The organism is Lactobacillus sp. ESL0703 (genome assembly GCF_029433435.1).
GTDB lineage: Bacteria > Bacillota > Bacilli > Lactobacillales > Lactobacillaceae > Lactobacillus.
This window is the reverse complement of the sequence record NZ_JAQTIB010000004.1, coordinates 173,015-214,133: the sequence shown is the minus strand read 5'-3', so window position 1 is coordinate 214,133 and position 41,119 is coordinate 173,015. Positions and strand designations below refer to the sequence as shown.

41 protein-coding genes (1 of these 41 only partly in view) are annotated in these 41,119 nt (G+C 37.3%); 4 read left to right on the top strand and 37 right to left on the bottom strand.

Going from position 1 to position 41,119, the window contains the following annotated elements; all coding sequences use genetic code 11:
• The 20 genes from PT278_RS07215 to murB form a co-directional block, all read right to left on the bottom strand.
• Nucleotides 1–527: hypothetical protein (locus PT278_RS07215; protein WP_277131292.1), on the bottom strand; the 527-nt coding region annotated here is incomplete at its 3' end.
• Nucleotides 528–1,196: 669 nt separating this feature from the next.
• The gene (locus tag PT278_RS07210; protein WP_277131290.1) at nucleotides 1,197–4,892 is read right to left on the bottom strand and encodes a pectate lyase-like adhesive domain-containing protein; all 3,696 of its coding nucleotides are present in this window, start codon (nucleotides 4,890–4,892) and stop codon (nucleotides 1,197–1,199) included.
• Between the two features lie 283 nt (nucleotides 4,893–5,175).
• On the bottom strand, nucleotides 5,176–6,729 hold the full coding sequence (gene asp2 / locus PT278_RS07205) for an accessory Sec system protein Asp2 (protein ID WP_277131289.1): 1,554 nt from the start codon (nucleotides 6,727–6,729) through the stop codon (nucleotides 5,176–5,178).
• The gene (gene asp1 / locus PT278_RS07200; RefSeq protein ID WP_277131288.1) at nucleotides 6,726–8,234 is read right to left on the bottom strand and encodes an accessory Sec system glycosyltransferase Asp1; all 1,509 of its coding nucleotides are present in this window, start codon (nucleotides 8,232–8,234) and stop codon (nucleotides 6,726–6,728) included. Before asp1 ends, asp2 begins: the two co-directional genes overlap by 4 nt.
• Nucleotides 8,235–8,238: 4 nt before the next feature.
• On the bottom strand, nucleotides 8,239–9,453 hold the full coding sequence (locus PT278_RS07195; protein WP_277131287.1) for a hypothetical protein: 1,215 nt from the start codon (nucleotides 9,451–9,453) through the stop codon (nucleotides 8,239–8,241).
• 20 nt (nucleotides 9,454–9,473) lie between these two features.
• Nucleotides 9,474–11,843, bottom strand: coding sequence for a preprotein translocase subunit SecA (gene secA / locus PT278_RS07190; RefSeq protein ID WP_277131286.1), 2,370 nt, complete (start codon nucleotides 11,841–11,843; stop codon nucleotides 9,474–9,476).
• Complete coding sequence (locus PT278_RS07185) at nucleotides 11,843–12,019, bottom strand: hypothetical protein (RefSeq protein ID WP_277131285.1); 177 nt, start codon at nucleotides 12,017–12,019, stop codon at nucleotides 11,843–11,845. Before PT278_RS07185 ends, secA begins: the two co-directional genes overlap by 1 nt.
• A 20-nt stretch (nucleotides 12,020–12,039) precedes the next feature.
• Complete coding sequence (locus tag PT278_RS07180) at nucleotides 12,040–12,891, bottom strand: hypothetical protein (RefSeq protein WP_277131284.1); 852 nt, start codon at nucleotides 12,889–12,891, stop codon at nucleotides 12,040–12,042.
• The gene (locus PT278_RS07175; RefSeq protein WP_277131283.1) at nucleotides 12,872–14,326 is read right to left on the bottom strand and encodes a glycosyltransferase; all 1,455 of its coding nucleotides are present in this window, start codon (nucleotides 14,324–14,326) and stop codon (nucleotides 12,872–12,874) included. The genes PT278_RS07180 and PT278_RS07175 overlap by 20 nt, the downstream gene beginning before the upstream one ends.
• A gap of 11 nt (nucleotides 14,327–14,337) precedes the next feature.
• Nucleotides 14,338–15,123: an accessory Sec system protein Asp3 gene (locus PT278_RS07170; RefSeq protein WP_277131281.1), complete on the bottom strand. Its 786-nt coding sequence runs from the start codon at nucleotides 15,121–15,123 to the stop codon at nucleotides 14,338–14,340.
• A complete protein-coding gene (locus PT278_RS07165; protein ID WP_277131279.1) occupies nucleotides 15,120–15,884 on the bottom strand; it encodes a hypothetical protein in 765 nt (254 codons plus the stop codon). Before PT278_RS07165 ends, PT278_RS07170 begins: the two co-directional genes overlap by 4 nt.
• 10 nt (nucleotides 15,885–15,894) lie before the next feature.
• Nucleotides 15,895–16,602: a hypothetical protein gene (locus PT278_RS07160; protein ID WP_277131278.1), complete on the bottom strand. Its 708-nt coding sequence runs from the start codon at nucleotides 16,600–16,602 to the stop codon at nucleotides 15,895–15,897.
• A gap of 254 nt (nucleotides 16,603–16,856) precedes the next feature.
• Nucleotides 16,857–17,567 carry a hypothetical protein gene (locus PT278_RS07155; protein WP_277131277.1) on the bottom strand — a complete coding sequence of 237 codons (711 nt, stop codon included), beginning with the start codon at nucleotides 17,565–17,567 and terminating at the stop codon, nucleotides 16,857–16,859.
• A gap of 20 nt (nucleotides 17,568–17,587) precedes the next feature.
• Nucleotides 17,588–18,025 (bottom strand): CopY/TcrY family copper transport repressor, encoded by a 438-nt coding sequence (locus PT278_RS07150; protein ID WP_277131276.1) that lies wholly within the window; start codon nucleotides 18,023–18,025, stop codon nucleotides 17,588–17,590.
• A 17-nt stretch (nucleotides 18,026–18,042) separates the two neighbouring features.
• Nucleotides 18,043–18,858 (bottom strand): Cof-type HAD-IIB family hydrolase, encoded by an 816-nt coding sequence (locus tag PT278_RS07145; protein ID WP_277131275.1) that lies wholly within the window; start codon nucleotides 18,856–18,858, stop codon nucleotides 18,043–18,045.
• A gap of 75 nt (nucleotides 18,859–18,933) precedes the next feature.
• Nucleotides 18,934–20,745 (bottom strand): glutamine--fructose-6-phosphate transaminase (isomerizing), encoded by a 1,812-nt coding sequence (gene glmS, locus PT278_RS07140; protein ID WP_277131274.1) that lies wholly within the window; start codon nucleotides 20,743–20,745, stop codon nucleotides 18,934–18,936.
• A 201-nt stretch (nucleotides 20,746–20,946) separates the two neighbouring features.
• On the bottom strand, nucleotides 20,947–22,299 hold the full coding sequence (glmM, locus tag PT278_RS07135) for a phosphoglucosamine mutase (protein ID WP_277131273.1): 1,353 nt from the start codon (nucleotides 22,297–22,299) through the stop codon (nucleotides 20,947–20,949).
• Between the two features lie 30 nt (nucleotides 22,300–22,329).
• Nucleotides 22,330–23,295 carry a CdaR family protein gene (locus PT278_RS07130; RefSeq protein WP_277131272.1) on the bottom strand — a complete coding sequence of 322 codons (966 nt, stop codon included), beginning with the start codon at nucleotides 23,293–23,295 and terminating at the stop codon, nucleotides 22,330–22,332.
• Entirely contained in the window at nucleotides 23,292–24,137 is an 846-nt protein-coding gene (gene cdaA, locus PT278_RS07125) for a diadenylate cyclase CdaA (protein WP_277131271.1), read from the bottom strand. Before cdaA ends, PT278_RS07130 begins: the two co-directional genes overlap by 4 nt.
• A gap of 26 nt (nucleotides 24,138–24,163) precedes the next feature.
• A complete protein-coding gene (murB, locus tag PT278_RS07120; protein WP_277131270.1) occupies nucleotides 24,164–25,063 on the bottom strand; it encodes a UDP-N-acetylmuramate dehydrogenase in 900 nt (299 codons plus the stop codon).
• 99 nt (nucleotides 25,064–25,162) lie between these two features.
• Between murB and PT278_RS07115 the strand changes: the two genes are divergently transcribed.
• Entirely contained in the window at nucleotides 25,163–25,696 is a 534-nt protein-coding gene (locus PT278_RS07115; RefSeq protein WP_277131269.1) for a 3'-5' exonuclease, read from the top strand.
• Between the two features lie 62 nt (nucleotides 25,697–25,758).
• On the opposite strand, the gene PT278_RS07110 is transcribed toward PT278_RS07115, so the two are convergent.
• The 7 genes from PT278_RS07110 to PT278_RS07080 all read right to left on the bottom strand — a co-directional run bounded on the left by PT278_RS07110 (nucleotide 25,759) and on the right by PT278_RS07080 (nucleotide 31,253).
• Nucleotides 25,759–26,520, bottom strand: a complete 762-nt coding sequence (locus PT278_RS07110; RefSeq protein WP_277131268.1) for a hypothetical protein — start codon at nucleotides 26,518–26,520, stop codon at nucleotides 25,759–25,761.
• Nucleotides 26,521–26,536: 16 nt separating this feature from the next.
• The gene (locus tag PT278_RS07105) at nucleotides 26,537–27,262 is read right to left on the bottom strand and encodes a hypothetical protein (RefSeq protein ID WP_277131267.1); all 726 of its coding nucleotides are present in this window, start codon (nucleotides 27,260–27,262) and stop codon (nucleotides 26,537–26,539) included.
• Between the two features lie 11 nt (nucleotides 27,263–27,273).
• Nucleotides 27,274–28,050, bottom strand: coding sequence for a hypothetical protein (locus PT278_RS07100; RefSeq protein WP_277131266.1), 777 nt, complete (start codon nucleotides 28,048–28,050; stop codon nucleotides 27,274–27,276).
• 12 nt (nucleotides 28,051–28,062) lie between these two features.
• The gene (locus PT278_RS07095; protein WP_277131265.1) at nucleotides 28,063–28,788 is read right to left on the bottom strand and encodes a hypothetical protein; all 726 of its coding nucleotides are present in this window, start codon (nucleotides 28,786–28,788) and stop codon (nucleotides 28,063–28,065) included.
• Between the two features lie 291 nt (nucleotides 28,789–29,079).
• The gene (gene tsaE / locus PT278_RS07090; protein WP_277131305.1) at nucleotides 29,080–29,556 is read right to left on the bottom strand and encodes a tRNA (adenosine(37)-N6)-threonylcarbamoyltransferase complex ATPase subunit type 1 TsaE; all 477 of its coding nucleotides are present in this window, start codon (nucleotides 29,554–29,556) and stop codon (nucleotides 29,080–29,082) included.
• Nucleotides 29,553–30,545: a phosphate acetyltransferase gene (pta, locus tag PT278_RS07085; RefSeq protein ID WP_277131264.1), complete on the bottom strand. Its 993-nt coding sequence runs from the start codon at nucleotides 30,543–30,545 to the stop codon at nucleotides 29,553–29,555. The genes tsaE and pta overlap by 4 nt, the downstream gene beginning before the upstream one ends.
• A 9-nt stretch (nucleotides 30,546–30,554) precedes the next feature.
• Complete coding sequence (locus tag PT278_RS07080; RefSeq protein ID WP_277131303.1) at nucleotides 30,555–31,253, bottom strand: uracil-DNA glycosylase; 699 nt, start codon at nucleotides 31,251–31,253, stop codon at nucleotides 30,555–30,557.
• Nucleotides 31,254–31,441: 188 nt separating this feature from the next.
• Here PT278_RS07080 and PT278_RS07075 point away from each other — a divergent pair, with 188 nt between their 5' ends.
• Both PT278_RS07075 and PT278_RS07070 read left to right on the top strand, forming a co-directional pair.
• The gene (locus PT278_RS07075; protein WP_277131263.1) at nucleotides 31,442–32,317 is read left to right on the top strand and encodes a Cof-type HAD-IIB family hydrolase; all 876 of its coding nucleotides are present in this window, start codon (nucleotides 31,442–31,444) and stop codon (nucleotides 32,315–32,317) included.
• 11 nt (nucleotides 32,318–32,328) lie between these two features.
• On the top strand, nucleotides 32,329–32,850 hold the full coding sequence (locus tag PT278_RS07070) for a hypothetical protein (RefSeq protein WP_277131262.1): 522 nt from the start codon (nucleotides 32,329–32,331) through the stop codon (nucleotides 32,848–32,850).
• A gap of 41 nt (nucleotides 32,851–32,891) precedes the next feature.
• Here the strand turns inward: PT278_RS07070 and PT278_RS07065 are convergent, their stop codons facing one another.
• The 6 genes from PT278_RS07065 to PT278_RS07040 all read right to left on the bottom strand — a co-directional run bounded on the left by PT278_RS07065 (nucleotide 32,892) and on the right by PT278_RS07040 (nucleotide 36,323).
• Nucleotides 32,892–33,230 carry a YxeA family protein gene (locus tag PT278_RS07065; RefSeq protein ID WP_277131261.1) on the bottom strand — a complete coding sequence of 113 codons (339 nt, stop codon included), beginning with the start codon at nucleotides 33,228–33,230 and terminating at the stop codon, nucleotides 32,892–32,894.
• Between the two features lie 94 nt (nucleotides 33,231–33,324).
• Nucleotides 33,325–33,789 carry a hypothetical protein gene (locus tag PT278_RS07060; protein ID WP_277131260.1) on the bottom strand — a complete coding sequence of 155 codons (465 nt, stop codon included), beginning with the start codon at nucleotides 33,787–33,789 and terminating at the stop codon, nucleotides 33,325–33,327.
• On the bottom strand, nucleotides 33,782–34,492 hold the full coding sequence (locus PT278_RS07055) for a hypothetical protein (protein WP_277131259.1): 711 nt from the start codon (nucleotides 34,490–34,492) through the stop codon (nucleotides 33,782–33,784). The genes PT278_RS07060 and PT278_RS07055 overlap by 8 nt, the downstream gene beginning before the upstream one ends.
• Nucleotides 34,485–35,123, bottom strand: a complete 639-nt coding sequence (locus PT278_RS07050) for an ABC transporter ATP-binding protein (protein ID WP_277131258.1) — start codon at nucleotides 35,121–35,123, stop codon at nucleotides 34,485–34,487. Before PT278_RS07050 ends, PT278_RS07055 begins: the two co-directional genes overlap by 8 nt.
• A 2-nt stretch (nucleotides 35,124–35,125) precedes the next feature.
• Nucleotides 35,126–35,878, bottom strand: coding sequence for a hypothetical protein (locus tag PT278_RS07045; RefSeq protein WP_277131257.1), 753 nt, complete (start codon nucleotides 35,876–35,878; stop codon nucleotides 35,126–35,128).
• A gap of 61 nt (nucleotides 35,879–35,939) precedes the next feature.
• The gene (locus PT278_RS07040; protein WP_277131256.1) at nucleotides 35,940–36,323 is read right to left on the bottom strand and encodes a hypothetical protein; all 384 of its coding nucleotides are present in this window, start codon (nucleotides 36,321–36,323) and stop codon (nucleotides 35,940–35,942) included.
• Between the two features lie 252 nt (nucleotides 36,324–36,575).
• On the opposite strand from PT278_RS07040, the gene PT278_RS07035 reads away from it, so the two are divergent.
• Nucleotides 36,576–37,406, top strand: coding sequence for a helix-turn-helix transcriptional regulator (locus tag PT278_RS07035; protein WP_277131254.1), 831 nt, complete (start codon nucleotides 36,576–36,578; stop codon nucleotides 37,404–37,406).
• Between the two features lie 59 nt (nucleotides 37,407–37,465).
• Here the strand turns inward: PT278_RS07035 and tpiA are convergent, their stop codons facing one another.
• From tpiA to PT278_RS07015, 4 genes are all read right to left on the bottom strand, one after another.
• Nucleotides 37,466–38,221, bottom strand: a complete 756-nt coding sequence (gene tpiA, locus PT278_RS07030; RefSeq protein WP_277131253.1) for a triose-phosphate isomerase — start codon at nucleotides 38,219–38,221, stop codon at nucleotides 37,466–37,468.
• Between the two features lie 23 nt (nucleotides 38,222–38,244).
• Nucleotides 38,245–39,456 (bottom strand): phosphoglycerate kinase, encoded by a 1,212-nt coding sequence (locus PT278_RS07025; protein ID WP_277131252.1) that lies wholly within the window; start codon nucleotides 39,454–39,456, stop codon nucleotides 38,245–38,247.
• 104 nt (nucleotides 39,457–39,560) lie between these two features.
• Complete coding sequence (gene gap / locus PT278_RS07020) at nucleotides 39,561–40,577, bottom strand: type I glyceraldehyde-3-phosphate dehydrogenase (RefSeq protein WP_277131251.1); 1,017 nt, start codon at nucleotides 40,575–40,577, stop codon at nucleotides 39,561–39,563.
• A gap of 63 nt (nucleotides 40,578–40,640) precedes the next feature.
• Nucleotides 40,641–41,119, bottom strand: partial view of a sugar-binding domain-containing protein gene (locus PT278_RS07015; RefSeq protein WP_277131250.1) — the final stretch only. It continues 553 nt past the right edge of the window; only the last 479 of its 1,032 coding nucleotides appear in the window; its start codon lies beyond the right edge, outside the window — the gene reads right to left on this strand; the stop codon is at nucleotides 40,641–40,643.

Sequence of the window (41,119 nt, the reverse complement as noted above, 5' to 3'; positions counted from 1 at the left end):
CTTACGGTTTCCTTAGTTTCTTTAGCTGCTTGCGATTGCACAACTTCTTGTGCCCGACTTGCTTGACTAGTTGCACTCGTTGAAGCTGATTCTGTCTTGACTGCCTGTGAACTAGCACCTGTTGTCTTAGTTTTAGCAGCTGAACTCTGCGCCTTTGTTTCGTCAGTTGTCTTCACTGCCTGACTTTGAGCAGCCTTAGTTTGTTTTTGGCTGACTGCTTCCGCATTACTATTGGAATTAATTGTTTCCTTAGTCTTCGTCGTGCTTAATTGGGTTGCACTTTGCGAAGCCGGAATTTCTGCCGAGTTGGCATTAACCAATAAATGTTCAAAACTACTTGTCTTGACCTTAGGCACTGTAGTTGCCGCATGAGCAACTTGCGGTGAACTCAATATTCCACCTAAAATACCACCGATTCCGGCAGTACTCGCAGCTAATAAATTACGTCTGAGTGCTCGTGCCTTGTCAATCTTCTCTTTCTCTACTATTTCCTTCTCTAACTTTTTCTTTTGATTTGAATCTACCATCTTACACACCTAACTTAATAATAGTTAACTTTAATTCATGACGGTTACCCGTTCTTTAGCACTAACTTACATTAATCCTAGTTAGACTTGAAGAAGTGGTTTAATTATTATCTCTAGTGACAATAATCAAACCACATTGTCTGTTATCTTTTTGATAACAATCACTTTTACTAAACACTTTTTATAAGCCACATATTAATGACCTAACTGTAACTATTATAATAATTAATTCAATAATTTCAATGCCTATTTTTACACAATTACTGCTCACAATAATAACAATAAAATTAAATAACTATTGTATACGAATAACTGATTATTTCGTTATATTTAACAATGTCTACTGAATAAACGGCAAAATTAAATAACATATATAAAAATATATGTAATCAACATTAAGATAAATAACATTGAAAATAATTTATTTTTTCTATACTTTTACCAAATATTAAATTAAAAATAGAAAAACCGCTTACGGATTAAAATCAATATAATCCTAAATTGAAAATATTCGTAAATTATATACAAACTATAATAAAATATATATTTCGCTTATACATAATTATCTACAAACCACTACAATTTTTCACTTAAGTCTGAATTCAAGCAAAAAAGCATTCTAAATTATAGTTTTAGAATGCTTTTTGCATTTTCTAGAACGAAATATTACTATTGATTATTTTCTGCAGTGGCAGCAGCAATAATTGCGTCTACTTTAGCCGAAAAATCATTATAAGCAGTAGTTATCTCCGTATCCGTTGTTGCCGCATTAACCGCTGAAATTCCTGCTGTTAAGGCATTAGTTAACTGTGACTGATACGTAGCTTTATGGGAAACTGTTAATTTAGTGAGTTTCATTAAACTAGTTCTGGCAGTAACCCATTTAGTCCTAACCTTAGTGGTCGTTTCATTCTTCAATTGAGTATTCAACTTGGCTGAAGAATAACTTGTAATTTTACTCTTACTATCTTGATATATTGTATTAAGCTTATCTGCATCGGTAGCCATAGTAATGCTCCGACCAGCCATATTAACAATATTATCAATCAGACCTTTTAAATCACTAGCATTAGTTATTTCCGGATGCTTATCCAATTCTGCTTTAGCATTAGCCCCTTGCTCTTTAAGTAAGCCATTTAACCAGGCCTTACATATATCAAGGACTTGATTGGTATATGTATCACGAGCTTGATTAATTGCTGAGTAATCCGTCTTAGCTTCTGTTCTTGTGCTACCACGTTGGCTATCAATAGATCCATCACCGATTTTAACTTTATCAGCAATCTGTTGACGAACACTTGTATCCGTAATATTTAATACCGTAATGCAGTTATTAGCATAGGCTTCAAGCTCAGACTTAGCAGCTTCATGGTTATAAACATCTAATGCTTGCGTATATTGATAGTTAATTGTATCAAAGTCGGTTGCATTATCAATGTAGTAAATAGCATCATCATGAGCCTTTTGAATCTTGTCTAAGTGTGGTGTTTGATCAGCTACACTTAATCCAGAACCCTTTACACGAGCTGTTGCACTATCCAAACCAGCATCAAGGTCTTTTTCAGTAGCAGCCTTCATCTGCTTCAAGTCCATGATATTACCAAGGTAAACAGTTGCCATCTTGTCTGGGATTTCAGGGTCATAACCAATGAAGTTAGCTTCTGGAGTTAAGTCAATTGCTGCACCACTGAATAATCCAGTTGTCCCTGCTGGAATTGTGATACTAAACGTACCATCTGGACTAGTCTTAGCACTATAAACATGATTTAAATCTGACAAGACATCATTAGTATTAGCATATGGGTCAGCTACTGGATTAGCAGGATCAGAAATAATTCCCGATTGTCCTCTAATTTGTGCTTTGACATAAGCATCTGTACCACAGTTCATTAACTTGCTAAACAAATTATCAGATTGTACCGGACCATCTGTAGCGTAATTAAAGTTATCTACTTTACCAGAAATTGTAATTGAGCCATTAGGATTTTGATGATATGATGCTTGACCTGGTACACCATTATCATCTTCAATATCCAAGAATCCACCCTCATTAGGTGATACCATTCTAATATTGTTATAGCCTGGGTTAGTTGGATCAGAGAACGCTGCAGAAATTATATCACTAAAGATTTGGTCATATGGTGTTTTGCTAGTAGCATAATTTTGCAATACAGCCATATAATTTTGACCAAATACTTTTTGGAATAATGCTACTAAAGATGCATTTTCTGGCTTAGCAAGATCAGTTTGAAGAGTTTGCAGCGTCTGAGTAGAAATTGTTTGCTTACCATTCAAAACCGAAATCTTATTTACACCAATTGTTTGTTTACCGCCAACAGTCTTCTTTTGAACATTCAAAACGTGGAATGGTGGTAAAGTAACTGGCTTCATTCCTGGATAAAGTGAACTAAAGTCAAATACCTGACGCACGTTTTTAATGTTAATTGCACTATCACCAATGATACTTGTGCCTGTAGCCGTATTCTTAGAAGCATTTAAGACTAATTCATTTGGGTTATTAACAGTTAAGGCAGCTGTACTTGAAACATCGAGTAAAGTAATCGGCTTGGTACCAGCACCATAAGCATTATCTCCCGGATGCTTAGGATCATCTTGCAATTCAATATGCAATGATCCGTTATTTAGGTCCGCTTTACCAGTAATGTAAACCAATGTACCGGAATAGTCTTGCATATTCTTACCGTATATATTAAGAGATGCGCCAGGACCAACTAATAAACTACCTTGATCAAAAATTAAACTTCCTGCTCTAGTAGCGCCACCAGTACTGTTGGAAATATCACCATTAGTATTAATGTCAATCGTACCATTATCGATCAACTTCGCATTATTACCAGTTTTACTGGTTAACATAATCGCTGCTGACCGGTGCATGTCTAAGCCACCAGTATAATCAGGTGTACCAACATTAATGGTCAATTTTGCCCGCTTATTAACCGTAACCGAGCCTTCACCGTTATTAACGAAGATTCCACTGGCTTTAATAGTATTTTGAGCAATATCAGCGTTAGTACCAGGATCTTTACGAGGATTCAGAGTTACATCTGCACCGCTATCAATTAAGATATTGTTTGTCTGTGGTCTACCACTAGCATCAGTAGTAGCACTACCCTGATCCAGTTCAAGCACGTTACCATCACTTGAAGAACCAACAAACTTACAATCCTTGGTGAAAATTAAGTTTTGTCCTGGTTGGTAAAGTTCAAATAATTGTTGACCACCACCATCACAAGTATATGTCTTACCATCAAGTGGTCCAACATATGATTGTACGGCATCAGCAGTAACCGTATTCTTAATATAAATATCACAATTCCGGCCACTATAAGTAACCTGTGAACCAACGAAGTCAATATTATCAAGAGTTAACTTACATGGTGTTGTAGTACCATCAACGGTATTATCAAGTCCGTAGTAACTTTGAGTATAAATACTCAAGTTACGATAAGTTAAATCAGTTGTACCCCGATTAGCAGCATCAGTTGAACCGTCATTAGGTCTAGGACCTGAATAGTGCAAATCAAGAATAAAGCGTTTATTCTTAGCTGGATCTGATTGAATTAAAATCTTACGCTCTGGGAAGTTAACATCTAACTTACCACCGGTATTATTAGAAGCAATATCATTTTCAAGATCAATTTCGCCAACTGTTGCATCTTGAAGTGCAGTAACAAATTCTTGCCAAGTAGTTACTTGTCTTACAGAACCAATAGCTTGAGAACCAACAGTTGGATCAGCTGCCTTAGTTACAGGAACATTAGCTTGATCAGTAACATCAGTTTTTGATGCAGCTATATCTGTTGCTTCAGTTGGCTTAGCAACTGCTGTAGTAGCTGCAGAATCTGTGGCTGCTGGTGCAGCAATGTCTACATTAGAATCAGAATCTGTTGAAGCTGTTGTTGTCTTAGCCTCTTTAGAATCATCTTGTGCTGAAACAGCAGTTGATTTAGTTGTAGTAGTAGCAGTTGATTCGTCTTGCTTAACATCAGCTGCCTGTTCTTTTACTGTTACTTGTTCTTGACTTGCGGTAGCAGTTTTAGCAGCTTTTTTATTATCTGATTTGTTATTCAAATAAGACGTTAAGCCTTTATAACTAGTAAGATCGGCCTTTTTAACTGCTTTATCAGTTGAATCGACCGTATTTTGATTAGTAGTAGCCTCATCTGTTTGTGCAGGTGTCACAATTGTATCAGCTTTAGTAGTCTGACTACCAAGACCCATAAATGTTACACCCAATAAAACAGATGTTGCACCCATGCTTAATTTTCTAATTGAAAAACGCTCATGTTTTGATTGCGATTCAGCTTTTCTACTTTTCGCATCAAAATTATTTTTCCCTACCATATTTTTCCTTTCCGTATAATGCACATAGCAAAATACTTCACACTTTTGTATTGATATATTCTAAATCATTCTGTTTAATATGTAAATATATTTTTATATATAAAAGCGCTATATAAAAATAACAAATTCAATATTTTTCATGCAGTAAATCTAGCAATATTTGTCAATAATCCTAATATTATAGGAAATAACGGATAACAAAATATTTATTAATAGCGAATTCATAGTAATTTGATATTTTTATAAAAAAATAAAGCGTATAGCATACGCTTTATAGTTGAAATTAAAATTTTTGACCATATTTACTTCTAAGAATATGATACAGCTGCTGCTCAAACCAAGCCGCAATTGAAGCACTATCATCATTATGCCGACCATAATAACCCTTAGAAATAACATGACGATCAGGATAATACTGTTGCAAAAAATCCTGCAATTTATTATATGCAAAACGATCATAATCATCATTGCGCATATAACCTAAAACAAAATCCGTCTTACTAAAGTCGCCCTCTTTAATTCGCTGCCACATAATATCATCTACTTTTTGACAAGCTTCATGGTCATTATTACCTTCAAGCATCAAAACCATATCAGTTGAACAGTGAAATTCATCGGGCCGATTAATTCGTAAATTTTCAGCGATTGTCCCTAAATCCATTAATGGCTTAGCAATTACAATATCTCCCGGACTAAGCAAAGCTCCATAATACATCGATGCATAAGTGCCCATTGAAATCCCAGATAACACAAGATCTTTAGTCTCAAAGTGCAGTTTAGCTAGACAGTCCTTAATTACTGTAAGAAGTTTATTTTCAACTTCTTCATCTCCCAGATAAAAAGTACCACCTTCAACCCGTAAATCAGAAATTAATAAATAAGGAACTCCTTTAGAATGCAACATTCCCCGAGCTTCAAAGGTTTCAGCAGAGTGATACCCAGCAAAATAAACTGTCAGCGGCGGCTGCATATTTCCCGGATTAAACAAATAGGCAATTTCACCATTGAGTGCGTTTCGATCAATAATCTTGTTACCGCCAAGATCCAAGAAGCCATATTTCCCCCGAGATCTGCGTTGATGCAACGTACCGATTCTCACATTTCCTTTTCCACGCACATAATAATAAATACTATAGAAAAATTTGGTTTCAATCCCCGTAATCTCAATTTCACCATTATCAGCAAGCAACTGCTCACCACTTTTAGAAATTGTCTTAATTAACTGTCTATCTGAATTGAAGCATTTAACTTCAACCATTAATTCTGCAGAACCTGTTGTCTGCATTTCAACTTTAAGAGTTGTCGCATAACGTTCAACAACAGATACACTATATGACAATTGACCTAAATATTGCCATTGACTGCCAAAATTTGCTTCAACATTAAAATAGCTATCACCATAATAAGTAATCCTATTTTGCAAATCTGAATTGAGCTCAAGCTGATCGATGCTTACCCGATAACCAACATCAACATTAAAAAAATAATGATTAACATCATCTGCCAAATTTGCTAGATTAATTTTATATGCGCCCCGTAATTGCAAGGCCTGTGAAATATTTACTGGTATTTCCGCATCATCACTATAAAGAATTCTATGTGCTGGCAATTGCATTAGCAGCTTTACATCTTTAAGCCATGGTGAAGTTTTATCAAGAAAGAAATACGCAAATAAATAATCATGATTAAACACATTATTTTTAAAAACTGGCGACAGCTTGTGCTTGTTAAGATTAACCGGATCAGCCCACATATATGAGCAGTCTGTTAAGGCATCTTCAAAATTTTCTAATGGTTGAGCCCCACTATGAAACAAATATGTCTTTTTTTTACTCATCCTTGCAGCACCCGCTTCCATTGATTAATAACCATCCTAAGCGACATTCGTTGAATTAATCGCACATTTTCAACTACAGCTACATTCCATTTATCAAGATTAGTCAAAAAGACTTCAACCGGTTTTTTGATTTCACCTTTTTGCTTAATCAAAAAGCCATTCTTGCCTTCTTTGATTAAATTATTACTTTGATAAACAATTTGAGGGATCCCTGTTTTTACTGCTTCAAGTTGTAATTCATAATTAGTCACTGGATCAGTATCAATAAAAATATGCGCCTGTCTTAAAATTGGTAATTTTTGCTCATAAGTTGCATTTTCTGGACAAGCAAAACGGTCAAGAGCTTCAATTTGGTCAACATCTAAATTAGTTGTATCAACTTCATCAAGTGAGTCAACATCATCTATCTCGTTAAGTTTATCCTTAAATCTAGCAACCCAATCAGCTGAAACAGCTTTAAAGAATGACGCATACTGTAAGTCAGCATCAGCCATGATTCTTAAATTTTCATTTTCTTTTAGCAAATCAATTAATTCACAAAAGCATTTCAGCAATTCATCATTACCAATCTGACCAACATGCCAATAAATAACCTGCTCCTCCTGTTCCATACTAGTACCTAGAGAAAAGTCATTAAAGTATGGCGGAATAATGTGCCATACGGGAACAAAATCAATGTCATTCTGCTTAAGTTTATCGAAAAAAAGATGAGCTAAAGTTTCATTTTCAAATAAATATTGGTCCTGCTGCACGACAATGTGATAATCCAGATTAGCAACCTGATTGTACTCAGTAAAATAATAATAAACTTGAGCTTGCAACAAAAAATGACGAAACGCCAAGCTTTCTTGGCTTGGCTCAATTAATAATTTTTGTTTACCCGTTAAATATGGTAATGCAAACTCACATTCAATTTCTGCTAAATTGGTATATTGTGATTTTTGAAAACGTGATTGCTGACGAGTTGGAATTGTTATCGTTAAATCCTCATTCTGCGTCATTACCAGATCACTTGTCGCATTAAACCATTCTTTACTAATCAACTGACCTTGTTCATTAAAATAGCTCCGGCTACTGCGAAAACCGCGCACATCATAGCGATCAACTATTTGACCAGCTTCTTCATAATAGGTTACCAGCTTCAATTCGCCGCTGCCACCCATAACAGCTTCCATGACCCTTGTTTGTTCATCAAACACTTCTACTTGCGTTCCTGATAAATAAATCAGGGTCTCTAGCTTATAGTCATCCGGAATATTAAGGTCCTTCAATGTTAATGGTGAGCCATCCGTTTCAATTCCACGAATTTCATCAAACAAATAAATTACCTTAGGCTTAGTGCCCATAAAATTCGCCAAAAATTGATCCGTTTCATCATCAAGAAGCAACAATTGATTATCGACATTTTCTTCTTGTAAACGTGCAGATAAGCTTATCAAAGTATTTTCTTGATAAAATTTGTTTTTAGTATGTAAATCAGGAATCAGTGTCAACATTTCTATCATCAACCTATTTCAAATCAATTACGTATTCTTTTTCACTGTTTAAAGTTTGAAATTCTTGCTCAATCATATCCAAAATCATAATCAAGATAAACAAGTTACCAATAAATGGCGTTAAATTGGCCATTTGTGGCAGCCAGAGACCAAGCAATAATGGCCAAATACTTAAGCAAATCAAAATAAAGCTGCTTGCCCAAGTTAATCTTGTAAACTTATGCATAATAAATTTTTCTGTCTGAATTCCCGGCACAATTTTATAAAAATAACTACCATTTTCTTTGAAATTACGTGCTTTAACACTAGGCTGCAGCGTAATTAGACCAAAAACAAAATTTAGTAAAATAATAACAATTGCATAAAAAACTATCCCAATTGGTTTATTAATCGAAACAATACTAAAAACAAATTCTCTAACCTTTAACGGCGAATTTTTAACAAGCATTGGCAACAGCATGAATAGTGAAGTCGAGAACATAAACGGCATCGCACCCGCAGTCAATAACTTAATTGGAAAATATGACTTAGCAAATTCACTCATTAATTGCGGTTCACGATATGGTACCCGTTCCTCGGCACGAATTAATGCCAAGCCATAGAATACAACTACTAAAGTTGTCAAAATAACAATAATGGTATTAATAACTGAAAAGTTAAAGTGACTAGTTCCCCAACCACGAATCAACAATGACGGCAATGACAATACTAACTGCGGCACCATTAAAATTGCAGAATTACCAATTCCTCGTTCAGAAATAACATTAGCTAGGTAAACTGAAATCATCCCACCAGTTACCAAAATAATAATTGCTAGGTAAAAACTGATATTATGATGATTGACGTAAACAGGTAATAGAGCCTTCTTAAAATTATTTACATAAAGAAATGCCTGCAAAATTGCCACTATCAAACTAATAAAGTTTGTAATAATTCCCCATGTGTGCTGAGAAATTTGCCTTAATCTTTTCAAGTCAAGTGAAGTAACCGCTTGAACCATAATATTAGTCGTCATATATGGCCCGATACCGAGCATTAACAATGACGGTCTGGAAGTTTGAGATCCAGTATACATCCCCAAAATACCAATTAACGTATTAGCTTTTAAATAACCAGCTGCGGCACTTTGCTTAACGAACGGAATAATGATGAACTGACCCAAGATATAAACTGTTACTAACGATAATGTCCAAAGAATTCGCTTATGTAAAACTTTTTTATTTAACATCGCCAATTCCTTTCTTAATTCTAAGCAAAATAAATTCGCATTCCTTTAATGTTACTGCCATTAACCTCAGAACAAAGTACATTACGCATGATATTACGCATAATATCTTCTTTCATTCGATTAAAACTTGCCAATGCCTCTTTTTGATATTCAAATAGTGGATTAGATTGACCTGTTGTTCTTTGGGCTGTTACTGAACGCAAGGCTTCAAGATTATCTACTTCATCAACCCAAGCATCATCAATTGCCTTTACAATCGCTAGCTGCAAATAATATTGCCAAGCATCTTCATTAGCTAATGTATGCTTTTTAGCCTTTAATGCCTGCAGCGCTGTCTTATTCAAAAAGCGCTCACGCTCATTATAAGAAGCTGACGCCAATTCTGATTCATTTTTAAATTCAGAGGTCATATTATCACAAACAAAATCGTTAATTTCAGCCAAAGTCAAATCTTCATTATTCAGGAAATTTTTGATGGCCTTTTGCATACTATGAATCACAACCTGATCTAGTTCCTGATTCATCTTGATGATTTGCCCGCGAGCCTGATAAACAGCTTCACGCTGCAAACGCGCAATTTCACCATACTCCAAAACCATGAAGCGTGAAGATTGCTCCTCATACTTAACACTTTTTTGTAAGCGACTAAAGAAATGCCGATAACGATTACTGTGCGGTATCTCTTGTTGCTTGTCATTTTCGTGACGAGCAACTTTGCGAGCAATTTTTTTAGAAGGATAGCGACCAACCAGCTGATCTTGCAGCGAAGTGTAAAAGACCGTTGTTCCTGCTTGTCCTTGACGGCCAGAACGTCCACGTAATTGATCGTCAATTCGCTTAAGAGGCATCTTTTCTGTACCAATCACGAGCAAGCCGCCAGCTTTTTTAGCTTCAGGAGAAAGAACAATATCTGTCCCGCGTCCTGCAAGAGAAGTTGACACTGTAATCATGCCTGCTTGCCCAGCAATTTCAATCATTGTTGCTTCTTGCGAAACTGACCATGCATTAAGCAAACTATGCGGAATATGTGCTTGTAATAGCATTTCCGAATATAAATTTGATAATGTCAATGATCCTGTCTCAATCAAGACTGGACGCCCTAAGTTATAATTCTTCTTAACTAGGTCAAGTGACGCCATCAACTTTGCTTTGGCAGTATAAAAGACCTTATCAGGTTCGTCTTCACGAATACTTGGCTTATTAGTTGGTACTTCAACAACATTTAAGCGATAAACTTGCATTAACTCCTGTTTATCACCCTTGGCTGTTCCTGTCATTCCTGCTAACTGCGGGAACAAACGAAATAAATTTTGATAAGTAATGGTGGCAATAACTTGCTCTTGCGGACTATTCTCTAGTCCCTCTTTAGTTTCGATAGCTTGTTGTATTCCGGCCTGCATCTGCATGCCGACCATCTTCCGACCACTGTTTTTATCCAGCAAAATTACTTTGTCATCTTCAACAATATAATCGCGATTACGAAGATGAATCTTATTTGCCTGCAGAGCAAAGATCAAGTGGCAGTATAAATTTGAATATTCTTCTGTTAAAATATTTTCTATTTTAAAGAATTTTTCGGCTTTTCTAATACCTGAGGCCAAGAACCAAACATTTTTCTGATCTGGACTTAAGGCATAGTCAATGTCTTTTTCACAGATTTTGATAAATTTATCAGCTAAACCTGGATAATTTGACTTTCCTTTCGGTCGACCAGAAATTACTAACGGCGTAGTTGCCAAATCAAGTAAAACTGCGTCAATTTCATCAATTAACGCAAATTCAAATGCTGGCATATACTGCTGGTCAGCCGAACTAACCAAATTATTAGTTAAATAATCGAAGCCAAATGTCCCGCCGTCAGTATAGACAATATCATTGGCATAAACTTCTTTTTTATACTTTATTTGGTCTACATCTTTATCTTCATCTTTATTTTCTTCTTCATGAAGATCAGCATTGTAGCCGACACTTAGACCAAGCCACCGATAAACCCGTCCCATATTAAGGGCATCACGTTTAGCCAAATAACTGTTGGCAGTGATTAAGAAATTACCATTGCCTGCTAAGCCATGCAAATACATCGGCATTGTGGCAGTCAATGTTTTTCCTTCCCCAGTTTTCATTTCAATAACATTATGAAACTGCATGGCAACTGCGCCAAAAATCTGAACTTTATAAGGTGATAACCCCAAAACACGTTTATCAGCTTCGCAAACTACTGCATAGGCCTCAACAAGTAAAGAATTGAGTGACTCACCAGCTTTAAGACGATTACGAAACTCAGCAGTTTTAGCCTGCAAGGCTTCATCACTTAATTGCTCATATTCTGTTTTTAATGTAATAATCTGGTTTGTTTTTCGCCAGTATTGGTGATTTCTAATATGCATCATTATTTCAAACTAAGTAGGGGTAATAACATCCCCGCCAAAATACCAGCTCCAATTAAAATATTTAACAAAGCTAGCACCAATTCTGATTTAGTTTTGCGTCGATCTTTCATTGAAGGTAATTCCTTCTTTTCGTACGCAAAGTCTTCCTCAATTTTTTTGGACAATGAGTTCTTCATTAGTACACCTCAAAAAACTATTAGACAATTTCAGCTTTCTTTAACGGAACCGTTGCATGACGTAACTTCTTATATGCTGTTTTATTCATTTTTACCGTATTAATATATGGAATTGTATCTTTTAAAATACTTGCCAAATTGCCACGAACTTCACCATTATTATCAACTGGATCTTCTGACAAGTAGAATTGATTATGTGACTTCGTATTTTGCAATGCTGTTAATTCAATCCCCAAGAAATTAATGTTGACTGTATCATCCTTAGTCATTAATTTGCTTAATTGATCGATATAAAAGTCAAGTAAATTATTGTAACGTGCAATTACTTCATGTTCTTTTGGATCTTCAACTGTAATAAAGTTAAGGTTACCCTCATAGTAAAAGTACCGAATTACTGGTTGACCCTGCATGTCAACAAATTCAATTTCTTCCAACTTGCCATTTGCATAATAAAGGTGACTATAGACTTTACCATCGGAAGCATATTCTTCAATATAGTCATAACTGCCATCAGGATTTAAATAACGAATGTCCTGCGTTGCACGGCGCGTATTAGGGAATAAGTATTCCCGCGCAATAAAGATGCCTTGGTCATCGACAAAGATGCTGCTGTCTTTTTGCATTTGGACATAATCCATACTTGGAATATTAACTTCGTTAAAGTAACGATAAGACGTAGGATCATACGTCCGACCAGTAATAGAATCAATCAGAGTTGTTCCTTGAATCCCATTAGCTTGCAAAAAATTACGCATGTTGGGCATTGAAGTTAGACATAAAAGTTGACCATTACTCTTTTTCAGTCTTGTTTTAATTTCATTTAAAACATTGCCACTTAAACTGTTAACTTCATTAATTAGCTCGTAATCCATCGACTAACTTCCTCCATTTTTTACTAATTGCACTATTACGGTATTCATCAATTCCAACTTGAGTATTACGACGCAGTTTTAAGTAATCTGCATCTAACAAACGTGTGATACCCTTCTTAATTTGAGCAACATCATAGGCTTCATCATCACGTTTAAAGTCTTCAATAAAGCCATTTTCACCATCCCGAATTAACTGGGTAGCACCAAAACGGGCATTAAACGTAACAACAGGTAATGCAGCGTTGAGGGCTTCGATATAAGTTAAACCAAAACCTTCTGAAAATGAAGTTGAAACAAATGCATCGTGCTTCGGGTAGACCAACTCTAAATGTTGTGACAAACCACGAACATGAACGTATTTTTCAGCATGGTTTTCCTTGACGATTTCTTCAAGATGCTTCTTTTCTTCGCCGGCACCATAAATGTCAAAGCTGATATTCTTACCTTCATTATGCAGTTCAATAACCGCTTTTTCAGCAATATCAACATGCTTTTCTTTAGCCAAACGTGAAGCTGTAATTAGTTTCAAACCGTTAGGTGTCCGATCCTTAATCTTCTTTGGCTTATCACTGATCCCACCAACTGGAATCGCCCAAATCTTATCTGCTTCATCAGGGAAGTTAACGAGCAAATCTTGCCGTTGCTGCTCAGTTGATACGACAACACGATCAACCTTTTTAATGTGGTCAAGTAGATATTCGTAATAATTATTCCAGAATGGTTTTGCTGGATCAACACGGTCAGCCAAGTGATCGGCATGAATTAGATAAATAATCTTGGCTTCCGGAATTGGATCATGCATTAATGCTTCGTCAGCCCAATCTCCACGGTCAATGTAAAAGTTGCTCTTACCACCGAAGAAGCGGTCTAATTGTTCAAAGAAATACCGATATAAGCGAACAATATTAGCAAAATACAGGTGCTCACCATGTTCTGTATATAGGTGAATATTCTGCAAACGTCCTTCTTCATGAGCATTATTAAGTGTTTCGTAAGAAACCTTTAACTCACCAGTTTTGGTACTAAAAATTTGTGTTTGATAAACGCGTACCATCAAGATCTTACTTTCAGGCTTTTGTTTATTCTGTTCCTTAACAAAGTGATGCACAATGTGTAATCCGGAATCAGTATAAAATTCATTCATCCGCATTGTATTAGTTGCATCTGACAAGACACGTGCCTTTTTAGCAGGGAAAGTCTCAGTCAGACCATTCTTCAAATAATCATCACCTAAAACGAAGTATTCCCACATGTTAATGACGTTTTCATTCTTCAAACGCCACTTATCCATTGCCTTATGCAATTCTGGTACTTCTGCTAAAAATAAAAAGCGGTAAGGAATCCCTGCTTCTTCAAATCGTTTGGCACGATAGAACTCGGAATGTTCAATTCCTGAATTACCCATCCCCATTGCTTGGTTAACGAAAAAATCCATATTATCTCCTATCAATCATTATTAATATTTTGCTGTATTGCTTTAACTAGTGAAGTAGTTGATTGGTTATTCTCAATTTGCAATACATAGCCTTGAGCCCTAATTTCATCAATATACTCCACAATCGCATCTATTTGTTCATCACTAAATTGTCCCTGACCATTAATTTGCACAGGAATAAAGATAAACAAATTATCTTGCTGCGGTTTAAAACTAATCGTTTGAACCGTTGACGTATGCGTTCGTACACATACATTTAATACCGGCATAAATTCTGATCTTCTATTATAATGCGTCCAAATTGTGCGTATATTGCCAACATCTTTTACCGTAAAAGTATATTCATCAAGAACCGGCACCTCAGCAAGTAACAAATGCTGAAAATACAACTTTTGGTTGCCCATACTGGCCAAATCAAAGCGATATTTTTCTTCTTCGGGTTCTAAACTGAATTCGCCCTCTTTAGAAGTAAAAATTCGATAATCTCTTTGCTCTAGGCTACTGTCATAGGTAGTCAAAGCCAATGCAATCGAATCAACCGGCTGTTCTTCACTTTCAATTTGATATTGGTACTTAGTACCGATTGCCAATCTCGGCATCGTTATATTAGGGACAAAGTCAGCCGTCTCAATATGCCGCTCTTCCCAGGTAACAACCGCTTTACCAGGAGAAACAATCGCATTTTGATAAAAAAGGTCTTCATCTCTAAAACTAACTTTTGCACCATATAGATAGATATACGCCATATTCTGCGGTCTAAAAAAGAAATGTGCCGTCAGCAGCTTTTTTTCAGTCATTGTGTAACAACTTCCTTCATCATCACAATTGGAGAAACTTGCTCAGAGTCAGCCATAATTTGTTCATTATGCCAAATTAATAGCTGAGACAGGACTTGCAGAACATCTCTGCGTGGTCCAGCAAGAAACTGTTTACTATCATCTTGCGGCAGTTGCAATTTACTCGGGAAAAAGTCATCACTTGCAGATAATTCCCCTGAAAATAATAAGCAGACATAGCGTAAACGACTGTCACTGACCACTGTCTCCCAAGCCGAATTAACTAGCTGCCAATCATTTTGGTTAGCTAACCATTTAACTTCGGCTTGTTTAGCAGTTACACAGTCATTAATCCGTGCTTGCTCATCTTGGGAATAATTCTGACTAGCCAAAAGTAAAAATTGTTTACTCCAAACAGTATCCGTTATTACTTTTGATTCCATATCAAGTGTTAAATACGCTACATAACGCGTATCAGGTTCAGTTAAGCAAGTCATTTCAATATATCTGCCTTCTTCAACAACTGGTGCTGAATACTTAGATACAATGAATTTATCATTTTCATCTGTGAAAATTACACATTGCTTTTCTTGATCCCAATGCCAATAGTGCTCATCGGGACCAAAGCTAACGTGCGTTGGCAGGCCTACAGTATGATCTGGATTCAACCTAATCATTAAAATGGCATTATTTCTGCCCATGTAAATAGTTATCTCGGGCTTGCCTGTTTTGAAAACAAAATCATGCCCCGAACAAAGCGCGATTACTTCATCTTCAGTCATTATTCACCCCCTACTTATGTTTAAACCAGGATTCACCATTCCGATCAGCATACATAAAACGTGATGCTACTTTACGACCGTGACAAATACGTCCTTCAAAAAAAGTATAGGCAATATAATTTACAATTGCCATTTCAAAAATACCAAAATGGGTATTGCCCTGACCTAAATATTCTTGAACAGTATCATCAGTATAAAGCTTCATGAAAATACCCAAAAATTCAAGTAAAGTTTTCCGGGTACCCACAAGAATACCTGCATTTAATAACTGCAGATACTTATTTTTATGAGTAAAATCAGCTAAATAATCTGGCTTCCCATCATCCTCAATAATATACGTGTTTAGGTCATTATATTCATCACCAATATATAATACATTATCTTCAATATCATTGAAAGGGTAGTTCATCATTTCAACATCAGCGACGTCCACCAAAGCTGCCTGATCTATTTCAAAATGCTTCAGTAAATATTTATAAGCAAATTCCCAACGTGAAAAATAAAATTTTACTCCTTGATAAGGATAATGAGCAAACGGCTGACATTCAACTGCCTTCACTAATTGCGGTAGTTCTTGGTCATTTTTAAAGTTGATTAGAATGTCTGTTTCAACACCAAATTTACTTACTGAGGTTGTTAATTGCCGCGAAATTTCAGCGAGATCAACTGCTTTTTCAGGTTCATTGGTTAGATATTCACCAATAACTACATTTTTCATAAAATTATTTTTTCCAATCTCTTAATCTAGTTAAGATAATATTATAGACTTATTTTATCACTAAATTAACTTATTTTTTATTAAATTTTATGCCAAAACAGATTAATAGTTATAATTATCTTCACATAATACATATACTTACCATAATGTTAGACATCTTCATTACTATAATTTAGCTTGCTTAACTAAAGAATTACTAGTCTAAAAATATTTTGCGCAAAAAAATAAAGCGAAGAAATTCGCTTTATTTTAAATTAATTTTTCTTTGTTACTTTTAAACAGATCGGCCACAAAATTGCAGCAATCACGCCCAGCCCTAACCCTGTCCATAGCATTGTCGAGGTGGTAAAGTCAATTCCACGATAAACAGCATCGCGTAAACTCATGACCAATTGGCCCGTTGAGTATTGCAGAATCCCAAATGAACCAAGCGTTGTTAATAATAGCGCTATTGAGGCACCATATTTACCAAAAAGTACCAACAAGATTGCTAATACAAAGCCTAGGATAATTACTAGGATTACATAGTGAAAAATATTAATAACTTGCTCTACCTGCTTATTGTTGGCAGCTAATTCGCGATTAATATTCTGCAAGATGATATGATTAACTGCCTTTTCTGTCTGATTATTCTGTGGCAGCGACAAATTCCGAGCTGTCACTTCGCCATTAGCTTCGTAAGTCACACTAAGATTATACAAGCCCATATAGGACAAATCATGATGATACTGCTTAGGTAATTGATCTAAAACCTTATCTTCCAGCCCCGCACTTTGGGCTAATTTCAATGCATCTTTGAGAGTTGTGCTGCCTGACGCTGTCGCATTTTGATTAATCACAGTACGGGCTAATTCATGAACATCAGTTACGTTAACCGTAACAGGACTTTTAAGCGTCAAGTAGCCACAAACAAAGATAACGACGATAAATACTGCTCGCAGCAGCATTCGCACAACTTTTTTCATCAAAGTATTCTCTCACTCTCTTAACAATCATGGGCACCTGCAGCCAAACAATTACAATCAACCATGTCTGGCGCCGTAGCAGCCTTTTCATTCAATTCTTGCTCAATAGTCGCAATATCTGCCTTGGACAAGGGCATCCCCTTCAAGATTTCGATTAACATTTGGCCCTTGTGCATGTCGCACATGTGATTCATCATCTCAGTTGTTACTTGAACCATCATCTGGTTTTCAGTTACTGTCGCATTATAGACAAAGCGGCGGCCATCCTTGCGCGTCTTTAGCAAACCCTTTTTTACCAAGCGCCCCATCAACGTCTTAATCGTCGATTCGGACCAATTCTTTTTAGCCTGCAGCTGCTTAATGATATCGCCAGTATGGCTTGCTCCCAGCGTCCATACAATCCGCATAACTTCCCATTCAGCTTCAGAAATATTATGTTCTTTAATTTTTTCTGTCATCTTGTCAACTCATTCTACTACAGCACGAGCTTTTTAAGTGCTTTAGCAATTCCGTCATGGTCATTATCATCAGTAACGTAATCAGCGGCGTCCTTTATCTGACCAGTGGCATTACCCATTGCTACCTTACAGAAATTAGGATTACTAAACATTGAAATGTCATTACCTTGATCGCCAAAAACCATTACCTGCCTTTGGTCAATCTTAAGCCGATCAGCGAGCTCCATTAAAGCATTGCCCTTAGACGCACCGACCACATTCAGCTCTACCATACTTGGAAAGCTGCGCACAACATCGTATTTGGCAAAGACCCAATCAGGAATGTTGTTCCATAATTTATCAACTTCAGCTTCACTCTCAGTCATACTAAAGCCAACCTTGTTAAAAGTAAAGTCTTGGGGAATTTCTTCAGCCTTGCGCACCTTAATCGTAGTCAAATTGACAGACGCATTCATTGTTAAGTGGTGTGCGAGGTCGCGATCACATGTCCAGAAGCAATCTGGCGTTTCAAAGTGTAAGTTGACATGTGCTAGCCGCTGCAAACGCAACATATTAGCGAAGTCACGATAGTCCATCTTCATGTCCATCATTACCTTACCTGCTAAGTTTTGAATAACCGCACCATTAAATACAATATTATATTGGTCGCTACCAGATAGTCCGAGCTGCCGATTATACGGCATTACTCCAGACAATGGTCGACCCGTCGCTAATACGACCTTAATTCCTTGACCGCTTATTTGCTTCAAGACCCTTTCGGTTTCCGGCAGGATTTGCTTACCAGTCGTCAGCAGCGTGCCATCAAGATCAACTGCCACTAATTTAATCGCCATAATTTACCTCCCACAGTTTAATTCATTCCCTTTATTATACAAAAAGTCGTAATTACTTACGACTTTTTTCAATAATTATTCTACTGTAACGCTCTTAGCAAGATTGCGAGGTTTATCAACGTCAAGTCCCTTATCCTTAGAGGCATAATAGGCAATCAGTTGTGCGACTACCACTGTAATTAGTGGTGAGAGGTAATAATTTAGTTTAGGTAAGACAACATCATCATCCGGTTTTGCCAATTCCTTAGTGGCAACAGTAATTACGCTGGCTCCTCTGGCAATTACTTCTTGGATATTGCCGCGCATTAGGTCTGCAGTTACTGGATCATTAATTAAGGCAACAACCGGTGTGTCCTTTTCAATTAATGAAATCGTTCCGTGCTTTAATTCTGCAGCTGCAAAGCCTTCTGTTTGAATATAAGAAACTTCCTTCAGCTTCAAAGCTGCTTCAAGAGCTACCGGATAATCAATTCCCCGTCCAATGTAAAACGCATTGCGTGATGGGACGATATATTCATCGGTCAATTGCTTAATATGCTTTTGGTCAGTTAGAATTTGCTCAATTCCTTCAGCAGCAAGACTCAAATCATGAGTTAAATCTAAGTCTCGGGCAGCAGCAATTTGGCGCTTTTCACCAATTGCCTTAGATAAAACCGCTTGGGTAGCAACTTGAGCAATATAAGCCTTAGTTGAAGCAACAGCAATTTCTGGACCAGCTTCTAGTGACATTGAATATGTTGCTTCCCGTGCCAAAGTTGAACCAGGCACATTTGTCAGTGTCAAACTTGGTAAGTTACGCTTAATTGCGGCCTGCAAAACGACACGTGAATCAGCGGTCTCGCCAGATTGTGACAAGAAAATCAAGAATGAATTCTTAGGCATCATTGGGAAGTGGTAACCAGCTTCAGAAGCAAAGCCAACTTCGGTTGGAATTCCCGTGTACTTTTCTAATAAAGCCTTACCGACTAAACCAGCATGGTAGCTTGTTCCTGCCGCAAAAATATAAAACTTCTCGGCTTGAGACAAGGCATCAACGATTTGCGTATCAACTTTAGGCTCACCATTTTCATCAAGGTAATATTGCACTAAGTGGCGCAACACACTTGGCTGCTCAGAGATTTCTTTTAACATGTAAAACTCATAAGTACCCTTTGAAGCAGCATCAGGATCAATGTCTAAATGATGAGGGGTCCGCGTTACCTTTTCACCAGTAATGGTTTCTAATTCATAGCCATCTTTGGTAATGTCAGCAACTTCGCCATCATGCAAGTCAACAAAAGTCTTGGTTTGATCCAGAACTGACAAAGCATCTGAAGCAATAACGTTGAAGTCATCACCTAATCCCAACATCATTGGTGACTTGTTTTTAGCAACATAAATGTGACTAGGGTTAGTGTTGTCAACCAGCAAGATTGCATAAGAACCCCTAATAAGTTGCAGTGCCTTTTTCAAAGCAGTAAAGGCATCAAGTTGCTCATCACGGGCAATTTTACTAATTAATTGAACTACAACCTCAGTATCTGTGTCTGACTTGAGGTCTACTCCTTGTAAGTAGTTATCTTTAAGTTCCTGATAGTTTTCAATGACACCATTGTGAACCATGTAAAAGCGGTTAGTTTCATCAAATTGTGGGTGAGCATTAGCTGTAGTTGGCTTACCATGGGTTGCCCACCGTGTATGACCAATACCAACTTGTCCTTGCTCATCTGGAGTCATTTCATCTTTCAAATTCTGAATCCGGCCAACTGTCTTGGTCAGATATTCGTTGCCTTGAAGGTCATTAAGATAAATTCCAGCTGAATCATAGCCACGGTATTCTAAGTTAGTTAGGCCGCTGAGAACAATTTCTCTGGCTGATTTACCAACAATTCCAACAATTCCACACATGTTTTTCTCCTTTGGTCTAGTTCGATTTTTTAAGATTGATTAAATTCAAATTTATAGCTACAGAAGGAATATTAGTCTATTTATAGAGATTGGTCAAGTATGAAATTTGATAATTGGTATAGACTAAGGCAAGGATAGTCTATCATAGCAAAAAAGAAGCAGAGAAAAATATTTTTCTCTGCTTCTTTTTAATTTCAAATTTTAGATACCCATTTCTTGTTCAACAACATCGGTAATGCGTTTAACATAAGCATCAGTTTCTTCTTGAGTTGGGCCTTCAGCCATCACCCGCAAGAGTGATTGCGTACCAGATGGCCGAACCAGAACGCGGCCTTCACCCGCCATATCAGCTTCAACTTCCTTGATTACATCAAGGATTGGTTGGTGCTCACGCCAGCTCTTCTTGTCATCAACAGGAACATTAACTAGACATTGTGGGTATTCCTTAAAGTCAGCTAATAGCTCGGTCAATGACTTACCAGTTCTCTTCATAACTAGCATCAAGTGCAAACCTGTCAGCATTCCATCACCAGTGTTGTGATAATCACTCATGATAACATGACCTGATTGTTCACCACCAAGGTTATAACCGTTGGCACGCATTTCTTCAGAAACATAACGGTCGCCAACTTGAGTGCGGACGTTTTTAATGCCCTTTCTTTCAAGTGCCTTAGTAAAGCCAAGATTACTCATCACAGTAGTCACGATTGTATCGTTCTTGAGGCGGCCGCCATCAGCCATATAAGTACCCAAAACATACATAATATGGTCGCCATCAACCTCATTACCGTTTTCGTCAACAGCAATACAGCGATCAGCATCCCCATCAAAGGCCAAGCCCAATTGAGCACCTTGCTTAACTACTTCTTCTTGCAATTTTTCAGTATGGGTTGCACCAACACCATCGTTAATGTTCATTCCGTTTGGATGGGTAGCAATCGTGGTAAAATCAACGCCACAATCTGCAAATAACCGTGAAATCAATCTACTTGCGGCGCCATTAGCACCATCAATCACGACTTTAATTCCGTCAAGGTCTTCTGGAATTGTGTTTTCAATAAATTGCAGGTACTTGGAACTACCCTCATGAAAGTCGGTTACTGTACCTAAGCCTTCAGCTGATGGCCGCGGCAAAGTATCTTCCTTAGCATCGATTAATTTTTCAATTTCGCCTTCCATTTCGTCAGACAACTTCAAACCATCACTACCAAAGAACTTGATACCATTATCTTGAACTGGATTGTGTGATGCTGAAATCTGCACACCAGCATCGGCGCCTTGAGCACGTACTAAGTAAGACAAGCCCGGTGTAGTAATAACACCAACTTCCAAAACTTCAATACCAACTGATAGTAAGCCTGAAATCAGTGCATATTCAAGCATCTGTCCTGACATTCGAGTATCGCGAGAAACCAAAACCTTAGCTTGCTGGTCCTTGGCCTTATTTTTTGTCAAAACATAGCCGCCATCACGACCCAACTTAAACGCTAATTCTGGAGATAAATCTTGATTTGCGACTCCACGTACACCATCGGTACCAAAATATTTTAACATTAAAAACAACCTTCCTTTTCTAGCTTTCGATTATTTAGAATCATTTGTATTTGCAACTTTAATTTGTACACTCACCTGCGAGCTACTTGCCTTAATAACATCTTTTGGCAACTTTAATGTTACCATCTTGGTAGTTGAAGCATTAACACCACTCAAATCAACAGGAACTGTTAATTCTTTAATCTTACTCAATGTTGATTGATTGCCATAAATAGTCACGTAATCATTTTTAGCTGTTAATGAGTAGACCTTATTAGTATTTTCATGCTTAGGTACCAATTCTAACTTGACCTCTTTTTTGGCAATTGAAATTGGTAACACTACCTTAGCTGTTGCCGGTTCAATAATCACGTTGAGTTGCTGTCCCTTACGGTCTTCGGCAATCAGATTAACCTGACGTTCAAACGGATGATTAATACCATTCGGCAAAACGGCTTTAGCAATAATTTGGTCAATCTGATCAACCTCACTGCGCGCCCCTGTTACTTCAACTTGTTGCGGGTTAACAGTTGCCTTGCCCAACTTATAACCGTGTGCCACAGCAGTCTTATTATACTCTATTTGAACAGGCATTGTCGTCGATTTTCGTCGTTGAATATTTACATGCACGGTCTTTGGACTAATTGTATATGCCAATTGTTTGTTTAACCCACTAACATGCACGCGAACATCGTGTTCACCAATACTTTTATTCGTTAAATCAATGTAGGCACGGAAGTTTTGGGTATTAATCGTTGAAGTAACCAAAGCGTTAGATCCCTCTAATGTAACACTAACCTTGGCTGGATAACCCACAACATAGTAATTATCAGTATCAACTGAAACCTGCAGCGGTACCTTGACGGTTCGAGTTTGAGTAGCTGTCTGTTTAGTCCGATCTGACTGCCCCTGAGTCATGAAACCCTCTTGGGTATAATTAACATAAATGACTAACAAGACCGCAATCAGTAACGAGACAAGACGAATAACCCATGACTTATGCCAAAAATTCTTCATCGATCAGCACCCCACTTCCAGATTTTACCCAATATCTTTTGGTACCACTTGGTATTCTTTTCTTTTTTGGGTACAAGCTCTGCTTTAAGGTATTTCAAGTATTCGTCGCGACTCAAATCAAGTAAGAAGCGACCATTGCGGGTAATCGTTACGCCACCGGTTTCTTCTGATACTACAATGGTAATGGCATCCGTTACTTCGGAAATCCCGACAGCTGCGCGGTGCCTAGTTCCCAAACGCTTCGGGATCATCGTACTATCTGATAGTGGTAAATATGCAGCAGCCACGGCAATTTGGTGGTCTTGATTAATGATTACCGCCCCATCATGCAGCGGTGTATTCGGAATAAAAATGTTAATTAATAATTCGCCGGTAACATCAGCGTTCAGCTTAATACCAGTTTCAATATAATCATCAAGTCCGGTTTCCTGTTGAATCGTAATTAGGGCCCCAATGCGCCTCTTGGACATATACTGAATTGCCTTGTCTAGTTCCTTGATGAACTTAATCGACTCATCACGCGCGCTTTCTTCACGGCCACCAAAAATCGGCAGCCGACCTAAATGTTCAAGACCACGCCGGATCTCTGGCTGAAAAATTACGATAATTCCAACAACTGACCACGACACAATCTGATCGATTAGCCACGTGGTCGTATGCAGCTGCAGGACACCGGCAATAATCCGAACAATAAAAATCAGCACAATTCCCTTAGCCAGCTGCACCGCCTTGGTTCCTCTAATCAAAATGATTAGGTGATAAACCAAAAACCAAATAATCAAAACATCGAGCACCAACGAAAAGTTACTCCACGTAAAGATATTTGTTAGATTAAAATGCATAAATACTCCTTTCTGATAGGATATTCTTAATCAGCTTTCTGACCAATAATTCTAACCTCAGTTTGTAAGTCAATGGCAAATTTTTCTTTGATAACTTTCTGAATTAAGTGAATCAAGTCTAGGTAATCCGTTGCCGTCGCGCCACCCTTATTAACAATAAAGCCGGCGTGCTTAGTTGAATCTTGTGCACCACCAATTTGGCGTCCTTGTAAGCCAGCTTGAATAATCATTGGCCCAACGTAATGTCCCGCCGGTCTCTTAAAGACACTACCACAAGACGGATACTCAAGCGGTTGCTTATAGCGCCGCAACGCATTTAAATAATGCATGTTAGCTAAGATTGGTGCCTTTGGTGCAGGGGTTAGCTCAAAGGTAGCTGCTATTACAATATCGCCAGTTTCTTGTATTAGCGAGTGCCGGTAAGAAAACTGCATTTCATCCCTATTATAAGTTCTTAATTCACCAGTGCGGGTCAGAACTCGAACGGACTTCACTGCTTCACAAGTCTCACCGCCATAGGCGCCAGCATTCATGAAGACAGCACCACCGACACTACCGGGAATTCCGGCCGCAAACTCTAATCCACTTAAGCCAGCATTAGCGGCAGTAAATGCAGTATCAACAATTCGCGCGCCAGCTTGTGCTGTTACCTGATCGGCCGTTACCGTAATCTGCTTCATCTCTGTTAAAATAAGCACTAATCCAGCAATTCCGCCATCACGAATAATCAGGTTTGACGCGTTGCCAATTACCGTTAAGGGAAGTTTTGTCTCTTGTGCAGCCGTTACTAGCTGCGTTAATTCTGTTTCATTCTTGGGAAAAGCAAGATATTGCGCGGGACCACCAGTTTTAGTAAATGTATATTTACTGAGTGGAACTTGCTCTTTAATGTCAATTCCATACTTTTTTAAATTCAATAATTCCAAAGCTAAACGTCCCTTCAATTACATCTTGTTATATTTTACCGCATTAATCTGCTGGCTTCATCCTATGTTATACTAAAATTAAGTTTTTAAGGAGAAAAAATGAACTTTATCGCAATGGACTTTGAAACTGCCAATCATCATCCCGAAAGTGCCTGTTCACTAGCATTGGTGATGGTGCGGGACAATCAAATTGTCGACCGGTTTTATACTGTAATCAATCCGCAGATGCCATTTGATGCACGCAATATTCAGATACACGATATTACGGCAGCTGATGTAGCAGATGCACCAACAATGGCTGAGGTCTGGCCGCAAATTAAGGCTCTGTACCAACCAGGAATGCTAGTTGCTGCTCATAATGCCCGCTTTGACACCAATGTCATGCGCCAAAGCTTGGCCCGCTATGATATTCAAGAACCGCATTATTTTGTCATTGATACCCTGCAAACCAGCAAGTTATTTGAACCCCAGCTTAAAGACCATAAGCTGGACACAGTTTCTAACGCGTTAAATGTTGAATTATGGCATCACCATAATGCCCTCAGCGACAGCGAGGCTTGCGCCGGCATCTTAATCGCTCAAAATAAACAATTCGGTGATGAGGCAATTAAAAATTTGGTTTATCAAATATAAAATAACCTTGATAATTTTCGCTATCAAGGTTATTTTGATCCAACAAATTCGGATATTGATTTTTAATTATCCAGCTCCACTTTAGTTAATAACTGCGATGGTAACTCATTAGGCGCTTTTGCCAATAATTGATGATAATGCTTAATCAATAGCTGTGCCAGCACGATTACAACTTCTTCCCTAGTTCCTGAAATTAGCTGCGAACTAACCGTTAAATTTTTAGTTAATAGCTCTTGCCCAAGTATTGCCATTCCCAGCAAGACAATGCCCACCTGCTTTATCCGTTCGTTAGCATAAATTTCTTGCCAAACTCGCTTAATTAAGGCCCAAGAATCAGCCTGCACGTTATCTAACCAATGTACAACACAATTATTATTTAGCGCATAGGTCTCAATTGCAGCTCTATTCGGATTATTGACCATAAAAATAACCCGTTGATTTGCTAAAACAGGCTTTTGTTCTATTTGATTGGTAAACGTGAAATTTTTATACAAAATATAGCGTTTATTAGGATCGACCGCATTTTCTAAAATAAAATAGTGGTCATTGGGTTCCCTAGGCAATAAATATTTAGCAGTAATGCGGGTCTGATCCCAGTTTTTCAAAATAATTAGTTGCTCTCGTTCATCAAACTCCCAATAGCGTTCTTCCGGATAAAAACCAATTTTGGAAGGAAACAGCAGCCTATGATCTTGAGCAAAAATCACCGTTAAGTACGCTGCCTCTTCTGACATCAATACAACTGACCAGTTGCCATTATCTAGTTTGGACTGAAAGTTAAAGACTCGATCACTAACCAACTGCAAAAATTCATGTTCATTCACACTAGTACCTCACTTATCATTTGTGCTTAAACCAAGCAGATGAAGCTCGTTCAAAATATTGAAAACGTGTCACCACTTGACGGCCATGACGTAAACGATCTGTAAAACACTGGTAAGCAACATAATTTACTAATGACATCTCATAATTACCTAAATGCGCCTCATCTGGATGAACTGTCTGTTCGTATGCATCCTGAACATATAATTCAGTTAAAATTCCCAAAAATTCTAGTAAAACCTGCCGCGTCCCCACTAATACTCCAGCATTTAACAATTGTAAGTGACAATTTTGCTGGATAAATTGTGCTAAATAGCGCGGCTTTGAATCATTTTTAATAATTTCTGTCTGTAAATCGACGCCTTCATCGCCAATATATAAGGTGTCCTCTTGAACATCCGCAAACGGATAATTCATCATCTGAACATCGCCGGCATCAACTAAGGCAGCTTTTTCAATTTCTGGATGTTTTAGTAAATATTCAAACGTAACTTCCCACCGCAAAAAATAAAACTTATCACTGGGATAATGGGAAAATGGCTCCACATTAATGATTTTTTGCAATGGCGGTACAGCATTCTCATTTTCAAAATTAATTAATGTATGTAATTCTAGGCCAAAGCGACTAGCTGATGCATACAATTTTTGCGTCTTTTTAATGATGTCAATGTTATCTAAAATTTCATTACTTTGAGCATTGTACATTTTAGTAAAAAACTGTGCGATTACCACATTTTTCCCCACGACAAATACTCCTAGCTAATAATTACTTGATCTAACAATTCAACTGGGGTGTGCAACTCTTGAGTGCCAGTTAATTGCTCATGATAATGTTTAATTAACAATTGCGACAGGACCACAATAACATCACCCTTTGTACCCGAAACAAATTTAGCATCATCTTCTTGATAGCTAAGAGTTAACTTATCCGTCAAAACCTGTTTAGTATCTGGATAGCCACTGAAGTATACGCAAATATTTTTAAGCGTGAAATCATCTGTTATTGCTGTCCAAACCTCATTAACGAAGTCCCACTCATCTTTAGCATAAAGATACTTAATCTCACAGCACTCATCAACTGAATATTGCTCAATGTTAGTCCTAGTTTCATCATCTTCTAAGTCATCCTTCAAAAAAATAACTCGTTGACTATTTAAAACACTGGGTGAACTATCCTGCTCATCAAAATCATAGTTTAAATGGGTAACGTATTCTTTGGTCGGATCAGCCGCATTCTCTAAGACAAAGCAATAATCATCCTGTTTATTCGGCAACAAGTATTTAGCAACAACGCGTGTTTGCTCCAAATTTTTTAAAATGATTGCTTGCTCTTGTTCGTCAAATTCCCAATAGCGTTCCTCAGGATAAAAACCAACTGGTGCTGAAAACTTTATTGTATGATCGCGCGCAAAAGTAACTGCTAAATACCCACCTGGATACATTCGTACCATGACCCAATTACCATTATCCAGTTTTACTCGGTAATTAAATGTCTTATGTTCAAAGCGCTGCAAAAATTCTTGTTCGTTCATTTTAATTACCCCCTACTTATACTTAAACCATGCCTTACTATTACGTTCATAATATTTATAGTGTGTAGTAACTAAGCGGCCGTGACACACATGTTCTGGGAAAAATTTGTAAAGAATATAGCAGGCAATGCCCATCTCAAAATCTCCTAGATGAGCTTGTTCCGGGAAGAATTTTTCATTCACAGCATCTTCAGCAGTCAATTTAACCATCACAGCCAAGAACTCAAGCAGCATTTCCCTTGTACCGACAAGAACACCTGTATTCAGTAATTGTAAATGCCGATTTTTGCTAATAAATTCTGATAAATATCCCGGCTTAGCGTCGTTAGTAATAGTTGTGCCTGTAAGATCATTATCTTCATCACCGACATACAACATGCCACTTTTTACTTGCTCAAAGGGATAATTCAACATTTCTACATCACTAGCATCAACTATGGCAGCTTTTTCAATTTCAGGATGCTGTAATAAATATTCAAAGGTAACTTCCCAACGCAAAAAACGCCCTTTATTACTTGGATAATTAGCAAACGGCTCTACCTGAATTATTTTTTCTAGGGACGGTGGCGTTATCTTATTTGAAGAATTAACTAATGTATGTAATTCTATGCCAAACTTTGCTGTCGACTCATACAAATCATGAGTCTTTTCAATGATATCAACTTCTTCAAGATCTTGATCTGTTTTTTCATCTGGTATCTTGGTCAGAAATTGTGTAATAACAACATTTTTCCCCATTTGTGACTCCTATTGTAATTAGTCATCCTAATACTCTTAATATCTATAATTTCAGCTTGCCAATTAAGACAGCCTTCAAAGATTAATATTAAATTATAAGTATTTCTTCAATTATCTTAATCACGATATATTTACTATATTATTATAGATAATTTATAATTACTTATGCATGATAGTGTATATTATAAACCACCAAAATAACGACTTGCAATACAAATTTCTTTATTTAGTAATATCTATGAGAGCAACTTAAAAGCAGAGCTGAAATTAATCAACTCTGCTTTTGGTATATTATTTAATTTTGGCTAATATTTCATTAACCCAAGTTTGATTGCGCTCACCTTGCGGTTTAAATTCAATTAGCCGCTTAGTTGAATTCCAACTATCATCCACGCGACTAATTACTAACTGCAGATATTCACTAGGCAGATCGGACTTAATTACCTGTGGCCACTCAATCACGACTAATCCAGGTTCTGCCAAATAACTATTTAAATCAATCGAGGACAAGTCATCATTTTCTAAACGATAAAAATCCATATGAAACAACGGCAATTTTGCTTCGCGATACTCACGCACAATGGTAAAAGTCGGGCTCTTCACCGGCCGCTTAACGCCTAATGCACGGCCAATACCCTGCGTTAACGTCGTTTTCCCCGCTCCTAGGTCACCATTCAATAGCAGTAAGTCGTGCGGCTGCGCCGTTTGGGCAATTGCTGTTCCGATTTGCTGCATTTCAGCAGCGGAATTAACTTCTAATTTCATTATTTTTGCTCATCCCCCAAAAGCGCCTGGGCAGCAGTCAAGATTGCCATATTATAAATGTCTTGGCTGCTGGCACCACGCGATAAGTCATTGACCGGTGCGGCAAGTCCCTGCAAAATCGGACCAATTGCCGTAAAGTTACCTAGACGCTGGGTAATTTTGTAAGCTAAATTCCCTGACTGCAATTCTGGAAAGATAAAAATATTCGCTTGCCCCTTGAGTGCGGAGTCTGGGGCTTTTGTTGCTGCAACTTCTGGTACATAAGCCGCGTCAAACTGCAATTCACCATCGGCAATAATCTCAGGATGCTGCTGGTGGAACAACTCGTTAGCTTCTTGCATCTTATCAACCATTTCGCCCTTAGCAGAACCCTTAGTTGAAAAACTCAAGAATGCTACCTTGGGATCAATATCAATTAACCGCGCTGTTTGCACAGATTGGTAAGCAATTTCGGCCAAAGTGCTGCTGTCAGGCTCAATATTAATTGCACAATCGGCAAAAACGTACTTTTCGCTGCCGCGCTCCATAATGAAACTTCCAGAAACTCGGTGCATTCCGTCAGCTGCATGAATTAATTGCAAAGCTGGACGAACAGTATCGGCTGTTGAATGTGCCGCACCTGATACCATCCCGTCAGCCGCACCCATTTTCACAAGCATCGTACCAAAATAATTAGGATCTTGCAGCTGCTGGGCAACTTCTTGCTGCGTAAAGTTTTTACCGCGAGCAGCAAGAAACGCTGCTGCCATCTCATCTTGGTGTGTGTAAGCCGGAATATCGACTACAGTTACTGCGCCAAGGTCGATTTCGGTATCTTGAGCAATTTGGGCAATTTCTTGCTGATTACCCAACAAAATCGGTTCAATTATTTTTTCCTGCGCTAACCTGCTAGCCGCTGCAATTACCCGCTTATCGGTTCCTTCTGGAAAAACAATCCGGTAACTTTTCTGACTTGCCTGTACCTTATTTTTTAATAATTCAAAAACACTCATTATCTTCACCTATGCTAAATCTGCTTGAGCAACTGTCTGCGGCAATTGCCAATCTATCGGCGTTTCACCAAACTTTTTCAATGCGGTATTACACCGTGAAAATGGCCGTGACCCAAAAAAGCCACGATCAGCTGAAAATGGACTTGGATGAGCTGATTTAATCACAAAATTCTTCTCTTGGTCAATTAATGGGATTTTATTTTGTGCAAATCTACCCCAGAGAATAAAAACAACCTGCCCCCGATCACTCAAAGCCTTAATCGCTGCATCTGTTACTTGCTCCCAGCCCTTGCCTTGATGACCATTAGCATGACCATAAGGAACTGTCAAAACGGCATTTAGTAACAATACACCTTGATCTGCCCACTTTTTTAAGTAACCATGATTAACCGGTTGACAGCCCACATCGTCGTATAATTCACGATAGATATTTTGTAATGACGGCGGCAGATTAATTCCCGGCATCACCGCAAAACTCATCCCCGTTGCCTGACCGGGATTATGATATGGGTCTTGCCCCAAAATAACTACCTTAGTCTGCTTATACGAGGTTAACTTAAAAGCCGTAAAAATATGATACATATCGGGAAAGATTTGCTTAGTCGCGTATTCCTTCTTTAAAAAGTCATGCAGTTGATGATAGCCATCACTTGCAAATACCGGTGCTAAAACCTCATCCCAATCATTACCAATAAACCGTTTCATTATTATGTAGCCTCTCTTCCATTAACTTCAATGTTATCATGAAACCACGCGCTGATGGCAACAAAATTCGTTAAATTGGCAATAATCTTCATCCCATTCTCCTTAAAAAGTACGGTTAATGTTTTTACGATATGTTAATATTGATTTAAAGAAGTAATTAGTTATTACCTAAGGGAGGATTGAATTTCACTTTGATTAAATTAGTAGCCTGCGACCTTGATGGCACGCTATTTAACAGCAAAGTAACCATTTCTGACGAAAATGTTGCCGCCATTCGTGCTGCTCAAGACAATGGCATTGAGTTTCTAGTTGCAACAGGTCGGGCACCCAAGCAATCACAGGCAGTTATTCGCAATTACGGACTGCAAACTGGCTTCATCAATATTAATGGTGCCTTGGTTTACGATGCAAATAATACTTTGCAAGTTAAGCATGTTCTACCCAAGCAAAAAGTAATTGCTGCTGCTAACATTCTGCGTAAAAACGATATTTATTTTGAAATCGTAACCGCCGACCATATTTATTCCGAGGATATTAGCAAACGTGTCTTCAATTTGGCTCACTCATTAATTGCCCTTAATCCCGGATTATCTTTTAAAAATGCAGTTGCAATTTCCGGTGGCAGTAATGCAATGTTAAGTATGACTTTAGTTGATAGTTTTGAGGAGCTTTTGCTTGATCCGAAGATTGAAGTTATGAAAATAATTGGCTTTGATAGTCGCGGACCCGCTTTATTAACCAAAATCAAGCAGAAACTGGCACTTATTGACGATCTTGCAATTACCTCCAGTTCTGACATCAACATTGAAATCAATGACATTCATGCTCAAAAAGGAACTGCCTTACTCGAATATGCCAAGAAAAAGGGCTTTAAACGTGATGAAGTTGCTGCAATCGGCGATAATTTAAATGATGAAAGCATGATTCGTGACGCTGGTGTCGGTGTAGCAATGGGGAATGCTGTTCCCCAAATCAAAGAACTTGCACAAATCGAAACCAAAACTAATAACGAAGACGGTGTCGGCTATATTTTAAGGAAGTTTATCAAAGATAATGCTAAAGAATAGAGGTATTATAGATGCGCTACTTATTAGAGTTAAGTCAAGAATCCGAATACGGACAGATCCCTGTTGCTGACGAAAACGGACAAATTCAGTATATTATTCAAGGAAATTTAGATAATCCTAATCACACCTTATATTTAAAGACGCGCAATCATGAAGAAATCGGTCGGCTATACGCTGACGGCAATGGCCTTATTTCTTCATTTACTATTGATGTCGTCAACCATTCGTTAGTTAAAGTTAAGCGCCTCAACAGCCGCATGACCAATTTGTTTTACCTGACGCGGCTCAATTACCTTGTCACTGGCAGCATTAAAAACGGCAGCTACAAATTTCTCTTCGGCATTAAAAAAGTAGCCACCGTCAAAACTAAAGTCGGTAAACCTGGCGTCATCCTAACTTGTGATATTACACGTCCAGAAGATGTTCCCTTTATTTTATTAAGTGCCACACTCTTTACTCAGTGGCACACAACACCGTTAAAATTGCCAACCTTCCCGCCAATTGGGCGCAAAGTCAATGTTAATTTGAATTAACCAAAAAAATAAGCTAGAACTATTAAGTTCTAGCTTATTTTTTAGTCTTCGGTAACTGGCATTTTACTTTTTGGGATATAGTCAATATGCTTGACAAATTGCCCCTTATGCTTAATGACAACATATTTTTGATTGGCATCATAACCACCAAAGTTTTCAAGCTTATACCGTAACTTATGGCCGTCTTTATCAACTGCCTGAATATTACGGTAATCTTGCGTACCCTTAGGCACTTCAGCGTAGTCAATTCTCATTGAGATAAACGGATTAAAGTAATCGATGACTTCATCCACAATTGGTATATGACTTATCATGATAAATGCAACTAGAGCTACGATGACAATCACACTATTTAAGAAAAACTTTTCAATATGCTTCATTTTCGTCTCCGTCAAAAAATTTAGTGTTATATATAAATAATACAGTGTTGATTATAAATAAAATAGCATGTCTATCATAGATTGTCAATATTTATTAAAATAATACAAGCAAAACAAAAATTACAATTAATAGTGATTTTTGATTTAATTGGTAAAAGTGCCATAGTTCATTCATCACCAGCATGATTATCATAAATAAAATGATGAACAGTAATGTAGTTAGCGAACAATACTTTCCTAGCAAAACAAGTGTTGTCACAAATAAAAAGCTAGCGTCTACAACAGTAAAAATGACTATTTTGATTCCAATGGCAGAACATAATTGTCCCAGATTTTTGAATCTGATCCGAACAAAACTTTGCTCTAAAAAATTATCAGATATTTGGTCATACACGAGCAAAATTGAAAACCAATAAAATAAATTGGTCGCAAATACACCAATTGTCTTAGTTGCTGATACTAGCGGCTGACCGGTATTACCTACTTCCCGTACAGTGAAGCCCCAAACAATTGTTACAACTAAAATTAATAATAAATTCTTGCAAGTTTTCTTAATCATGGTCCCCTCGCAGCACTAGTACATGAATAATTAAAAATTCAACAAGAAGCCATATTACACTAATATAGTTATTAAGTAATGAAATTAATGAATTAGAATTTAAGAATAATTCTGTTCCTGGTAAAAAAGCAAAATGTTGAAGAAATGGCAAGTTTACCTTCAGAATTGCAAATAGGCAACAGCAAAAAATCAATCCACCTATAAATGTAATCATCAATTTCTTGAAATATAATTGAAGTAATGTGAATAGTACTAGCCAAGAATAAATATCTAAGACTTGCAGCCATATCAGCATTAAATCCTTGATTGTAATTACAAAAGTTAGCTTGATTCCTAAAAAAATTGCCGCAAAAACTGATGCTAAGAAAAAATCCAACTCCAAGATTAAAGCAAAAATAAATTCACCAAAAAGATAACCATCAATCAAGGATTTTTTGTTGCCTAGTCTTATTTGTAATACATCACCAAATCCCGTACCAATAACTCTAGTAATATCAAAGCCAACAAATAATGTCGTCACTGGAAGGACAAATAAAGATAACTCAGTACTAACCGCTGTATTACAAAAAATCATTATCATGTTCATTTTTGCATGGAGGTTACAATTATTTAAAAACGAGTAAACAAACGCTGCCAGCAAAATCGTTGCTAATGCCAGCTTTAACAAATTTCTGTAACTTGTTTGAATAATAAATTTATTCACTCACACTCAACTCTTTATCTTTGATTTGCCATTTTCGATTACAAATTTCATTAAAACTATCATCATGAGAAACAATAATCCATGTTTTATCGGGCTTTTCGTGATGTATGTTAGTTATTAAGTCAATCAGTTTTATCTTCGAAGTCTTATCAAGACCATTAAGTGGTTCATCAAGCAAAATAAGTTTTTCATCTTCCATCAATGCTTGCGCAAGACCTAATTTTTGATTCATTCCCAAAGAATATTTTTTAACTTTTGTTTTATTTTCTGGATCTAAACCGACTAATTGCATGTATTGTTTGACGGTCGACACGTCAATCTTATGCTTTATTTTAGCTAATGCACACAAATTCTCTAAGCCGCTATAGTTACCGATAAATTGTGGTGCATTAATCATTACCGCAGTATCGGAAGCAAACTTGCCCTTTGATAGTTCCTGATTAAAAACACTTACTTTCCCATTATTAGGTCGCAGTAACCCACAAATTACTTTTAACAAAGTAGACTTACCTGTACCATTATCACCGTTTAATAAAATCAAATCACCAGCATTAACAGTCAAGTTGACATTAGTTAAAAGAACATTTTTGCGAAATTGTACTTCAACATTTTCAAGAGTAACTACATTCATTATTAATACTCTGTCCTTTCATGAAATTTATTCAATCCATAAATAATTACAATTTCACAAATAACCGTCACAATTATTAAAATAATCGGTTGTAACAATTGATTTGGCTTTGTAGCAGTAGTAAATATATTTAACAGATTAATTGGCATATCAGCTTCAGGCAGAATTTTTAGCATAAATAAAAAAATCGGCAAAAAGAAATTAAGTAATATTGCTAACGCAAATACCTGCCACTTTTTCTTCAAAAACAAATTACAAATTAGTGGTAACAGAATTATGCCAAAATCTACTACCACCGTCACCAGCAACAGACCAACGGTCCCCAAAAAACTTCCGCTGAAACCAATTAACCCGGTTTTAATAGGTAGAATTGGATTACTACCATTGAAAATTAGAAGCAAAATATATGATACTAACCAACTCACAAATACAAAGCTAACAGTAATTACAAAGCTATTTTTTATTTGCTCGAAAATAATATTATGTTTGCTGCGCAACAATGACCATTCTCTAAAACTAGTAAACCAATATGGTGTTGCTATTTGATAACCAAGAAAGATAATTATCACGGGAATAAAGTTATATTCAAAGTAGATTGGAGAAAAATTCCCTTCTATTGCCCGATAATATAATGGATAACCAACCGCAATCTTATTATTTACAATCAAAACAAGTGCGGCATAAATAATGATGGCAGTTGTAAAAATCAGCCAACTAATCTTATTTACACCACGATATTGATTAATTTTGCTCATAACTGAGCTCCTTCATTCTTAAAAAAACAACGATTCTCTGATGAGAACCGTTAAACCTGCATCAAGGACGCCATTCTAAATGACCTGTGGTAGTACGTAGATTATATCGATTAGTTTGAAATACTGCCTTAATTTTTGATCCTTTAGCATCAGTTTCTACATATTGAGCATATTTATTTCTAGCCTTAAAAGTTTTCCAACTCCCAATTAATTTATTACCTGTATTAGCAATATTACCAACAATCTGGTATTTATTTTTACTAGCTTTTAAGCCCTGTGTATTGCTAGTAGCTTTACGCTTTTTCGTTGCCCACCAAGTTCTTCCTGCTCTAGGTAAAGTTATGTCTTCACCATACCACTTATGAGCAGCCGATACTGTTACTGGTGCTATTAGTGAAGCAGCAACAAAAATAGCAGTTAAAAATTTAACAAATTTATTTTTCATAATATCATTTCACCTTTCAAGAATTATTATTTAGCTATCTAATATACCATACAAATAATTTCAACAATTCATTCACAGTAATACCCCTTTCTGCTAATAAGCAAGCATTATTTCTAAAGCTTTTTCTGTATACGGTGTTAATCATATCTCAGTTATTTTTAAAAGTCTGTGCAAAATTTGCACACGTTTAAAATTATAAAATAATTTAGTATAATTATTATATATTAATAATAAAAAGGATGATATATATTTATGAATACATTTGGTGAAACTATCCGACAATTACGTTTATCACGCTCAATTAGTCAGGAGGAGTTAGCTGAAGGATTATTTGATCGCAGTACCTTATCTAAGATTGAATCAGACAAAGTGTACCCTTCACGGGAGAATGCTAACGAAATGATTTCCCGTCTTAGCTTAGGCCTAAACGAATTTGAATATGTTCAACGGAATTATTTACCTACAAAAAAGAGTAAAATTTTGTATGAACTGCTCAATTTACAAACTAGTACTGAAACTGACAAAATTAAAAAAATCATTGCAGACTGTTCTGCTACTAACGATAACGATCTCAAACGAATATCTTTAGTATTAACAGCACTTTTATTACTAAATAAAAAAGATGGTTTAGAACCAGCTAAAAAACTGGTTCAACCTATCTGGAACGACTATTTAAGCAAGATTAAAATTCTAACAATTACCGATATTTGCTTGTTAAACATGATTGCCTATGCTTTTGACTATGAAACTGACAAGCAAATCATTAGTAAGATTTTATATACAATCAATAACTACTATCCTTTTTTAAAATCATTAAAATGTAGCGTTCTAATTAATCTAAGCAATTTGCACATTGATGAAGAAAATTATCAAAAAGCAAAGGATACTTTAACTCAAGCTGACAAATTAGCACAAGAAGTTGGTCAATATGATAAGTCACTTCTCTGCCGTTCTGAAATTGCTCTTTGTGACCAAAACTATAAGCAATCTTTATATTATGCTGACTTACTTGATAAAATCGGCGCCACCACTGTTGCTCAGCCACTTAAGGATGAAATTACCAATAAACAGTTGCACAATTAAATACTCCAAACTAAAAAACCAGCCACTGCTTATTTGCAGTAGCTGGTTTTTAAATATTATTAGTCTTGGTAATTAACCAAAGCCAAGAATGAATCTGGCTTGAGGCTAGCGCCACCGACTAAACCACCATCAATATCAGGTTTAGCCATTAATTCCTTAACATTGTCAGGGTTAACGGAACCACCATATTGAATGCGAACATTTGCGGCAGTTTCTTCATTATAAAGGTTCTTAACTGTGTCGCGAATTGTCTTACACATTTCTTCGGCTTGGTCTGAACTAGCAGTCTTACCAGTACCAATTGCCCAGATTGGTTCATAAGCAATTACTAAACTAGCAACTTGCTCAGCTGACAAGCCTTTTAAAGCTTCCTCAATTTGACCAACTACCCATTCTTCTTGCTGGTTAGCCTCACGTCTTTGTAGTGATTCACCACAGCAGATGATTGGTGTAATACCATTAGCAAGCAAAGCCTTAGCCTTCTTGTTAATGTCTTCGTCAGTTTCGTGGAAGTAACCGCGCCGTTCTGAGTGACCGATAATGCAGTAATCCATACCCATTTCTTTTAGAACTTTAGGTGAAGTTTCACCAGTAAAGGCACCTTCATCTTCAAAGTAGGCATTTTCTGCACCGACTTTTAATTCTGAACCCTTAGCAGCTTTTCTTAAAGCATCAAGGTCAACAGCTGGAGCACAGATCAAGGCTTCAACTTTAGTAGATTCTGGCAACTTACCCTTAACTGCATCAACAAATTCAGTTGTTTGTTCTGGATTCATGTGTAATTTCCAGTTACCAGCAATAATTGGTGTACGCATAATAATAACGTCCTCTCCTCAATTTACTTGTCTGAAATGCAGGCAATTCCTGGTAATTCCTTACCTTCAAGGTATTGCAAACTAGCACCACCACCAGTTGAGATGTGAGTAATCTTAGGTGCAATTCCTAATTGCTTAGCAGCGGCAGTTGAGTCACCACCACCAATGATAGTTGTGGCATCTTTAAGTTCTGCCAAAGCTTTACCAATTTCTAAAGTACCGTTAGCAAAGTTGGACATTTCAAAGGCACCCATTGGGCCATTCCAAACAACTGTCTTAGCATCTTTCAAGATTTCCTTGAACTTCTCAACAGTCTTAGGACCAATATCTAAGCCCATCATATTGTCAGGAATATCGTCACCAACAACTTCACGAGAAGCATCATTTGAAAATTCAGTTGCGGCTAAGTTATCTACTGGCAAAACAATCTTACCATCAGCTTCTTTGAGTAATTGTTTAGCAAGATCAACCTTGTCTGGTTCAAACAATGACTTACCAATGTTGTGTCCTTGAGCAGCTAAGAATGTATAAGCCATTCCACCACCAATTAAAATGTGGTCTGACTTAGGAATTAAGTTGGTAATAACATCAATCTTGTCAGAAACTTTAGCACCACCCAAAATGGTAACAAATGGGTGAACTGGGTTAGCAACAGCGTCACCCAAGAACTTGATTTCCTTTTCCATCAAGTAGCCAGCTGCTGCAGGCTTATCAGCCTTCTTCATTGCTTCAGCAATTCCCACATTAGAAGCGTGGCTTCTGTGCGCAGTACCAAAGGCATCATTAACGTACATGTCGCCTAGACTTGCCCAGTATTCACCAAGCTTAGGATCGTTCTTAGATTCACGCTTACCAAAGTCGTTGTCGATATCTTGGAAACGAGTATTTTCAAGAACAATAACATCGCCATCTTGCATCTTGTTGATAGCATCTTCAACTTCTTGACCTTCGTTTGCAGGTACAAAAGTTACAGGCTTCTTCAAGAGTTCACTTAAACGTTCAGCAACTGGTTTAAGTGACAATTCTTTTTTATCGTCGTCTGACTTAACCCGACCCAAGTGACTAAGCAAAATTGCTTTACCGCCATTTTCAATAATGTATTTAATTGTTGGCAATGCGGCAACAATTCTGTTATCGTCGCCAATTACACCATCTTTAATCGGGACATTAAAGTCAACCCGAACTAAAACTTTCTTATCCTTAACATCTAAATCTGAAACAATTAATTTAGCCATCTATATCCTCCGATAACTCAATTATTTTTCTTTCAAAAAAAGGCGGAAGGAAGAATTTCCCTCCGCCTTCTCTTTTACTATCAGCAGTAATCAAAAATTAATGATTAAAGAGTAGCAAATTTCAACAAAGTACGAATCATTTGGCAAGTGAATGAGTATTCATTGTCATACCATGAAACAGTCTTAACTAATTGGTTGTCACCAGCAGTAGTTACCATAGTTTGAGTTGGGTCATAAATGGCACCAGCAGTCATACCGATAACGTCGCTTGAAACGATTTCGTCATCGTTGTAAGCAAATGAAGGACTTTCGTACTTCTTAACTGCAGCGTTAACTTCGTCAGCAGTAACTTTCTTGTCAAGGATTGAAACTAATTCAGTCAATGAACCATCAACAACTGGAACACGTTGTGCGTGACCGTTAACTTTACCGTTCAATTCTGGAACAACAAGACCAATAGCCTTAGCAGCACCAGTTGAGTGAGGAATAATGTTAGCTGCGGCAGCACGAGCAGCACGCATGTTACCACCACGAACAGGTCCATCCAAAATCATTTGGGTTGAAGTGTAAGCGTGGATAGTAGTCATAGTAGCTACCTTAATGCCAAATTCTTTTTGCAAAGCATCAACCATTGGAGCCAATGAGTTAGTAGTACATGAACCAGCTGAAACGATCTTGTCGTTTGCATCTAAAGTGTCATCGTTTACTGAGTAAACAATAGTCTTCAAGTCATTGCCAGCAGGAGCTGAAATCAAGACTCTCTTAGCACCAGCGTCAAGGTGAGCTTGTGACTTAGCCTTGCTAGTGTAGAAACCAGTACATTCAAGAACGAAGTCAACACCGTCGTTCTTAACCCAAGGAATGTTTTGTGCTTGTGGTTCAGCGTATACGCGATATTTCTTACCATCAACAACGATTGAGTCTTCAGTTGCTGAAACTTCGTGGTTGAAAGTACCATGAGTTGAGTCATACTTCAATAAGTGTGCCAAAAGTGCAGGGGTGGTCAAGTCGTTAATAGCAACAACTTCAATATCCTTTGACTTTTCGCCCAAATCCATGATCCGACGGAATGCTAAACGACCAATACGGCCAAAGCCGTTAATACCAATTTTAACTGTCATATTCTAAAGTCCTCCTTAAGAACTATGTAAGAATTGTAAACACCAATTTATTTTAAATGAGACTTATATCCCCTTTAAAATCTTATTTGAGGCTCCTTCATCAGTAATTAACCAGGTTTGATGAGGAGCATTAGGCATATAAGCTTTAATTGCTTGAGCCTTACGGCTGCCGCAAGCAAAGGCAAATATGTGCGGGATTTTGTTTAGATTTTCGAACTGCAAGCCAACCTGTTGCACGCGGTCGACAATCTTTCCTCGGTCATCGAAGAAACACCCGAAACATTCGGTGACCACTTTCTTTTCGCGCAATTCGGATAAACGAATTGAATCGTACCCTCTGCGCCGAGCCATATCATGAGCTAACCCAATGCCATGGATAACAACATCACTTTTGGCGATATCTTCCAAAACATCCGCAAAAGTCGATTCTCTAATGAGAGACTTATACGTTTGCGTTGAAATTTGTTCAGGTAAATATAAAGTCTTATATTTTCCGCCGGTTTTTGCGGCCATTTCTTGAACAATAGTGTTACTTTGAATTG

Excerpts from the sequence above, each read along its gene's own strand:
- tpiA (WP_277131253.1), bottom strand. The coding sequence starts at position 38,221 with ATGCGTACACCAATTATTGCTGGTAACTGGAAATTACACATGAATCCA.
- PT278_RS07130 (WP_277131272.1), bottom strand. The coding sequence starts at position 23,295 with ATGAAGAATTTTTGGCATAAGTCATGGGTTATTCGTCTTGTCTCGTTA.
- PT278_RS07185 (WP_277131285.1), bottom strand. The coding sequence starts at position 12,019 with ATGAAGAACTCATTGTCCAAAAAAATTGAGGAAGACTTTGCGTACGAA.
- PT278_RS07165 (WP_277131279.1), bottom strand. The coding sequence starts at position 15,884 with ATGACTGAAGATGAAGTAATCGCGCTTTGTTCGGGGCATGATTTTGTT.
- PT278_RS07035 (WP_277131254.1), top strand. The coding sequence starts at position 36,576 with ATGAATACATTTGGTGAAACTATCCGACAATTACGTTTATCACGCTCA.
- PT278_RS07170 (WP_277131281.1), bottom strand. The coding sequence starts at position 15,123 with ATGACTGAAAAAAAGCTGCTGACGGCACATTTCTTTTTTAGACCGCAG.
- glmM (WP_277131273.1), bottom strand. The coding sequence starts at position 22,299 with ATGTTAAAATATTTTGGTACCGATGGTGTACGTGGAGTCGCAAATCAA.
- PT278_RS07100 (WP_277131266.1), bottom strand. The coding sequence starts at position 28,050 with ATGAACGAACAAGAATTTTTGCAGCGCTTTGAACATAAGACATTTAAT.
- PT278_RS07175 (WP_277131283.1), bottom strand. The coding sequence starts at position 14,326 with ATGGATTTTTTCGTTAACCAAGCAATGGGGATGGGTAATTCAGGAATT.
- PT278_RS07040 (WP_277131256.1), bottom strand. The coding sequence starts at position 36,323 with ATGAAAAATAAATTTGTTAAATTTTTAACTGCTATTTTTGTTGCTGCT.
- asp1 (WP_277131288.1), bottom strand. The coding sequence starts at position 8,234 with ATGATAGAAATGTTGACACTGATTCCTGATTTACATACTAAAAACAAA.
- cdaA (WP_277131271.1), bottom strand. The coding sequence starts at position 24,137 with ATGCATTTTAATCTAACAAATATCTTTACGTGGAGTAACTTTTCGTTG.
- PT278_RS07045 (WP_277131257.1), bottom strand. The coding sequence starts at position 35,878 with ATGAGCAAAATTAATCAATATCGTGGTGTAAATAAGATTAGTTGGCTG.
- PT278_RS07155 (WP_277131277.1), bottom strand. The coding sequence starts at position 17,567 with ATGAAAAAAGTTGTGCGAATGCTGCTGCGAGCAGTATTTATCGTCGTT.
- asp2 (WP_277131289.1), bottom strand. The coding sequence starts at position 6,729 with ATGAGTAAAAAAAAGACATATTTGTTTCATAGTGGGGCTCAACCATTA.
- PT278_RS07145 (WP_277131275.1), bottom strand. The coding sequence starts at position 18,858 with ATGGCGATTAAATTAGTGGCAGTTGATCTTGATGGCACGCTGCTGACG.
- PT278_RS07070 (WP_277131262.1), top strand. The coding sequence starts at position 32,329 with ATGCGCTACTTATTAGAGTTAAGTCAAGAATCCGAATACGGACAGATC.
- PT278_RS07025 (WP_277131252.1), bottom strand. The coding sequence starts at position 39,456 with ATGGCTAAATTAATTGTTTCAGATTTAGATGTTAAGGATAAGAAAGTT.
- gap (WP_277131251.1), bottom strand. The coding sequence starts at position 40,577 with ATGACAGTTAAAATTGGTATTAACGGCTTTGGCCGTATTGGTCGTTTA.
- glmS (WP_277131274.1), bottom strand. The coding sequence starts at position 20,745 with ATGTGTGGAATTGTTGGAATTGTTGGTAAATCAGCCAGAGAAATTGTT.
- PT278_RS07065 (WP_277131261.1), bottom strand. The coding sequence starts at position 33,230 with ATGAAGCATATTGAAAAGTTTTTCTTAAATAGTGTGATTGTCATCGTA.
- pta (WP_277131264.1), bottom strand. The coding sequence starts at position 30,545 with ATGAGTGTTTTTGAATTATTAAAAAATAAGGTACAGGCAAGTCAGAAA.
- PT278_RS07160 (WP_277131278.1), bottom strand. The coding sequence starts at position 16,602 with ATGAAAAATGTAGTTATTGGTGAATATCTAACCAATGAACCTGAAAAA.
- secA (WP_277131286.1), bottom strand. The coding sequence starts at position 11,843 with ATGATGCATATTAGAAATCACCAATACTGGCGAAAAACAAACCAGATT.
- PT278_RS07060 (WP_277131260.1), bottom strand. The coding sequence starts at position 33,789 with ATGATTAAGAAAACTTGCAAGAATTTATTATTAATTTTAGTTGTAACA.
- PT278_RS07115 (WP_277131269.1), top strand. The coding sequence starts at position 25,163 with ATGAACTTTATCGCAATGGACTTTGAAACTGCCAATCATCATCCCGAA.
- PT278_RS07050 (WP_277131258.1), bottom strand. The coding sequence starts at position 35,123 with ATGAATGTAGTTACTCTTGAAAATGTTGAAGTACAATTTCGCAAAAAT.
- PT278_RS07180 (WP_277131284.1), bottom strand. The coding sequence starts at position 12,891 with ATGGATTACGAGCTAATTAATGAAGTTAACAGTTTAAGTGGCAATGTT.
- PT278_RS07195 (WP_277131287.1), bottom strand. The coding sequence starts at position 9,453 with ATGTTAAATAAAAAAGTTTTACATAAGCGAATTCTTTGGACATTATCG.
- PT278_RS07210 (WP_277131290.1), bottom strand. The coding sequence starts at position 4,892 with ATGGTAGGGAAAAATAATTTTGATGCGAAAAGTAGAAAAGCTGAATCG.
- PT278_RS07150 (WP_277131276.1), bottom strand. The coding sequence starts at position 18,025 with ATGACAGAAAAAATTAAAGAACATAATATTTCTGAAGCTGAATGGGAA.
- PT278_RS07095 (WP_277131265.1), bottom strand. The coding sequence starts at position 28,788 with ATGGGGAAAAATGTTGTTATTACACAATTTCTGACCAAGATACCAGAT.